Source organism: Colwellia sp. SU-HH01172 (genome assembly GCF_057553355.1).
Window position 1 is genome coordinate 1 of sequence record NZ_BAAJMB010000005.1, and the last position, 57,671, is coordinate 57,671.

The window sequence follows — 57,671 nt, forward strand, 5'->3', positions numbered from 1 at the left end:
TGCTGCTAGCGTTAAAAATAGTCATTGCCCAAAGGGCTGAGTCTAAAATTGCCTTACTGTGCGTTGAAAATGACTGATTTAGATGACTAAATTGCACCATTTTCGCCTTAATTAAGGCAATTTTAATTCTCAGCTGAATTAATAAACAAAGATCAACAGCCCCTAATATCGGTTAACAACATTAGGTTGAAATATAAGGTTGAATTCAATGCTATGTCAGTCGATTCCATAGTTCACTCATTCTTATGGTGAATAGTCATTTTTTAAGCTTGAGTTTTAGCTTAGATAACTAGTTTTTACCATCAGGCTGATTTTTTTTGCGATATTGTACGGCAATAACCTTAATTATATCGCGCCAGGTGATAATACCAATAGGATGGTTTTTTTCATCGACCACAGGAATACAAGATATTTGATGATCATAGAAAATGAGTACCGCTTCATTTAGGGTGATATCAGCACTGGCCTTAATAATATTTCGGCTCATTATTAAGTGAACTTTTTTATTAAGAATAAAAGTATCTTGCGGTGTTTCCTTACGCGTACCTATAGTGGGACTGAGATGTTGAAGTAAGTCACGATCGGTGATAACACCGGTTAATTTACCCTCTTCAGTGATCAAGATATGATGCATATCGTGGTGTTCAAATAATCCCTTAGCATCACTTAAGGTATCATCCATGTCTAATGTGATTAAATTACGACGCATTATTTGACTGATTGCCATCTTGATCTCTTCCTGAATAAGCAAGCTAAGTATTTAATAAATCATATTATAGCTATGATAATTCAGCAATGTTTGTAGGAAAACTAGGCGAAAAATTAGATTAATTTCTATTGTCACAAAAGTGTCACACAACTGTCTTATAATCGCTGCAGTTATAAAAGTTATCATAGTTGAAGGTATTTTTAAGTGGCCATTGCTTCCAAATCAGCAAATTATCGGACAGTAAAAAACTCATTAGCAAAATGGGTTATTACACTGGGTGGTATTAGCGTATTGTTTACCTTAGTGTTGATTTTCATGTACTTACTGTATGTGATTAAACCTATATTTGAATCGGCTAAGGTTGAGCCTGATGCTCAATTTGTTATTGCTGAATCTGAAAAAGTTCTAGCAACCGGTGTTGATGAACTCAAAGAAGTCGCCTATAGCATTACTGAGCATGGGCTTATAAACTTTTATCAATTAGTTGATAGTGCACATAATAAAGCAGGCACTAAAATTCACTCACAACAATTAGTTGCTGATGGTGAACAATTAACTCAGTTGATTAATATTGGCCAAGAGCAAAAACTCTTACTTGATAGTGCCGGTAACGTGCAGCTTGTTGCTCCTAACTTCACTGCTAATTTTGATAGTGGCGAAAGAGAGATTATTCCGAGCGTTCGTTATCCGCTAGGTGAAGCATACTTACCTATTGATGAAAATAATGTTCCATTGCAGAAACTTTCGTTTGCGATGGATGATGAAAAAGCTATTTTTGTTGCTTTTACTGAAGATAATCGACTGATCAAAACCAGCTTGATTGCGGAAGATGACTTTAATTATGATCCTGAATTTGAAGCTGAATATCAAGAAATTGACTATGTAGCAACAAGCGTTGACGACATTCTCGTGACGCCAGATTTAGCTATGGTGTTTGTTCGTCAAGCGGATCAGGTTGCTGTTTATTCACTCGCTGAAGAAAGTGAATTAAAAGCGACTATTATTCCACAGCTAGCACAAAATAAATCAACGCCGAATCATATTACCTCGATGGCGTTGTTGTCAGGCGGCAGTTCAATTTTACTGGGTGATGACAACGGGGAAGTTAGCCAATGGTTTGAAGTGGCAACGGAACAAGGGCGTGAGTTTAAGAAAATTCGTCACTTTAAAGTTAGCGACAATGAGCCAGTAACGGCAATTTATACCGAACAATATCGTAAAAGCTTTTACACTGAAACACCGTCTGGTGAAATGGGGATGTTTTATACCACCAGTGAAGCTGACTTATGGCGTGGCCAACTACATCAAGGTAATGCACAAGCATTTGCTATTGCGCCTCGCGCTGATGGCTTAGTGATATTCTCAGAGCAAGCATTGGCAATTTTCTCGGTAGAAAATGAACACCCAGAGGTGACTTGGCAAGCGTTATGGCAAGAAGTTTGGTATGAAGGTTACCCCGAGCCCGAGTTTATCTGGCAGTCAACATCAGGCTCAGATGACTTTGAGGCGAAGTTTTCTTTAGTTCCTATTTCTTTTGGTACCATTAAAGCGGCAATGTACGCAATGATATTTGCTGTGCCTATTGCACTTACTGCCGCAATTTACACCGCTTATTTTATGACGCCAGGATTGCGCCGAAAAGTTAAGCCAACCATAGAGTTAATGGAAGCATTGCCGACCGTTATTCTAGGTTTCTTGGCGGGATTATGGTTAGCGCCTATTATTGAAATTTACTTACCTGCGATTTTCTTGCTATTAATTTTTATACCGACATCAGTATTTATTACTGCATTTGCCTGGCACAAACTGCCGAGAGAGTCGAAAACCTTAATACCAGAAACATGGGCGCCGATTATTTTAATTCCGGTGATTGCCCTTGCCGCCTATGCCGCTTTTGCTTTATCGCCAGTGCTTGAATTGCATATGTTTGGTGGCGATGTACGACAGTTTATTACTAATGGTTTAGGTATTAATTTTGATCAACGAAATGCACTCGTTGTCGGCATCGCCATGGGCTTTGCGGTTATTCCAACTATTTTCTCAATGGCTGAAGATGCAATTTTTAGTGTGCCTAAGCATTTGACCAGCGGTTCGTTAGCGCTTGGTGCTACACAATGGCAAACCTTAATTAAAGTGGTATTGCTTACAGCAAGTCCTGGCATATTCTCCGCGGTAATGATGGGGCTAGGACGAGCAGTAGGCGAAACCATGATTGTATTAATGGCAACCGGTAATACACCGATTCTTGATTGGAGTATTTTCCAAGGCATGAGAACACTTGCCGCTAATATTGCTGTAGAAATGCCAGAGTCGGAAGTGGGAAGTTCTCATTATCGCATTCTATTTTTAGCGGCTTTTGTATTGTTTGTATTCACTTTTGTATTTAACACGCTTGCTGAGTTTGTTCGTCAGCGTTTGCGTGAAAAATATAGCTCGTTGTAAGAAGGGACAGTAACATGAATAATTGGTTTAAATCTGGCTCTCCTTGGGTTTGGTTATCGGCAGGTGGTGTAAGCATTAGTTTGATTTCGGTCATCGGCTTACTGTGGTTGATTGCCTCGCGTGGTTTAAGTTATTTTTGGCCCGCTGATATTCATCAGTTTGAAATGACAGATGAGCAGGGTAAAAACATCACGGTGATAGGTGAAATTTATGACCGTGAAAGTATTCCAACGTCACAATTAGCGCATTTAAATTTAGACTTAGATGCTTCTGCCGAGTCCATTGAACGGTTATTAATTAAAACCGGCAACCGCGAATTAGTCAGTTTAGATTTTCGTTGGATACTGGTTCCTCAAATCAATAAGCGAACATTACCTGAAGACGTTGTGGTGATAGAACGTCGCACTAACGGCAACTTCTACGGCTACATTGAAGAAATTATTCTCGATGGTCGCAGTGTTGGTGTTGATAAAATGCCGGCATTGGTTGAGCGCGTTAGTGAATTTCAAGAACAAATGGAAGAGCTACAAAAAGTTGATATTGGTGCGATAAACTATCAAATTGAACGTATACGTCTAAAAGAGCGTAAGCATAAACTTGACGGTACGCTTACTGCTGAATTGCAGCTTGAGTTTAAAAATACTGTTGACAGTTTAAGAGCTGATTATGAAGTGTTAGAGCATGCATTAATGGGCTTGCGCGAAAAAATCTCACGTGATCAAATTGTTATGCGTGCCATGGATGGGCAAAAAGTTACCGTTAATTTTGAAAATATTTTAAAAATTAGCTTTAACAATAAGTTGAGCGTGTTTGGTAAAATTAAGCTGTTTTTCAGCCAAATAGCATCATTTATTAGCGATGACCCGCGCGAAGCGAATACTGAAGGTGGCGTATTTCCAGCCATTTTCGGTACTGTGCTAATGGTTTTGTTAATGACTGTGATTGTTTCACCGTTAGGTGTTGTTGCTGCTATTTATTTGCATGAATACGCAGGAAATAATGCGTTAACTAAATTATTACGTATTGCTGTTATTAACCTTGCGGGTGTGCCGTCCATTGTTTATGGCGTATTTGGCTTAGGCTTCTTCGTTTATATGGTTGGTGGCAGCTTAGATCAGTTATTTTATGCTGAAACCTTACCAAGTCCTACGTTTGGTACGCCAGGGGTTATGTGGTCTGCTATTACCTTAGCCATTTTGACCTTACCTGTGGTTATTGTCTCGACAGAAGAGGGCTTGTCACGTATCCCTTCGGCGATGAGACATGGCAGTTTAGCACTAGGGGCAACAAAGGCTGAAACCTTATGGCGTATTATTTTACCGATTGCCAGTCCGGCAATTATGACCGGAATTATTTTGGCCATAGCACGTGCTGCTGGTGAAGTGGCGCCACTAATGTTGGTGGGTGTGGTGAAAATGGCGCCGAATTTACCGCTTGATGGCAACTTCCCGTTCTTGCATTTAGATCGTAAGTTTATGCACTTAGGTTTTCATATTTATGATGTTGGTTTTCAAAGCCCGAATGTTGAAGCAGCAAGACCATTGGTTTACGCCACGGCATTATTGCTAGTCAGTATTATTGTCGCCTTGAATATGACCGCGGTTTCAATTCGTAACCGCTTGCGTGAAAAGTACCGCATGTTAGAGCATTAGCGCCTTATTACTTTGCAATAATTAGCGCTTAAAAATATATGAAAAGTGCTTAATAGATGATTAAGCACAACGACAAAGATTAACGGCTTAAAGCCCAATTACAGAGCAAGATTTAAAGAGAACACTATGATTTCTGTTACGCCAAAAAATTTATCAGAGCAAAAAGTTAAACTCGATCTTAACAACCTTTCGCCAGAACAAGTGGCGCTTGAGATTAAGAATCTAGATTTATATTATGGTAATAAGCAAGCATTGCAAAACATCTCTATGTCGATCCCAAAAGGGCAGGTAACAGCATTTATCGGCCCAAGTGGTTGTGGTAAGTCGACGTTATTACGATGCATTAACCGAATGAATGACTTGGTTGATAGCTGTAAAATTGAGGGGCAAATAAACCTTCATGGTGAAAACATTTATGACCGTCATACTGATGTTGCGGCATTACGCCGTAAAGTCGGCATGGTGTTTCAACGTCCGAATCCATTTCCAAAATCAATTTATGAAAATGTCGTTTATGGCTTGCGCATTACTGGTGAAAACAATCGTCGAGTATTAGATGAGGCGGTTGAGAAATCATTACGTAGCGCAGCACTTTGGAACGAAGTAAAAGATAGATTGCATGACAGCGCTTTAGGCCTTTCTGGTGGTCAACAACAGCGTTTAGTTATTGCGCGTGCGATAGCCATTGAGCCAGAGGTATTGCTGTTAGATGAACCAACATCAGCACTTGACCCAATTTCAACCTTAACCATTGAAGAGCTGATTAATGATTTAAAGAAACAGTTTACTGTGGTTATTGTGACGCATAACATGCAGCAAGCCGCACGGGTTTCAGATCAAACGGCGTTTATGTATATGGGTGATTTGATTGAATATAGTGACACTAACACTTTATTTACTACCCCGTTAAAGAAGAAGACTGAAGATTATATAACTGGCCGTTACGGTTAATTAACCGTTTGCACTGACCATAGACAGAGGATTTTACCGTGGATAATTTAAATATTGGTCGTCATATTTCTGGCCAATTTAACGAAGACTTAGAACGTATTATTAATCATGTTATGCACATGGGTGGCTTAGTTGAAAAACAATTGGCCGACGCGTTGGCATCAGTATGTGATGCCGATGAAGAGTTAGCTAAAAAAGTATTGAATAATGATTATCAAATTAATAATGCCGAAGTGAGCATTGATGATGAATGTACGCGCATTATTGCTAAGCGCCAGCCAGCAGCAGGTGATTTGCGTTTAGTTATGGCAATTGTTAAAACCATTACTGATTTAGAACGTATTGGTGATGAAGCTGGCAAGATAGCTAACGTGACGCTAGAAAGCTTATCAGGCAAGCACAAAGATTTATTATCCAACTTAGACAACTTAGGGCGTCATGTTTTAACCTTTTTACAAGCGACACTTGATGCTTTTACCCGCATGGACTTTGACGCCGCGGTGAAAGTGCATAAAAGTGACGATAAAATTGACCGAGAATATGAAGCATTAATGCGTCAATTAATGACCTATATGATGGAAGACCCACGCTCTATACCACAGGTCATGAGTGTAATTTGGTCGGCACGAGCATTGGAAAGAATTGGTGATCGTTGTCAAAATATTTGTGAATACATTATCTATTTCATTAAAGGCAAGGATGTTCGCCATATTACACGCGAAGACGTGCAGTCTTTATCATAGCTGATATTGAGCTTTAGCGACAAAGTAGCGACGAAAATGGCAGAGTAGCTGACATTACTATTACGTCAGTTGTTTGCGCAATGAAATATGGTTTGCTATCGCCAAATAATGTATATACTTTTAAGTGAACTCATAATAACCAATCATTCTATAAACAGCCGTGATCTTGCGTTAAATCATTTGAATTAACTTTCAAATGGTTTAATATCCGCGGCGAATAACAATAAAGAGCGTAAGCTCCTGGAAAAAAATTATGGCCAGAAATTCAATACTTGGTGTATTTGCAAAATCGCCAATAAAACCATTAGAAAAACATATTCGAATGGTAACAAAGTGTTGTAATCAACTAGTCCCTTTCTTCGCCGCTGTAACGGAAGAAGATTGGAGTAATGCAGGAAAAATTCGTACGAAAATCTCTAAATTGGAACGAGATGCTGATGATTTAAAGCGTCAAATTCGTTTAGAGCTGCCAGGTGGTTTATTTATGCCTGTCGATCGTGCTGATTTATTAGAGTTATTAACTCAGCAAGACAAAATAGCTAACCGCGCAAAAGATATTGCCGGTCGCATATTTGGACGTAAGCTAACCATACCTGTTGAATTACAAGAGCAGTTTGTTGCTTATGTTGCGCGTAGCGTTGATGCCGCAGAAAAAGCAGCTGATGCGATTAATGAATTGGATGACTTATTAGAAACTGGATTTCGTGGTCGTGAAGTAGAATTGGTTAATAAAATGATCAGCCAACTTGACGAAATTGAAGATGATACAGACGGTATGCAAATAAAATTACGTAAAGATTTACTCACAATTGAGAAAGATTTGAATTGTGTTGACGTAATGTTTTTATATCAAATCATTGATTGGGTTGGCGACTTAGCTGACTTAGCCGAACGAGTAGGTGCTCGTTTAGAAATTCTTTTGGCTAGAAAATAAGGGTCATCCATGGATATTTTAATCGCAAATGGCTCTACATTAGTCATGATCGCTGCTGCCGTAGGTTTTTTTATGGCATGGGGCATAGGTGCAAACGATGTTGCAAATGCAATGGGAACATCGGTTGGCTCTAAAGCATTAACCATTAAACAAGCGATTATTATCGCAATGGTTTTTGAATTCGCTGGTGCTTATTTAGCTGGCGGTGAAGTAACATCAACGATACGTAAGGGCATTATTGACCCAGCGCTTTTTGTTGATATACCTGAACTCCTTGTTTACGGGATGATCTCAGCTCTGCTTGCCGCGGCAACATGGTTGTTAGTTGCATCCATTCTCGGCTGGCCGGTATCGACTACTCACTCAATTGTTGGCGCTATCATAGGTTTTGCCGCTATTGGTGTTAGCCCGGATACTGTTGCTTGGGGCAAAGTAGGTGGTATTGTCGGTAGTTGGATTATCACACCACTTATCTCTGGCGTGATTGCATTTTTAATCTTCAATAGTGCACAAAAATTAATTTTTGATACTGAAAAACCACTAGAGCAGGCTCGTCGTTGGGTACCGCTTTATATGTTCCTTGCCGGTTTTGTGTTGTCTTTAGTTACTATCAAAAAAGGCTTAAAGCATTTAGGCTTAAATGTACCAACAGCTGATGGCTTTATTTACGCTATTGTCGTTGCGGTTATTGTCGCAATGATAGGTAAAGTCTTTATTAACCGTTTGAAATTTGATGATTCAGCAGCAAAAACGACTCATTATGCGAATGTTGAAAAAGTGTTTGCAATACTGATGATAGTAACGGCATGTTGTATGGCATTTGCTCACGGTTCAAATGACGTTGCTAACGCTATTGGACCATTAGCTGCAGTTGTTAGTATTGTTGATAATGGTGGCGAAATCGCGAAGAAGTCAGCGCTTGTTTGGTGGATTCTGCCATTAGGTGGCTTTGGTATTGTTGCGGGTCTTGCATTATTTGGTCATAAGGTTATCGCAACTATCGGCCAAGGTATTACTCATTTAACGCCAAGTCGTGGTTTTGCTGCTGAGCTAGCAGCAGCGTGTACGGTAGTGATTGCATCAGGTGCTGGTTTACCAATCTCGACAACACAAACCTTAGTTGGTGCTGTGTTGGGTGTTGGTATGGCTCGTGGTATTGCCGCAATCAATTTAGGCGTGGTCCGTAATATTGTGGTGTCTTGGGTAATTACCTTACCTGTAGGTGCAGGTCTATCAATTGTGTTCTTCTGGATAATGAAAGCGATATTTAGCTAATACCCAGAATATAAAATCATTGATTAAAGCCAGCTTATTAGCTGGCTTTTTTATTGTTTGTTTTTAGTTAATATTTTTATAGAAAAACTAACAAAATGGCTTGCGAGCATAGTCAAATCCCTATATTATGTCGCCTCTTTTAAGACAAAAGCCTAGTAATTTAAGTGCTTTGTTGATTTAGATAATGCCTTGATAGCTCAGTCGGTAGAGCAGAGGATTGAAAATCCTCGTGTCCCTGGTTCGATTCCGGGTCAAGGCACCATATTACTCCTTAGGGAGGTCAGAAAGCCTTAACAGTAAAATGTTAAGGCTTTTTTATTACCTTAAGTTTATTAGCGTAACGCTCACAGCTCTCTACTCTATGACTTTATCTGAAAGCATAATTAATCGGTTTCTTTACATTATTGAGGGGGTATTAAAAAGCCCGCATACTTGCAGGCTGATTACTTGATTGATGAAAAGAGCTAGCTCAGGTGAGATTAACTTTTTTGCGCCTCTTTGCTCGCATTTTTCTCGGCTCTACGCTCAGCAATCGCGTGTTTTATTTCGCCACCAATATGTTCTTCGCCACGCGCTTTAGCTAAATTAATTTGCTTTTCGCGCTCCTGAAAACGACTACGTTGCTCATCACTGTATTTGTCGTAACAACGGTGACAGCTAACACCTTTTACGTAATGTTCGCTGGTTTTTTCTTCTTCGGTGATCGGGTAGCGACAGGCAAAACATTGGTCATATTGGCCGCGCTCTAAGCTGTGATTTACTGCCACTCTACCATCAAAGACGAAACATTCACCTTGCCACATGGTTTCTTGTTCTGGAACTTCTTCAAGGTACTTCAACACGCCACCTTCAAGATGATAAACATCTTCAAAACCTTGTTCTTTTAGGTATGCCGTTGATTTTTCACAACGTATACCGCCAGTACAAAACATAGCAACTTTCTTATGCTTAGTTTTGTCTAGATTTTTAGCGACATACTCTGGAAATTCTCGAAAGGTTTCGGTATTGGGGTTGATGGCATTTTCAAAGGTACCAATTTCAACTTCATAATCATTACGAGTATCTATGAGTAAAACTTCTGGATCGGAGATCAATGCATTCCAATCTTTAGGTTTTACATAGGTACCAACGGTAAGGTTAGGATCAATGCCTTCAACCCCCATAGTCACTATTTCTTTTTTCAGTTTAACTTTTGTACGTTGAAACGGGTTTTCTTGATGGTAAGAGCATTTATAAGATACACCGACAAGTCGTTCATCAGCGTTGAGGAATTCAAGTACTTTATCAATACCGGCCTTAGAGCCCGCGATTGTGCCATTAATACCTTCAAGTGCTAATAGCAAGGTGCCTTTAACTTGGTTTTCTTCCATCACACTTAATAGTGTTGGTTTTAATGCTGAGAAGTTTTCTAGTCGAACAAATTTGTACAAAGCACAAACAGTAATATTATTCATAATGTGACCCATTGAGCGAGCCTGACAGTAAATCAGGAGCTGTAGATTGAAAAAGCTTATTTTTTGCAATAAACGATAATGTGACTTATATCAAAATAAATCCGGCGGGATTTTAGCAAAAATTAGCCAAATAAAAAGCAATACCTGTCATTTTGTTGTGCAATGGGGGGATTAATGGTGATGTTTATGCAGTAAATGCTTGTAAACTCTTTTCTGCAACAATTTGTTGACAGTTAAATGGTAAGTATATTTAGTTGGCGTAGCCTTTATGATGATGCTTGTTGTAATATTGCCGCCATAACCTTTTATCCGCGTGTTCCTAAACGCGCATTACATTTTTTTATTCTGGAGTTGTTTAGCAAATGTCTAACAGTAATTTACTCAATGAAACTCATAATCCTGCACTAAGCAGCTGGGTTGAATCGGCGAACAATGAAAATTGTGATTTTCCTATCCAAAATTTACCATTTGCAAGCTTCAAGAGAAAATCAACTACTGAAGCTTATCGCGGTGGTGTTGCCATTGGCGATCAGATTATAGATTTAGCGGCATTATTTGCGCTTAACGTTTTTGAAGGCGATGCACAGGCAGCATTAGAAGCTTGCTGTAACACGCAATTAAATAGCTTTATGTCGATGGGCAAACAATACTGGAGCGCTTTACGTAAAGCGTTATCTCATGCCTTGACTCAAGGTTCGGAATTAGAAGCTCAAATTGCACAGTGTTTAGTTGCTCAAGCAGATGTTGAGTATGCATTGCCATGTCAAATTGGTGATTACACCGACTTCTATACTTCGATTCATCATGCTACTTCAGTAGGAAAAAAATTCCGTCCTGATAATCCATTATTACCAAACTATAAGTGGGTGCCTATTGGCTACCATGGCAGGTCTTCTTCGATTGAAGTATCGGGTAGTGACTTTAAGCGTCCTAAGGGACAAACGAAAGCACCAACAGCAACAGAGCCGTCATTTGGTCCATGTAAACGCTTAGACTATGAATTAGAAGTGGGTGTGTTTATTGGTAATGGTAATGAGCTAGGTGAGCCAATTAGTATCGATAACGCAGAAGAGCATGTCTTTGGTATTTGTTTGTTTAATGATTGGTCGGCGCGTGATATTCAAGGCTGGGAATATCAGCCTCTTGGGCCATTTTTATCAAAAAGTTTTGCCTCAACAATTTCTCCATGGATTGTTACTTCTGAAGCGTTAGCGCCATATCAGTCACAATGGACTCGTGATGAAGCTGACCCTCAGCCTATGCCGTACTTAGAGTCTGCGCATAACCGTGAATTTGGCTCTTTCGATATCAACTTACAAGTCCTTATCGAAACAGAGACTATGCGTAACGCTAAGCAATCAGCGGTGCAGCTATCACAATCAAACTTTAAAGATTCTTATTGGACTGTGGCACAAATGGTAGCGCATCATACCGTTAATGGTTGTAATTTGCAGCCGGGCGATATGTTTGGTAGTGGTACTCAATCTGGACCTAATCCTGAAGAAGCTGGCTCTATGCTGGAATTATCTAATGCCGGCTCTGAGCCTATTAATTTGCCAAACGGCGAAACACGTACATTTTTAGAAGACGGCGATTGTGTGATCATGAAAGGTTGGTGTAAAAAAGATGGCGCCGCCCGTATTGGTTTTGGTGAAGTCAATGCCACGGTTTTAGCGGCCGATTAGTTTAATATTATATTGCTAGAAAAAGGCTCCAAATAAGGGGCCTTTTTTATTGCCAGAATTCACACTCGTTATTTTACTCACGACAAAATCTTATCAGTTTTTGACTAATTGGTTATGCCACAATTAACATGTTATTAACCTTTTTTGCTGGTTATTTAACCCTACTTATTGTGATTTTTATCATCATTAAAAAAAAGTTCAAATTATTTCTATTTTTTTTTGTTGATTAATTATGCAGCTTATATTTATTTTAATACGAAGTTTTTCGCACATTGTGTGTTTGAATGAATTGATATAGGCCATATGGGGTGCTGGTTACAGAATAGTTACATTTATCAGTCTTGTCTAACCCTTGTTTCGTATATCTTTGTTAAATATTTCATTTCGTCGGGCTTTGCATGTTGAAATGAAAAATTGCCTACTTGTAAAGCATTTTTAGCTGTTTTATAAATAATCAAGCCTTTTGGTTTATACCCGCTATTATTAAGTATGTTGATAGCGCTGTTCTAAGCACAATTGGCCATTATAAAAATATAAAAATATAAAAATATAAAAAGCATATTCAAATATTAGGAAGGAAATAACATGTCTACTAAATTTCGTACTGGTACGTTAGCCCTTGCCGTGGGCTTAGCGCTGGGAACTGCTCCTAGCTTTGCCGCAGGTTTCGAAGAAGCTGCACAAACCGATGATGTAGAGCGTATTGCCGTTGTAGGCTCTCGTTCTGCTCCGCGCTCAGTTGCTGAGTCTCCGGTACCGATTGATATTATCGGTGGCGATGAACTTGGTAAAAATGCTTCAAGTGATATGTTAGACATGTTGGTTGGGGCAATTCCATCATTTAACGCTCGGGCACAACCTATTAGTGACGCGGCTTCGTTAATACGTCCTGTTAACCTGCGTGGTTTACCATCAGATTCAACCTTAGTCCTTTTAAATGGTAAGCGTCGTCATAGAGCGTCAGTTATTGCATTCCAAGGTGGAGGAATTAACGACGGTGCTCAAGGTCCAGATATTTCAGTTATCCCTTCTGTTGCCTTGAAACAAGTTGAAGTATTACGCGACGGTGCGGCTGCACAATATGGCTCAGATGCCATTGCCGGTGTCATGAACTTCGTGCTAAAAGATGATGCTGATGGTGGCTCTATTTCTGTTCGACAAGGCTCATATTATGAGGGAGACGGAGATTCCACGGTTATTGATGGCAATGTAGGTTTACCATTTACTGACGATGGTTTTGTTAATTTAAGCTTTCAGCTGAAAAATGCTGACGCAACGAGCCGAAGTGTGCAACGCCCAGATGCTCAAGGACTAATTGACAATGGTAATACCTCAGTTAGCGACCCAGCACAAGTTTGGGGTAATCCAGAAATTGAAGATGATGTCACTTTTTTTGGTAATGTTGGCCTAGATTTAGGTGATGATAAAGAATTTTATATGTTCGGAAACTACTCTGAGCGTGATGTAACCGGTGGTTTTTATTATCGTAATCCACATAATCGTGGCAATGTCTACTCGATTGATGATGGCGAAACATTATTAGTGGGGGATGTTGGTTATGCAACCGATGGTGTTGCGACATGTGCTTTCTCTAATGCTTATGTTGAAACTATGATGGATGGCGATGGCTCAAGTTCGTTAGTTGCTTCGAATGTCGGCAATGTTTTAGATACTGCTGATTATCAAGCAATGGCGGCAGATCCTAATTGTTTCTCCATGAACCAAATATTTCCTGGTGGCTATACTCCACAATTTGGTGGCAATATCACAGATACCTCACTAACCATGGGAACACGTGGTGATATTAAGAGTGGCTTCTTAGAAGATTGGTATTTTGATTTGAGTGGCTCTGTTGGTCGTAACGAATCTAAATTTAATTTGAAGAATACGCTCAATCCATCTTTAGGGTTGGAAACACCTGTTGATTTCGAAACAGGTAGTTATATTCAGATGGAAAAAACCTTTAACTTGGATTTAGTTAAAGGGGTTGAAGTGGGCTTAGAAGAACCATTAAATGTTGCTATGGGGCTTGAATGGCGTGAAGAAAGCTTTGAGATAATTTCTGGCGAAGAAGCATCATGGAAGGCCGGCGCATATGCTGACCAAGGTTTTAACATTGGCTCTCATGGTTTTAAAGGCTTTGGCCCTGAAACACAAGGTAGAAATGATCGTCGTAATATCGCTGCCTATGTTGATTTGGAAGCACAAATTACAGAAGATTTACTACTAGGTGCTGCGGTTCGTTATGAAGACTTTAATACTTTTGGTAGTACTACGAACTACAAATTAACTGGTCAATATACAGTTAACGATGAAATTTCCGTTCGTTTGTCACACAGTACTGGTTTCCGTGCTCCAACTGTAGGTCAAGCAAACGTTGTTAATACGCAAACATCATTAGTTAACGGTGAGCTAATTCAAACATTCTTGGCTCCACCTACAAATCCGCTTTCAGCATTTTATGGCGGTAAAGAGTTAACACCAGAAGAATCAAGAAGCTTTGCAGGTGGTGTGGTATATCAAGATGGTGATTTCTTCTTTACTCTTGATTACTACAACATTGAAGTTACTGACCGTTTAGCACAATCGAGTCAAATCGACGTCTTAGCTTCAGACCATGCCGCACTTGAGGCGTTAGGTGTTGTAAACCCTGAGTTAATTTCTGCAGTAACGTATTTTGCCAATGATTTCGATACCACCACTCAAGGTATTGATGTGGTTGCAAACTACACTATGGAATTGTTAGGTGGCGATACTTTATTGTCATTAGCTTATAACTGGAATGAAACAGAAGTTGATAAATTCAATCCTTTAACGACGGATGAAGGTAAGGTGCATCGTCTAGAAGAAGGTATGCCTGATCACCGTGCAACGTTTACTGTTTCTCAGTCATGGGAAAGTGTAACCAGCTTTGTGCGTGTGAACTACTTCGGTGAATATTTTGCAACGCATGCTGATGATACTTGTGCTATTGGTTGTTGGAACGAAATTGCTGATTCAGCGATAACAGTCGATGCGGAAGTCAGCTACTTCTTAAATGACAGTATTACGCTATCAGCTGGTGCGAATAACATATTTGATCAAGAAGCTCAGAAGTTACCATCTGAGTCGTTTGGCCAGTTAGGCGCTAAGTACTACGAAAGTGGTCCATTTGATTACAATGGTGGTTTCTACTACGTTAAAGCGACTTACAACTTTTAATAGTCTAAAATTGTTAAAAGTAAGTTAAATTTAAAAAGCCATATCATTTGATATGGCTTTTTTGTTAAAGGTAAATCAGCTTTATCAGCGTAATAAAACTTAACGTTTTATTTTATGAACACTTTTAGGAAATAGAGTTGTGTTCAATAAAGCCTTGTTTAAAGTTTTTTAGTTCAATTAGTCGTTGCTGGGCAATTGCTTCTTTAATTGCTATTCCCTTTAAGCCTTGTTCTACGTATCGCTTTGCCGTTACTTGCTTTAATAATTCAGAGGCTTGGTAAAGAAATTCCTTCTGTGGATATTTTCGTTTTTCAAAACCTAAGCGACCAGTAAAGTCAGCTTGACAGCACAATAAAAAATCTTCAAATTCCTCTGCTTTTCGCCACACATCTAACTGGTTAAACAACTTCAAAATCGTGCTTGGTTTAAGTTCAAATGCCTTGTGTGCATGTAAATGAAACTGGCAAACTTTTAGTGCTAAGCTTTTGTGTGCGGTTGGCACTCTTAAACGTTGACACAGTTCTTCGATTAATGGGAGCCCTGCAGTTTCATGACCTGGGTGAGAGGGTAAGGTATCATCTTTGGTGAGCGACTTTCCTAAGTCATGACAAACACTGGCAAATCTAATGGTCGTTTTTGGCGATAATAGCACGGCTTGTTTCAATACCATCATGGTATGTATGCCGGTACAAATTTCAGGGTGCCAGCGCTCTGGATTTGGGATGCCCCATAAGTTATGCAAGTCAGGCCAAAGCGATTTAAGGGCTTGGCATTGATATAACACTTGAAAAAAAACAGTTGGGTTGGCGTCGGCTAAACTTCGCTCCATTTCTTGCCATATTCGTTCGCCAGATAGACTTAACAGCTCACCACTTTCACTTAGCCGGGTCATTAGCGCTAATGTTTCTGGTGCAACAGTAAAACCGTATTCATGGTAACGAGCAGCAAAGCGAGCAACACGCAGCACTCGTAGCGGATCTTCAATAAAAGCTTCAGAAACGTGACGAAGCACTTTATCTTTTAAATCTTTTTGACCTTGATAGGGGTCAATAATCTTGCCGTTTTCATCCATTGCCATGGCATTAACGGTTAGATCTCTGCGCCGCAAGTCCTCTTCAAGTGTAACATTTGTTGAAGCATCGCATTGAAAGCCAGTGTATCCCTGGCCTGATTTTCTCTCTGTTCGTGCTAAGGCAAATTCTTGTTTACTTTCAGGGTGAAGAAAAACCGGAAAGTCTTTTCCTACTTGTAAAAAACCTAATCGCAACATTTCTTCTACCGTTGAGCCGACAACGACATAATCATTATCGACGACATCTCGGTTTAATAACCGGTCGCGCACTGCGCCGCCAACTAAAAAGTAATTAAGAGATTGCATTATATTTTGCATTAAGGGAGATAAACCTCTGAAAATGAATAATATAGAAAAATTTACAGATAAAGTTTACCATAATTACCGCTGCTTTTTGACATATGATTGGGTTCAGGTTAATTTCATTGGGTTGATTCATCAGTTAAGATTTTCTATGTACACAAGTTATTTTGGTTTAGAAGAAAAACCATTTTCAATTGCGCCCAATCCTGATTATTTATTTATGAGTGATCGTCATCGCGAGGCGCTTAATCATCTGACTTATGGTTTAGGTGATACCGGCGGCTTTGTACTGTTAACTGGTGAAGTTGGTACAGGTAAAACCACCATTAGCCGTCGTTTAATGGAAAATTTACCGGAAAATACTCAAGCGGCATTTATTCTTAATCCAACCTTATCTAGCCAAGAGTTGCTGGCAACTTTGTGTGATGAATTAAAAATTCGCTATCGTAAAACTGGCGCAACTTTAAAAACCTTAACGGACAAGATTCAGCAAAAATTACTTAAAAATCATAATGAAAATATAAATACGCTGCTTATTATTGATGAAGCTCAGCACTTGCAACCAGAAGTATTAGAGCAACTGCGTTTGCTGACTAATTTGGAAACTAATACCAAGAAATTATTGCAAGTTATTTTGATCGGCCAGCCGGAATTGCAACAGCTGTTGCAGCGTCGCGATTTACGTCAATTAGCGCAAAGAATTACCGCGAGATATCATTTATTACCTTTGAATAAACAAGAGGTTGAGCAGTATCTTAAACATAGATTGTCAGTAGCAAAATGTTTTCGCAGTATTTTTGACAAAAGTGCGGTGAACGCCATTCATAAAACCTGTAAGGGTATTCCGCGTTTGATGAATCTACTGGCAGAGCGAGCGTTGATGAATGCTTATAACAGTAATAATGCAGTCGTGAATCGAAAAATTGTACTACAGGCTGCCCACGACGCACTTGGCGATGAGTATCAGGTAATATCTTGGTGGCAAGCTGCATGGGTTAAGTATAGTAGCTTAGCGGTTTTGTTAGCTATCGTTTTGTCGGCGGGAATATGGTGGGGCACAACACAAGGTTCTCTTAATTCTCCGACAACGAATATTGTGCAAAGTACAGATAGTTCAAATGAGCCAATTGAGAAAAATTTAGAAAATTCTGAGCAAGAAACAGCCGTGAATCCACAATTGGAAAAACTTGCTGCGGCAGATGAAAAGCCGGTTGAAAATACTAATATTGAAAAAAGAACTCTTGAAGAAAGTAGTATAGTTAGCAAACAAACCCAAACAATTGCTGAACAGGCCGATGTCGACATTCCAACTAATAGCGAGCTCAATCAAGAAGAAGATAAAATCGCTGTTACAAGCGATTTAGTTGAAACTAACACAACTGACAACAGGGATAAGCACCAACAGAATAGTGATTACGTTGTTAAGGCTGCCGACGGTGTTTCTGATGAGCTTTTGGCTAGCTTCCAATCAGCAATTGAAGAAACTAAACAATTTGAGCCATCAACAAGTCAGCGACCAAAAAGCGCCGATGCGAACTTAACTTCACTCACGCAAATGCCTACTTGGGTGCAAGATGGCGTACCTTCATTACAATTTGAAATGCATATTTATGCTAGTGATGGCCAAGGTTGGGTTAGAGTAAATGGCCGAGATCGTTATGAAGGGGATTATATTGGCCGCGAACTATTATTAAATGAAATACGGCCACAAGAAGTTGTTTTGAGCTTTCGCGGAGAAAAATTCACCATGGCGGCGTTATCTTCATGGAATTAGCATAGTTAAAGCTAAGCTTTCTGGTAAAAACAGTTAAAAGCTTTCCTATTCGCCGAAAGCCATTTTAAAGAATGTTAACAAATTGAGGTTATACTCGTTTGGACGAATACAACAATCGATCTGATCTTTATATTTACAACGGCTTAAATCTATTTCTTCAATTGCCACAGCTTGGTTTAGACGAGCGTTATAGAAAACCTTCACGTGTGGATGCAATGGCTTGTTTTGGTTAAGTTTACTAATTAAGCCTATTTTGCCACTGTTAAGTTTAACCAGTGTTCCTACCGGGTAGATACCGATACACTGAATAAATTTTTCGATCAGTTCTTCATCAAATTTATCAGGGCTATCCGCTATAAGTGCTTTAAACGCATTTATGGGAAACATCGCTTTTTTATTTGGTCGACCCGAAACCATAGCCTCGTAACTGTCGACAATGGCTATCATTCGGCTATATAAATCTATTTGTTTTCCTTGTAAACCCAAAGGGAAACCTGAGCCATCAAGGCGCTCATGATGCTCATGTACAAGTTTTACTGCGATATGTGAAATACTTGGTGTTGCTTGTAAAACGTTAATACCGAGTTTTACATGGCTATTGAGCAGCTTTTGTTCTTTTTCACCGACAGGGTGTTTTGATGTTAATAATTCTTTTGGTAACAGAACTTTACCTATATCATGCAAAAAAGCGCCAAGGGCTAGCTGTTCAATTACGCGTTTTTCAATGGCAAGATGCTTAGCAAAAATAGTCATTAAAATGGCGACACTAGTTGAGTGTTCCATTAAGTAGCTACCTTTGTTACTTATTCTAGAGAGGCAAGAAAGTGCATCTTGATTACGAAAAATTGATGCGACAATAGCATCAGTGGTTGGCTCGATATCTGAAAGCTTTAATTGTGTTTCTTGCTTAATATTGGCGATAATTTTTTCTTGCAAGGTTTTTGTGGTTTGGTAAAGCTTATTAGCGGTTAGTAATTCTTGCTCTAATGGAATATGACTATTTTTTTGCGATGCGAAACGTGACTTTTCGTTGCTTGGAGGGACCACGGTAATATCACTAAATACTTTATCTATTTTTTCTACTTTCTTCGCTTTCTCCGGTACTACAATCAATTCCTTTATGCCCGAATTGCGTAGGTTTTCTATACTTCGTGAGGAGAGTAAGTAGCCCTCATTATTAATTCTTTCACCATTACCTTTTAAAACGGCTTTGACATACATGCCCAATGCTAATTGTTCAACATTAATACTTTTTTCTGTATAGGTTTTATCGGCCGACATGTCGTTATTTTCCCATGAATTAACTGTCTGTGGCCAATTCACGTACCATCAGAATTTATCGCTGATGGTACATGACAAAACCATTATTGCCAAGCTGGCATTTGTGCTTCGTAGCTCTTTATTTTGGCAATTTTATTCAATGTCCAGCCGACACTATCAACGCCATTTTCTAAGCAGTATTGGTGAAAAGCATCAAGCTTAAAATGATACTCCGCACTTTTAGTATTTACCGTGCAATTGGCTAGGTTTACTGTGAATTGTTGAGTGCCATTTTTACTTTGCAGAAATAGTGTTTCAATAATTTCCTCTGATAGGGTGATTGGTAAAATACCAATGTTAATACAGTTGGCGTAAAAAATATCGGCAAAGCTGGAGGCGATAATCACTTTAAAACCATACTCCTGTAATGCCCAAGGCGCATGCTCTCGGCTTGAACCACAACCAAAGTTTTCACGGGTAAGTAAAATACTTGCATCTTGATATTCAGGGCTGTTTAAAATGAACTCGGGATTGTTTTCTTTACCGGCCGCGTCTAAATAACGCCAGTCATGAAATAAATGTTGGCCGAAGCCAACTCTTGAGGTTTTTTGTAAAAATTGTTTTGGAATGATCTGATCGGTATCGACATTAGCCGCATCTAAAGGCACGACTAGTCCACTATGTTGGGTAAATTTTTCCATGTTATGCTCCTTGAGTCGTTTGGCTAATAGTTGTTAAGTCGACAAAATGTCCGGCAATAGCAGAGGCCGCAGCCAATTCAGGGCTGACTAAGTGGGTGCGACTGCCACGGCCTTGACGGCCTTCAAAATTTCGATTGCTCGTTGATGCGCAGCGATCACCTTCGGTTAGTACATCATCATTCATGCCTAGGCACATTGAACAACCAGGTAAACGCCATTCAAATCCGGCATCAATAAAAGTTTGTGCTAAACCTTCTGCTTCTGCTTGCTCTTTAACACGGTAAGAGCCAGGAACAACAATGGCATCGACATTAGGCGACACCTGTTGGCCTTTGGCGATGGCGGCGGCGGCACGTAAATCTTCAATACGTGAATTTGTGCACGAGCCGATAAAGACTTTATTGATGGAAATGTCAGTAATCTTGGTGCCAGCCGTTAAGCCCATGTATTTAAGTGCTGCAACGCAAGACTCGCGCTCAACAGGGTCGGTAAAGTCTTCTGGTGAAGGCACTACGCTATCTACTTGAGTTACTTGCCCTGGTGTTGTGCCCCAAGTGACTTGGGTTTTAATATCTTTTGCATCAAGTGTTAAGTAGCTATCAAAAGTGGCATCGCTGTCAGATTTTAGTTGCTGCCAATCATTAACTGCCTGCTGCCAAATTTCACCTTTAGGTGCGTATTCTTTACCTTTTAAATATGCAAAAGTGGTTTCATCTGGCGCAATTAACCCCGCTTTAGCGCCGAATTCGATACTCATGTTACAGATGGTCATTCGCTCTTCCATGCTCAAGCGTTCAATGGCTTCTCCACAATATTCAACTACATATCCTGTAGCGCCTGCGCTGCCAGTTTTACCTATGATGGCTAAGATGATGTCTTTAGCACTGATACCTGCGGTAACTTGGCCCTTGACTTCAATTTTCATGGTTTTGGCTTTAGTTTGACGTAAGGTTTGAGTAGCGAAAACATGCTCAACTTCGGAGGTACCTATGCCAAAAGCTAAAGCGCCAAAAGCACCGTGAGTGGCAGTGTGTGAATCACCACAAACAATAACTGTACCAGGTAAGGTTAAGCCCAACTCAGGGCCCATAACGTGAACAATACCTTGGTTTTTATGGCCCATGCCAAATAATTCGATACCAAACTCTTTACAGTTTTTTTCCAAAGTGCGCAGTTGATTAGCGGCGCCTTCACCAGCGGCATTTATTTCGATGGAACGCGTTGAAATATTATGGTCCATAGTCGCGATTGTGCGCTCTGGGTGGCGTAAAACACGGTTATGAAATTTCAAATTTGCAAACGCTTGTGGCGATGTAACTTCGTGGATCAAATGACGATCAACAAAAATTAACGGTGTTTCATCGGCTTTTTCTTCAATGACATGACGTTGCCATAATTTTTCATATAAGGTACTAGCCATGATTAGTTTACTCCTTGTGCTGAGTTGTTCTCACGGATGAATTGACAAATAATATCGCCCATTTCGTTGGTCGATTTTGCATTGTGGCGCTGTTCTTCGCTTAATAAGTCACCGGTAAAGTTACCGGCATTTAATGTTGCCTCAACAGCATTTTCGATAGCGGTTGCAGCTTCAGTTTGATTTAAACTATGACGTAACATTAGCGCTGCAGATAAAATTTGTGCAATAGGGTTGGCAATACCTTTACCTGCGATATCGGGTGCTGTGCCACCAGCAGGTTCGTACATACCAAAGCCTGCTTCATTTAAACTTGCTGATGGCAATAAGCCCATAGAACCGGTGATCATGGCGCAAATATCTGACAAAATATCACCAAATAAATTTGAACATAACATGACATCAAATTGTGCAGGGTCACGAACAAGCTGCATGGCAGCATTATCTACATACATATGCTCAAGTTCCACGTTGGGGTAGTCTTTTGCTACATCATTAACCACTTCACGCCATAGTTGAGAAGATGCCAATACATTGGCCTTATCGATTGAAATGACCTTGTTACGACGCTTCTGTGCGGCTTGAAAAGCTAAATGGGCAATACGACTGATTTCCTTACGAGAATAAATCATGGTATCAAAGGCGGCTTCATCTGCTTGCCCCTGATTTTGACGTCCTTTCGGCTCACCAAAATAAATGCCTCCGGTTAATTCACGCATCACCAAAATGTCGAAACCAGCTTGAGAAATATCAGCGCGCAATGGCGAAAGATGTGACATAGCACTTTGTAATTGTGCCGGGCGCATATTACAAAATAAGCCAAAATGCCCCCGTAAACCTAGTAATGATGCACGTTCAGGTTGCTCGGTTGGTGGTAAGTCGCTCCATTTAGGGCCTCCAACTGAGCCAAATAATATCGCATCGGCTTGTTCACAGCCTTTAATGGTACTTTCTGGTAAAGCTTGGTCATGGTTATCAATGGCGCAGCCGCCAACGTCATAGCGACTGGTGGTAATTTCAAAATCAAACTTGTCAGCTACTGTTGCCAACACTTTTTCTGCTTGCGCCATAACTTCTGGCCCGATACCGTCACCGGCTAATATTGCTATTTTCGACATTTTCTTCAACCTACTGATCAAATTGTTATAAAGTTATTTTATTTGCTGAATGTCATCTGACATTACGGCTGGTTAGTGCTGGCTTCTTTTTTTAGTTCACTTTCACGCTCTGTTTCAAGCTCAGTTTTTAACTCTGCGATAGTGATTGCGCGATGAATACCGTTAAGGGCATTAACTAAGGCGTTACCCGAGGCTTTAATAACGTCAGTATCTAAGCCATAACCATGGAAGTTCCGACCTTGCCATGAAACGACAATGTCGGCTTTACCTAAGCCATCTTCGCCTTCACCTTTGTTTGAAATTTTGTAATCACTGACTTCAAAATTAATATCTACGGCCTTTTTGATGGCGCGATAAAGGGCATCGACAGGGCCATTACCTGTTGCAGAGATAATTTGATGTTCATCGCCGATAGCAAGTTTGATACTTGAAGTAGAAAATTCATTGCCACCACTTTGCACATTTAAGGTTTGTAAGTGGTAATGATCTTGCTGATCTTGTTGTTGAATGTTGAACAATAATGCTTCTAAATCATCATCAAATACTTGACCTTTTTTATCCGCTAAGGCTAAGAAATCAGCGTAAAGTTGCTCAAGTTCATAATCAGACTCTTGGTAGCCTAAACTCTCCATGCGGTGTTTAATAACATGGCGACCACTGCGTGAGGTTAAGTTCAGTTTAGTTTTGCTGATACCGACACTTTCTGGCGTCATAATTTCATAGGTATTACTGGCTTTTAACATACCGTCTTGATGGATACCAGAAGAGTGACTAAAGGCATTTCCGCCGACAATAGCTTTGTTTAACTGCACTGGCATATTACAAAGTTCGCTGACTAACTTTGAGGTGCGGGCGATTTCTTGGTGATTGATTTGCGTATGTACACCTAACAACTCTTGACGAGTTTTCATGATCATCGCCACTTCTTCAAGCGAACAGTTGCCAGCGCGTTCACCAATGCCGTTTATGGTACATTCAATTTGTCTGGCGCCTGCTTGTACTGCAGACATAGAGTTTGCCACCGCTAAGCCCAAGTCATTATGACAATGCACTGAGATCACGGCCTGATCAATATTTGGTACGCGATTAAATAAATCAGTGATAATACCGCCAAACTCATTCGGCAGGGTGTAACCAACCGTATCTGGAATATTTACGGTAGTTGCGCCTGCTTTGATGGCTTGTTCAACCATGCGACATAAGTTGTCTATTGGTGTACGGCCGGCGTCTTCACAGGAAAATTCAACATCATCAGTAAACTTTCGAGCATATTTAACCGCGTGAATAGCCATCGCCTCAACGTCAGCAAAGTCTTTTTTCAATTTTTGTTGAACGTGAACATCTGAGGTGGAAATAAAGGTATGAATACGAAATTGTTCGGCGGGTTTCAAAGCATCAGCACAGGCTTTAATATCGGCTTTTACAGCGCGCGCTAGAGCACAAACGCGAGAATTTTTAACCGTGCGAGCAATCTCTTGCACCGATTGAAAATCACCCGGCGATGAAACGGGGAAACCGACTTCCATGATATCTACACCTAAGCGCTCTATTGCGTGTGCAATTTGCAACTTTTCATGCACAGATAAACTGGCGTTCAAAGCTTGTTCACCATCACGTAAAGTGGTGTCAAAAATAATAACTTTATTATTGTCTTGTGTGCCCATGTGTTGTCCTGATTGCTAAAGTTTTAACGCTAGGTTACGGGCATAAAAAAACCCGCGGTTATTAGCGCGGGTTTAGTGTTTTATTTGTTATCTATTTATTTTAAGCAATAAAAACCTAGCCACGCATGGAAAATACGAGGAGGAGGTTAATTCGAATATTGTTAATAAATTGCTTCATGTTTATTTTGCGAAACTCTTAAAATGGAATAATAAATAGCTAGTGGGTTATTAATAGCGTATTTTTTTACTTGTTGTCAACGAAAAATGTTATGCAATTATTTTATATCTTAAGCCAATAGTAATTCTTTAATTGCTTGAGTTGCAGAATCGAAACCATTTGAAAAAGTATTATTTTGCCTATTTTCTTCCTGTTTCAATTTATTTGGTTTAGTAAGCAGGTATTTAACTTGTGCAGCAATATCATTAGCAGATAACGAAGCTGGTGTAGTTACACCTAGTGATTGATAGTCGTTAAGGTATTTCTCTCCTGTTTTTGATGTTGCCACCATAACGGAAGGTTTATTTAGCGCTAGTACTTGTGCTGCTACAGCGCCTGTACCAACGACGCAACTTTCAGCTTGTGTTATTAAGCGTATAAAGTTTTCATTATTTTGTATTGGCATCGAAATAACATTATTTTTAATGCTGATATCGTTAACTTTAGGGTTAATCATGACACATTTTAGTTGGCTTTGGCTGGCGATTTCCTTCGCTGTTTCTTTTGTTAATGCAGGAACGTCTATATTATTATAAATAAACTTTCCGCCGGTAAGAAATAAAAAGCAATACTTTTCAGAACAAGGAAGTGAGGGATTCACCTCTTTTGGATTTGGAGATTTAAAAAGCGCATTTACCATAACTATTTTTAAGTTTTTATATATGGTTTGGATCATTTTTTCCTTTAAAGTTAGCTGACATAAGCTTGGTAAGTGCGATGTAGAAATGACTAAGTCTAGGTGTTTTGCGACTCTAATAGAAAGGGCCTTTGAACGTTTTTTAGGTCGGCTAACAACAAGAGCAACTTGGCACCCTATGCTTTTGGCATATTGGTAGCTTTTGACCCTTCCTGCGCTATCAAATAACGCCAAATCGGGTTTGAAGTCTGCAAGTATTTTATGTAATTCTTTCGGTTTAACTGTTGCAGAAGCATTTAGTAAATAAGTTTGAAATGGCACTTTTTCAGCGTAAATAGCTTGAGTATTGATGACAAAACGAATATCAATATTGTCACCAAAAGACGTTTTAAGCTCATTTGCTAATAATAAAGATCGCTGATATTCACCAGAGCCTTTTGCAGCAGAAACAGGGATAAATAAAACCTTAAATTTTTGCGACATTGAAATAATAGATGCTGTTATTTTAAAACATGATTTTACCATACGGAGCTTTTAGGCAATGTTTCAATTTGTAATAGCAAATCATAATAACTGTAATTATCCCGAGATATTGGTAATTGATGATTTTAACTTAAGTGATTGTAAATAATATGAAATATATTTTATTACCTTGCTGAATTATCGTAATCAGATTGTTCATAGCATTATGAAAAACTTCGGTATTAGCTGTTAGTAATTTGAACCTTGTACGTAACCGAATGTTTTTGACGTGCAAAACGTTTAGTCGTTTAATATTATCGAGGTAACATATTAATAAGTTATAGTGTTTGCTTCATGAGTTGATAAGTTATTGAATATATGGGTATTGGAAGTATAAAACCTATTGCTAGCTAGAGAAAAATTGACGTATCATTAATGGTTTAATGTAGAGAGAAGAGAGCATAAAAAGTGTCTGAACGGTTGAAGAGTAAAAATAACAATAGTAACCACAAACGATATTTATTTTATGTAACGTTATCATACTCCTTTAGCGTGCTAAGGCCTATTCAAAAAGCTATTGAAAAGGTTGGCGGTGATGTCGCATGGTTTATACCTAGCGGTAGTGAAGCCGAAAATTTTCTGTTAGCTAGTGATCAACGTTTGCTTAATATTAAACAGGTAAAAGATTACAGAGCTCATGCTACATTAGCACCCGGGAATTTTATTCCTGACTTTTTTCCGGGTATTAAAGTTCAGGTATTTCATGGTTTTGATTCAGGAAAAAAAAATAAATTTAATATCCGTGGTTTTTTTGATTTGTATTGCACCCAAGGGCCGAATATTACTAAAGCATTTAAAAATATTGCAGATGGTACTTGTGAAATTATTGAAACAGGGTGGTCAAAACTAGATCCGTTGTTTAAACGCCATGTAGATACTGAAAAATATCAAAGCGAACAGCCTTTAATACTCTATGCGCCAACCTTCTCACCTAAGCTAACAAGTACATATGCTTTATACCCCTACATTCAGAAGCTATTAGAAGAAGAAAATTGGCACTGGATTGTTAAGTTACACCCAAAAGCCACGAAAGAAGAAATATCTATGTATAAAGCGCTTGCTGGCGAAAAGTTACGCTTTATTGAAACGGGAGATATTATTCCTATTTTACAAGCCGCCGATATTATAGTTTCAGATACCTCTTCAATTTTAGCTGAATTTTCATTGCAAGGAAAATTGGCTATCGCATATAAAAACCGTAGACCCGAATCATGGATGCTTAATTTTCAACAAGCAGAATTACTATCTGATTTGATTAGGCGGGCCATATTTAATAATGCCGAACAATTAAGTAAGGTGATTGAGCATGGTCAAGCGATTCATCCTTACAAAGATGGAAGGTCGAGCGAACGTGTATTGCAAGCGATTGAGTCGCTCATCGATAGCGGTGTAGAGCATTTGAAAAAGAAACCGCTAAATTTAATACGACGATTGAAAATTCGTAAAAAATTGAAATACTATCGTTGGAAATAGATATTGATTATATTTTTTTTGCGGCGTGTACACGCCGCAAAAATAGCTCATTTATAGGTTATATTCGACGTTAAAGTAGGCATTAATATCATTTTTAGTATTTATATCGTTGTCAAATTCTGATTGACTGATATCAGCTCCAATAGTAAAACGCCAGTTCCTATAATTATGTTGAACTTTGCTTGATAGCATAAGAACGTTTTCTGCGATCTCGGTGACAGTATTGCCTATTTGATCGTTATCTGGTGCTCGATCACTATTATCTTTATTAAGCTGCAGCCAGCGAAACTTAAACTCATAGTTTGTTTCACCAGTACCTTGAGAAATCATCCCTAAGACAAGTGTGCTGGCATCATTTTCGTAGCTACTACCAATACTTCGTCCTTTATAACGCATTCCAGTTTTATATATTGAGTGCTCGTAATAGCAATCGCCAATTTTACTAGTACCGTCGCCATTTACACCATCACTACACAACGCATACGTGTCAGTGCCTTCAAGGTAAATACGCCAGTCGTTATTTAAAAAGTTTATAGAGGTATCTAAACCTATTTGATAACGTTCTTCACCGAAAAGACTTAAGCCGCCTTTTCGATCTCCGTCTTCTGCAAACATGGAAAAGTATATTGATAAAGGTTGCTGTAATATGCTTGACGACCAACGTATATCATAGCCAGCCAATTGGTTACCGGGTTCTTCTCCGTTTTGACACTCTTCTATCGTTGGCCCATTGCCGCCGCAGTTGTCTTCACCTTTTAATACTTTCCAGAATGTACCTAGATCACTTGGCCTACCATCTCCTGACCATTGTGCGAGGCGGGTTATACCAAGCTCCCAATTATCAGCAGGTTTAAAGTTAAGCCTAAATCCCCATAAGAGCGCATCATTAATTACTCTATCATCATCCAGTATGCCCATAAAAGATGTTACCGTCCATGGAATGCTGTGTTCGGTAAAAGGAAGCTCAAACCCTATTGCGGACTTTCTTGATATAGCTAATGCAGGCATAGGACGAGCATTATTGGTAATACTTAAACTAGTGTCCCAAGATGGGCCCCACCAACGATCTTGCTTTCCAGCTGAAAACACCCAATTCCCCATGAATGCAGCAACGTAACTGCCATCTAATCGAACGTTATCATCATCACTGGGTGAGTTTGTATAGTTTGACGTGATATTAACTGCCAATGAATCTGTCATGAAACTTGAACTAAATGTTATTGAATTATTGTCTCTGAAGCTATCACCATAACTTGTAAATCGCTTGTTATCTGAGGCAATATTAGTTTTTAATATTTTTTGACTTTGCTTTGCTAATCGTAGTTGATGATTAACATAGCTATAGGCATTTTTTTGCTTATCAGTTAAGTTCTCTAACTGTATTACTTTTAAATCGCGAACAATATCATGCCACATAAGAGGAAATGTATTTACAGGTGTCTTAATCAGCCCTGTATCAGCTAATAACTGAATATTAGAGCGAAGAAATATATTTGAGGTATCTATCCAAGGTTCAGCATTTAATTGAGAGCTTAAAATTAGTGGAAGTATTGCCACTGAAAGATTTATTTTTTTCATATGTGTTGAATTAACCTGGATGATTATGAACTTAGTTATATTTTACTTAAAACGTTACGTAATATTGTACTAGATGTGTGCGATGTATATGGAAAATACATAATTTCAACGCCAAATTCTTTGAAGTCTTTTTCAATTTGATTCCACTTATCAGTCCCTTTCCAGTCATCGCCAACAAACATCATGTCGAATTTAAGGTTATTCCATGCCTCTTCTTTGTTGTAATTTACTTGAGGAACAACTTCATCAACAAATTTAATTGCTTCAACAATTTCCATGCGTTCTTGAAAAGGGATCACTGGCTTTTTATTTTTCACCGACATTGATAGTTCATCACTAGTCACACCAACAATTAGGTAATCACACTCTAATTTTGCACGTTTGAGGACATTTAAGTGGCCAATATGGAAAAGGTCAAATACGCCTGTAGTGTAGCCAATTTTTTTCATAAAATATCCAGTAATTAGGTTTTCAGAGAAGTTAAATAAATTTACACAATCAATTAAATGAATGTTAGCGTAAAAACTCAGACCACTAAGTGCTAGGTTTGTTCACGCAGGTATTGGATGATTCTCTTACTTGCTTGACCATCTACTTTTCCGCATAACTTCTCTGTCATACTAAGTCTAATTTTTTCTAATTCTTCAGGCTTGTCTAACTGTTGAGCTACTAACTTTTCGAGATCTTTAAATGATTTTGCATGAACTGCAACATCGGCATATTCGCCATAGTCCTGATCCATGCGCTTTTTAAACCGGTAAGAAAAAATACCTCTATAACTCCATCTAAGTTTTAAAAAGTCGCACCAAATAACAGGTTTATTCAAAGCTACAAATTCAAATAATGCAGATGAAGCATCACTAATTAGCACATCAGCTAATGCCATAAAAGGCACTAATGAATAATCATTAACTTTAGCTAAATAGACGTTATCAAAGTGATTCCAGTGTTCTAAAAGTTTGCGTTGTTCTTTATAGGCTTCTTTTGATAGAGAAAAGTAATGCGGTTTTATAATAATATTATATTGGCTAAAAAGTTCTGGCCAATTATCGGCAAAACGCTCTATGCTGCTAGGATAAAAGGTTGGTGCATAAAGTAGGGTTTTCTTCTTAGAATCCAATCCATAGTCTGCAAGCACGCATGTTCGTATATCATTGTTAATGATAGGGTCTAATTTACAAAAACCTACATCAACAAAGCGGTCATTAGGGTACATAGAAGTTAATCGCTTCGTACGGTAACTTCCCTCAACAAAACGGACGGTTGTTGGTGTGTTAGATTTAGTATAGTAACTTGCTTTTGGTCCTATGCCATGCCCTAACTGTACTGATTTACTTACTTGATGTACTTTATCCAAATAACTAAAGGAGTTAGCAAAAAATACCCAATCAGCTTTTTCTTTGATATAAAATTCAGTTGCTTCTGAGGCATCATTCACCCAAACATAGGAAAGGTTTTCGTTAGAAATTATCGATTCAATTACTTCGTCATGAATTCCATGATAAAAAACAAATGTAGCTTCACCTGCATTTTCATGTATTAATCGATGGTATACAGGTAAGTACTGAGGTAGATAATATAAATGTAAGACATCAAAAATAATTTTCATAGAGTTTAAATATAAGTGAACGACTAAAAATTAGCCCCAACTTTCCATATTGCTTTTCTTTCTTGAAAATAGACGCGGAACGATTAAGCCTAAAAGCAAGCCAATTCCTAAAACGATGGCGCCATTAAAAAACCACTGCTTTTTAATATCCGTGTCTTGGTTTTTCAGCTGAGACTTCGTTTGTGTTAATTCCATATTCAATGCCGCAATGCTATTTTGTAACTCACTACGTTCGGATTTAAGGGAATCAATTTGGCTTCGAGAGTTTTCAAGTTGAGCATCAACGTCGCTACTTTGCGCTTGAAAGCTAGCTAATTTTTCGTTTAAATCTGCAATTATATAACGCATGCCTGGCTTTGTTGAAACATGTTGGCTTTCAATCCAGCCCGTTTTGTCTTTATCTGTAATCACTTGACTGTAATTGTTATCACTTTCACCCGTTAACTGAACTTTATCACCGGAATTTATTGTGCCTAAAATACGATAATTTTTGCCGGCACCAGAGTGCATATAGACAAATAAGTTTTCAGAGATATAGCCTTCTGTTGTGGTGTTTTCAGTTTCTTCAGCCAGAGAAAAGAAGGAAATTGAGCATAATATAGTAAGGGTGATTTGTTTTATGTTCATCATTAAGTAACCGGTAGCGCCATTTAAACAGTGAATGGCAAAGATAGTAGGACTTTGCTGTAATGATAGCAAGTGATGATTGCTTAGATTAATGAGATTTTTGATATAAAATATTTATCATGTAAGATTGAGGTAAATATTTTGCCAAATTAGTCTATTATTGCTAGTTTTTAGGCGGATAATATTGATTTATAAATAGTATTGGAAAAGTATGACGACCGAAATAGAACTTAAATATTTAGTGCTTGGCGATAATATAGCCGAGACAATGAGTGAAATATTTAAGCGAAAAAATATTCAATTTAATTACCAAGAAAAACAGCTTGCTAACTGCTATTTTGATACCCCTGATCTGCAATTGCGTAAATTAGATATGGGGCTTAGAATACGCCGCGATCAGCTTCATATTGAACAAACTATTAAAACTGCTGGGCAAGTGGTTGGGGGCTTACACAGCCGACCTGAGTTTAATGTTGATATTGAAGGCAATTTCCCTGTTTTATCACTCTTTCCTAATCATATTTGGCCTTCAACAAAGGCAGTAGAAAAAATACAAGATAGTTTGATAACGCTTTTTAGTACTGACTTTAAGCGCTGCATTTGGTTGGTTAGTGATCATGAAGGCAATGAAGTAGAAGTTGCGTTTGATCAAGGCGTCATCGCAAGTGGTGAAAAAACTGAGCATATTTGTGAAATTGAACTTGAACTGGTTAAAGGTAATGCTAAGGCATTGTTTTCTCTAGTGGAGGTATTGTTTAGTGATTTATTAATGCGCCCAGGGCTTAAAAGTAAGGCGGCACGCGGTTATGCATTATGGAAAAATGATCATTTAGAAGCTATTCATGCGCCGCTATTTATTTGTAACTCTGACACTAATTCAATTGAGCAAGCTTTTACCTTAGGGTTAAACAAAGGCTTGACGGAGCTACAACAAAATATTGCACTATATTTGACCACAGAGTCTTTAACCGAGTTAGCCACCATTAAAGCTAATCTGGCTATTCTTCGTCATGGCTTTTGGTTATTTGACGAACACTTACCTGAACAAATTAAATCGTTGCGAACTGAGTTAAGCCACTTTATCCATTTACTTGCATGGGTCGATAACGCAATTCATCTGCAAGAGCTTACCAATAAAACCGGCAATTATCGTAAAAAATTAGATTATAGTTGCCAGCTTATTGAGCAACTTAAAATTGCCAAACGGCGCTTTCCAAATGCCGATGATATTAGTGAGCTTTTGCATAGCAGTCGATTTAACATGCTACAACTATCTCTGCTAAAGGTTTATTTATCGAGGGCAAATGTTAATTCACCGGCTAGTGATGAAAAACGCATAGCCCTTATAAAATTCGCGCAAGATAAAATTCAATTTAGTTTAGGTGAAATTAGCCTAGAGATGAAAAGCTCGCTAAGTTTTAATTGTGAGCAATATATCGCGCAAAGTAAGTTACTTTATCGCAGCTTGCTAACCGGAACTTGGCTGTCAGGACTATTTGATAGTGAATTGTGTGATAATTTTCGCCGTCCTTGGTTAGATTTACAGCAAGGAATCAGTGAGCTGCAATCATTATGGATAATTCAACAACAGCTTGAAAAGCTTGATGAACCTCCTAAAAAATTGGTGTTGTGGCAAAATAGTAAAGTTGAAGGCTTATTAATAGCGTTAGACAATACTAAAGCTATGGCGACCGCAATGACACCTTATTGGCTTGAGGTAAATTAAAAGACCATATTAATATTTTTAATGACAAGCGAGATGCTAGCCCGATATTCAACGGTGGCAATATTTCGCTTGTATCTCTAAACACTGATAGTCACTATGGAAGCGCTTTGTTTAAAATCACTAAAATCTTACCTTCTTGCACATTATTTATCATTGGCTTGTTCTTTATCTCTGCTAGTTATGCTGCAGAATATACCTTACCTAATGAAAACTCTCGATTAATTGGCAAGTTGCAATATCATACAGTAGAAAAGGGCGATTACTTTCAAAAGGTTGCTGAACAGTATGATGTTGGTTTTCTGGCGTTAATGGCAGCTAACCCTAATGTTGATCCTTTTTTACCTGCCATTGGGCAGCAACTTATTATTCCTAGTGAAATGATACTGCCTTATGGTAAACGAGAAGGCATCATTATCAATTTACCTGAATTACGCTTGTACTACTTTCCACCAGATGAAAATCGTGTTCATGTTTTTCCGGTTGGTATTGGCCGACAAGGTTTGTCGACGCCTAAAACAATCAGTTATATCGGAGAAAAAAGAAAAAATCCAACATGGCGCCCGACTAAAGACATGAAAGCTAGGTACTTTGCTGAGCACGGTAAACATTTGTCTGATGTCGTACCCGCGGGGCCGAACAACCCATTTGGCCAGTATGCCTTAAGACTTGGCACAAGCGTCTATTTGTTGCATGGTTCAAATCAAAGGTTTGGTATTGGCATGCGAGCAAGCTCTGGCTGCATTAGGCTGTATGATGAAGATATTAAGTGGTTATATGACAATGTAAAAAGTAATACGCCGGTACGAATTGTTAGTCAGCCGATTAAGATGTCCTACGAGCTTGAGCAGAAAATTATTGAAGTACATAGTCCGTTATCTCTCGATGATAACAGTATCGCACCATCAACTATAACGGATGCCGTGACGCGTTTTGTTGGAGATTCGGCAGAAAACAAAGCATTATTAATGAGCTTAGTAAATAAACCTAAAGGTTTAGTCTCAACGTTGACCTTATTGAACTAAGTTAATAATTAGGAGGGAAATAAAAGCACTAAAAGTCATGTTCATTTAGTGCTTGTGAAGAGAGCTTTAACTATTTCTTGAAACTAGCAACCATATTGTCAATACGTTCGTTGGCCTTTTCCACTGCCATTTTAGTTTCAGCTACCACTTCATTGGTTTTATCTTGCGCTGCACCAAGTTCAGTCACTTCAGAAGATATACCTTGGGTTTGTGCTGACAAGCTATTGACCTGTTCTGTTAAGTTATCTACTTTTTGGTTTAAACGAGTGATATTGTCTTCTAATGCTGAATTATTTGCACAACCTGTGGTGGCAAGAATTAATGAGGCTAGAGCTATTGTTTTGATTTGCATAATGATATCCCTGTGTTAAATGATAATGTTGATAATTTATCAATTCTTAAAACTGATTTTTACCATTAGTTTTTATTATAATTTCCAGTATGGCACAAATTGACCTTCGACTACAAAATTGAAATTTTCGTTTGCGAAATATTCTTTAATTTACCGCTACATCTAAGGGGTGAAGCTCAATTAAAATTGTGAATAAAGCTGAGGGCTACTTTTCTTTATTTAGCAATGTTTCTATACGCTGCTCAAGCGTTGATAATTTTTCTGATATCGCCATATTTTGCTCAATTATTTGTGCATTCTGCTTTCTCAGTTCACGATTCTTAATATTAGTATCGGCAAAGCCAAATATTTTATTAACAAAAACAGCACCCATACCACCTAATATACCGATACCAAGAATAAACATAATAAAGACACAAGCTCTGCCAACAAACGTGATGGGGTAGACATCGCCAAAACCAATGGTTGTTGAAGACATAACCATTAGCCAAATAGCATCAGCATAACTTTTCACTGGCGAAGCTTCAAAGGCGATTTCTGCCGAGTAGGTAACGTAGCCCAAGGTTACATTCAAAAATAAAAACAAGGCGAAAGAAATAGCACCGATAAAACCGTAGTTGTAATTTTTTACCCCAAACTCATCAATGCGGTATAAATTACTTTTCTCCATGGCTTTTTGCACAACGATCATGATTTTCTCTTTTAATATATTGATAGTTTAATAAATTGCGGTCAGTAGTTAATCTTTTGACGACTCACCGACATAATGAATTAAATCATCCATCAACTTCTTCTTAATTTCAAGTTGTTGCTCTGGCGATAGATCATATTTATCCGCCAGCAGTTCATAATCATTTGGTGATAAGCTAACCGTTAATCTTGGTCTTTTAGGGCGTTTGTTCGTTGGCAGCCCAAGAATGTCTCGAATTTGCTCTGACGGGCTAATGCCGGCTTCAAGGGCTTGCTTACGTATCGATAGCTGAATTTTTTCATCCATATCAAATGCCACTTGTACCGCTTTCACAGCTTTGACGGATGATTGCCATTTTTCGGGTAATTTACGGGCCACAATTAACTTCCTGGAAACATATCAACAATATCTGTCGTTTGTTTAAATAAAGTGAGAAAAACCTCAGTATCACCATCCTGCCATACTTCAATATCAATGCCTTTGTCTTGGTCTTCGTTATACAGGCTATAAAGCTCAAATTGCTCACCGCTGTCTTTACCTTCGTATGGCGACAAGGCGCTCTTACGATGATCTTTACGATGAAAAAAGCCAACCTGCGCGAAAACACTCTGGCGGTAGAGTTCGTCGCTCCAGCCTGATGTTGTATTGCTATCCGATTGGCGTTCTAATTGAGCTTGTCCTGGTTCGTCAAAGACAGTTGAGAACTGCTCAAGATCAAAAAGGCTTTCAACATCTTGATGCAATATTTTTAGTGAAAATTTTAGATAGGTTTTGTCGTCTTCATCTAGGGTGAGAAAAAACTGTAGATCATTATTTCCCTGCAAAACCCATTCAGTTTGGGTGTTATGCTCGTATTCATAGCTATTAACCGCGCTAACCTGAAATTCCTGTGCTCTGAGGGCTTCAGGAAGGCCAAAACTGTCTGACATCACAATAATGTCACCCAATGTAAGCTCTTTAACATTGTTAAGCTTTCGCTCTGGCACTGACTTACTAAACATACGTTTTAAAAAACTCACAAAACTCTCCTAAATATTAACGCTAAAATGCAGAGCAATTTAAGCTAAAAAACCGCTTAACATCAAAGATGAAAAGCGGTACTAAGGCTCAATTGACTATTTTTGTTTAGCTTTTAAACGCTCTAATACTGAATTCGCGTTGTTGTCAGTAGCACCAATACCGGCTTCTTTTAACTTCGCTTCTAATGAGCTATCTGAATTTTCAGACTCTAAAACTTCTGCTGCTTTCATTTGATCATCAAACTTCTGCTGTTTCGCTTTAATTCGCTCTAATGAATCTTTAGCATTTAACAGTTTTGAATTGCTTGATGAAAAGTTATCAGTGATAGCAGAAGTGGCTTTTTGTACGCTTTCTGTGGTTTTCACCATAGACAATTGACGCTTGTATTCAGCAACTTGGCGTTCGCTCTTTTTCACTAACTCTTTCAAACGTTCAGCATTGCCTTGAAAGCTATCTAATGCTTGTTGCTGAGTCGCCAATTCACTTTCTAGGGCTGAAATTTTTTCCGCCACCGCTAGTGCTAACGTTTCATCGCCTTTTTCTAACGCTTGTACCGCATAACCTTCATGTTCTGTGATTTCACGTTTAACACGGTCAACTTCACGGTTTGAAGACATTTGCTGAGCCATCACGCCAGTTAGGTCGCGCTTAGCTTTAGTTAGGTGATTTTCTGCATCACGAATTTCTTGTTCGAATATACGGGTTGCATTTGAATCTACAATAGCTTCACCAACTTCTGATGCGCTACCACGGATTGCGGTCATAATTTTTTTAAAAATACTCATATTAATACTCCTACAGTAGCTGCTTAAACTAAGTAATCACTCATATCGTCAATAATTTCTAGCGCATTATTATTTAATACTGCTAGCTCGTGTTCTATGTCATCAAAGGTTGAGCTAATGGCAAGCGCGCCAAAAATGACATACTTATCACCAATTTTTGAAAATGACGATAATGGCATGGGAATGTTCATTTCTAACATACTGACATGCATCTCATTTAACTTGTCTGATTTGACTTCATCTTCACCCCAAAGGTAGGTGATACATAAAATTTGATCATCGGTTACCGAAACAAAAATGGGTAACTCTTCACGGCCCAATACCGTAATTTGTAATACATCAACTTCACCTGAAATTGGTTGGCAATCAAAAACCATCCCGGTATGTGAGTCATCTGCCAAAGCATTCAAATAATCAGCTATCTTATGAATATTCATGTTTTTCCTCATGTTTAAATAAGTAGCGTAAAAAAACAATAAAACTGTTTTCTTACTTGACGACATAATATGTCGCGTAGGGTTAATTTAGCATCAAGACATAATATGTCAAGAACTTATTTTCATTTTTATTATCATAGCTCACTGAAGGTTATTGTAAATGAGCATTGTTTAAGCCTTGCTGGTCTTGCCAAGCTTGCTGATGCAACTGATAAATGGCATGACTACCCAAATAATTAACGGGGATTGCCGCTTTATCTTTATAAAAGTCACGGGAAAAATCAAAGGCATTAATTACCATAGGTAACGTTAGCCAATGATGGGGCACCGGCAGTTCGTTGAGTTTTTTCAATCGTGTTAACGGCGCGGCTCCGACTTTGCTAGCAATAGTCCAACCCCATTCGCCAAAGCTCGGTACGTTGTCATGATATTGCTGTACTGATGAAAAACCGGCTGCTTGCACCGTTTTACCTATGGCAATAAAAGCATCTTTGGCATGATAAGGGCTTGCCGATTGAATGCCAATTAAACCGTCTCCCGCCAACAATTGCTTTAAGCGCGCATAAAAGTTTACTGAATATAATTTATTAAGATCTGGATGACTTGGATCAGGTAAGTCAACAATAATGGCGTCATAGCTATTATTTTTTTGCAATAAAGTATCGATGGCAATAAAGGCGTCTGCAGCAATAATTTCAACTCGCTTATCCTGCAAGCTCGACATGTTTAATTCAGTAACACTTTGAGCTAGCTGAGGAGACAGTTGTTCTGTTGGCTGTTTAAAAATATTGATGAGTTCACCGTCTAGGTCAACCAAAGTGACTTTTTTTGGCTGCCACTGCAGTACATCTCTTAGTGCTAGGCCATCGCCGCCGCCAACAATTAAAACATTATCATGGCGCGCAGAGCCAGCTAAAACTGGGCTAACTAGGTAACTATGATAAATAAATTCGTCTGACGATGAAAACTGTAAACGACCATTTAGGTAAAAGTTTATTATTTTACCTTGCATTGCTCCCATATTTCGCTCGGTAAAAGTCAGCTGTTGATAACGCGTCTTGTCGCTATAAACCACGTTATCTAAATATAGTAAATTGCTCATTTGGCTTAACCAAGTATTGCCAAATTGATAAATTGCCATGATTAGAAAAAGTAAAATAACATGGGCTGAAATCAATGTTTTACGCCAATTTAGTTTTTGCCAATAGTAAAGAATGAAAATGCAGCCTGCTAATAGGTTAAGCGCAGCGGTCAATGCACTGGCTTTACTAATATCTATGGTTAACAAGAATATTACCCAAATTGCCGCGCCAATGCCTGCGCCGACATAATCAGCACCATAAATCGTGCCTAAATTATGCTTTAGGTGCTTTTGATGGATCTCTTCTCGTATTCTGGCTATTAATGGAATTTCCATACCAATAAAAAAGCCAAGAATAAGGCCGAAAAAATAAGGGCTATTAAAAGCAATAAAGCTTAATTGCTTAAACAAGCCTCCACGTGGATAAGCGTCTGGCGGTAAGTTAAACATTTGACCTAAAATCTCGGGAAATGTTTGGGTGAGGGCGATCAAACCACCAATAATGAGAATTGAGCTGCTACCGAGAAAAGCGATGGCAAGTTCTAGCCAAACGAAACCATTAAAGGCGCATTGTATTTTTCGAGCAGCAAAGGCACCTAAGCCCATAGCAACAATCATTAAGCCGATCATGGCGTAAATGGTACTTTCCATAATACCAAGTACACGACCGGCATAGTGCGATAACAAGTATTCGTAAATAAGCCCACAGCCGGCCAATACGGCCATGGTTAAAATAAGGAGAACATCATCCCAAAGACGACTTCTATCGCTCATTGTGGTTATTCCTGGCGTTTAGTAAGGTAGATTAGGTTTGAAATTTAAATTTATTGATAAACATTCAAGCCCAATAATTTGCACTTGAATGTTTAAACAATGAGGGCAGTGGTCGCTTATGACATTAACGCGGTTAAAATTAATGCAATAGAAATGCTAATAGCCATTTCTACACAAGCAACGCCGATATTATGTTGTTGGTCAACTTCCTCAACTAAGTTGATACCCATCAGGACTAAGCGCTTGGCAACTGAGGTTAATACCGCCACAAGCAATGTCATCACTATCCCAAACACTAACCAACCAATTAAGTTTATCATTAGCGTTTCAGGGCTATAGGTCAAGAAGTGACTCGCCGCGGTAACGGCTAATGCGGTACTGATAACTTGTCCTGCATAGCGAATCGCTAAGGCAATTTGCCCATCGGCAAAGGCACTTTGCATACTGCCATTTTGATTATTTGCGGCGTATTGACGCTCTTTAATGCGAGTAACCAATACCAACATCGCTTGTGAAACAATAAAACCGGCTGTTATTGCCGTAAAGGTATTAATATCTAAGCCATATACCCATAACAACACAGCGCGAATAATAATCGCCGTGGCAATAGCTCCGGCTGCGTCCACTATACCTACGGTAATATTGCGTGCTTTTATTTGCGCGTTCTTATCAATTTGATTAAGGGCAAAGCGGTCATGGAAAACACGGCCGACTTTAATCAGGATCAAGCCAAATATGCCGTAGCTGCCCATACCAATAATTTCACCTAGATAACTATCGGCATTTTCGCCGCTAATAGCACCCGTTAGCACAATACCTAAAGCGGCAACGCTACCAGCAACGCTAATGCCAAAGGCAAAATTATCTTCTTTGGCTAATTCATCGGTTGAGTTGACTTGTGCCGATAAGCCGCTGATAAAACGCATAGCGCCGAGTAAAACAATGGCAATAGCAATATCGATAGTTAAGAAAATCAACAATTCTTGGTTCAAGCCGGTTATTTCAATAAATGTATTCATATTAGTCCCTACTTTCCACGTCTAAAGCTACGTGATGTTGTACTTTTGCTATTTCTAAAGCTGGCGTTTTTTGCGCTTTTACTCGATTTAGCATAAGCACTTTTATTCGTTGATTTGCTGGCAAAGCGATTGGCACTGGTTTGCGCACTTTTACTTTGGCTGGAAATACTTGAAGCGCCAGTTCTGTTTTTTCCATAGGCACTAGTGTACTTTTGTCCGCGACTTTGAAATGATTTTCTGGTGCGGTTATCGATGTCGGTTTGCTTTCGAAGCTGACTAGGTGAGCTATAGCGCTTACGACCATAATCATTGTAATAGCTATAATTTCGACTCCGTCCCCAGTCATTATAATAGGTGCGGCGGGAGCCAAATAAATCACCCATCATTGAATACATTCCGTACCATGCCCAGAATGACATGCCGTTAGAGCCAGTAGTCCAACTACCGTAGGCGGGGTTGCCAATAAGTTGCTCGCCAGTACCAAAGTCTTGTGCTTTATTAGCCGCAAGGCTTTGTGCTTTTGACAGTGAGTTAACACGTGGCAATGTCCCTTCAGACATATCGGCTAAGACATTAAGTGGGTCACTTAATGCGTCAGAGTATAAAACAGGATCTGCGGCTTGATATAGGTTTAATAGTTCATCATAAATCGCTTGAGAGCTATCAAACATTTGTGGTTGGTTTTTTACGGTATTAAGGCGATCAACTAAGGCAAGATACATTGGTCCTTGAGTGCCGGCATCTTTAACGAACTCATCTATTAATGGTTTATAGCTTGGCTTATCAGCAATTAACCTTTGTGCATATTGGCCGATCAAATTCGCATTACGTACTTGGCCATCGTTCAACGCTTGAGCAAGTAACTCAATACGTTGTTCAGTAATCGGTATTTGTTGAGTAATTTGCTCTTTAACAGGGTCTCCACAGGCGGAGAGTAAAAAAAGAAGCAACAAGAGTATTGATTTTAGTGGCTGCATTTCTGCCATAGTGTCCTCAAAAATGCTATGGTTATCATTTATTAATATCACTTATGACATATTATGTCTATTGTTTTAGGCATATCAGTGAAATTAATTTTTTCAGCATTATTTTTTCTGCTTTAGTCGCGGTTTTATGGCGCTATTTAGCAATACTAGCTTATATCGAGGGCAAGGTGTCAAATTCTTATTCGTCTCCAATTCATCCATTGATTGAGCGCCAACAAGAAAAAAGTTGGCAGCAGTTCAATCAGCAATATCCGACCATAGCTGTGTGTTTAGAAAATGAGCGGCTGCTGCTGTTTAAAAAAGCACTCGGCTTAAGTGATTTTATTCTTCGTAGTGCGTTACAAGCGCCAGAGTTAGTTGTTGAGCTGTTTAATAGTGAACAGTTACTCTCGATAGAAACGCCTAATTATCACGACATGTTAGTAGAAGCGTTAGACGAATGTGCAACTGAAGAGCAACTACATAAAAGCTTACGCTTATTTCGTTTGCTGCAAATGGTCAATATTGCTGTTGGCGATTTTTTACTTAACATTAGTTTAGATGAATCCCTAAAAAGACTATCTTTGTTAGCCGATAATTTAATTATTGCCGCTAATCAATGGTTAATGCGATTTTGTGTTGAGAAGTGGGGCATGCCGGTTAACAGTGCCGGTGAAGAGCAAAACCTTTTAGTTTATGGCATGGGAAAACTTGGTGGCGAAGAATTAAATTTTTCATCTGATATCGATCTGATTTTTGTTTATCCGGAATCAGGAGAAACTCAAGGTGTAAGACGCAGTATAGACAATCAAACTTTTTTTACGCGCTTAGGACAAAAGCTGATTGCTGCCTTACACCAAAAAACCGCCGATGGCTTTGTCTATCGGGTGGACATGCGTTTACGACCTTTTGGCGAAAGTGGTCCGTTAGTGTTGTCGTTTAACGCCATGGAAAGTTATTACCAAGACCAAGGGCGTGACTGGGAACGCTACGCGATGTTAAAAGCGCGCTTAATTGGACAAGGGCAATATCACGGTCAACTAACGCAAATGCTTAGGCCTTTTGTTTATCGTCGATATATTGACTTTAGTGTCATTGATAGTTTGCGACGCATGAAAGCAATGATTGCCCAAGAAGTTAGACGTAAACAGCTTAACAATAATATAAAATTGGGCGCTGGTGGCATTCGTGAAGTTGAGTTTATTGTGCAAGTTTTTCAAATGATCCGTGGTGGTCGCGTGGTAGAATTACAGCATCGTAATTTATTAACGGTGCTGCCGTTACTGGTCAAGCATGGTGAGGTTAATCCGCAAAGTGCGCAAGTCCTAACCAATAGTTATCGATTTTTGCGACGAGTTGAAAATATTATTCAAGCACTTAATGATCAACAAACGCAAACACTGCCCGATACCGAGTTAGATCAGCAACGCTTAGTGACCATTCTCGCCGATGAAAGCTGCACTGATTGGTCGAGTTTTCTTGAACAACTTATTGTTCATATGCAGGGAGTTCATCATCAGTTTGGTGAGCTCATTGGTGAAGAAAGCCCGAACCGCCAAGCGGTTGATCAATATTGGTCGACCTTGTGGGATAGTCAATGGAGTGATGACGAGTCAATTACTTGGATTGCGCAATCACCGCAATTACATGTTCAGCAAGAACAAGAACCGTGTTGGCATAGCGAAAATTTATGGCAAACACTAAAAGATTTTCGCCATGAAATGAGCAAACGCAGCATGGGCAATAGGGGAAGGCAAGTACTTGATAAGTTAATCCCTAGTTTACTTTGGCATATTGCTAATTTAAAACTGACTGAGCAAACGTTATCGCGAGTGCTAACGGTATTAACAACAGTGGCTACTCGTACCGCATATTTAGAATTATTGTTTGAAAATGAAGGTGCATTAAAGCATTTAATTCATTTGTGCCACAACAGTAGTTGGGTGGCTGAACATATTGCAAAATATCCAATATTATTGGATGAACTTATTGACCCTAAGCTCTTTCACCAAGCTCCAGAATTAAACTCTTATGTTGCTGAACTTCGTGAAATTATGCTGCGAGTGCCGGAAGAAGATCAAGAAGCGCAAATGCTTACTTTGCGTCAATTTAAACAAATAAAGCAACTACGTATTGCCGCTGCTGATATTTCTGGCATTTTGCCAATAACTCAAGTTAGCGCGCATTTAACCGCCTTAGCTGAAGCAACAGTAGAAGAAGTCGCCAACTTGGCTTGGCAGCAACTCAGCCAACGCTTTGGTGTACCCTTAAGCAAAATGAGTTCAGACGATAAAGGTTTTGCTATTATTGGCTACGGAAAGTTAGGTGGTTTTGAGTTAGGCTACAGCTCAGACTTAGATTTAGTCTTTGTTCATGATGCCGATTTGACCGAGCTGACCTCAGGTGAAAAGCAAATTTCTGCCGGACAATTTTATCTTAAGTTAGCGCAACGAATGATGCATTTATTTAACACTCGTATGGCAAACGGTATTTTGTACGAATTAGATATGCGTTTACGACCATCAGGTAATGCGGGATTGCTTATGGTACATATTGATACTTTTGCCCATTATCAAGTTCAAGATGCTTGGACATGGGAGCATCAAGCATTGGTTCGTGCGCGCGTTATCTTTGGCAGCAATGGCTTAATTCAGCAATTTAATGCGGTAAAACGACAAGTACTGTCAACGCCGCGAGATAGAACCATTTTACTTGAAGATGTCTTGAAAATGCGTGATAAAATGCGCAAACATTTGGACAAGTCATCAAGCTTGCTGGTTGATATTAAACAAGGGCGAGGCGGTTTAGTTGATATTGAGTTTTTAGTGCAATATTTAGTGTTGGCGTTTAGTTGCCAGCACCCGCAATTAGCTGACTATTCAGATAATATTAGCTTGCTGAGGCAATTAGCTGATATTGCCGTGCTTAATGAACAAGAGCGTCAATACTTGGAAGTAAATTATTGTAAATTACGTGATTTTGGCCACCATGCTACTTTGCAAAACAAAGAGCAAATGATCATAACCACGTGCTTTGAAAATGAATACCAAGGCGTTTTGCCTATTATTGAAAAATTACTGCAATAATAGCCGGCTTTGCAGATGTTATCTGGCTGTTCTAGGCAGTAACATACATTCATTTGCTAGGTAAGGAATAGGATACTCAATTAAGACTATTGCCCGTTGTTGGTAGCAAAAATAAATACTTAGGCCATTTTCAAAATGGCCTTCAACGGCTTTACCCACTTGGTAGGCGGTGGTCAATATGCCTTTATTAATACGAAACGCATCTTTAACAAGAAAGTCTCTGTTAAGCCACCAAATCACTTCTAAATTATTCTCCTGGGAATACTCTGACAATTTTTGGAATAAAGTTTCACCTAAACGAAACGGGTGAGTATCTGTTCGGCCTGTCCAATTTTTTCGCAAAGGCCGAGTAATAAGGCGACGAGCTTCTAATATTTTCTCAAGATCACCTTTAGGCTCTGGTAGGTAAACAATATTATTTCTTATTTTTGGACCTTTTTCGTCATCGCCGTGTAAATTTGCATAAAATCGGGAAAGTCCTTCAGCGGCGGCATTTTTGCTTTTAGTGGGCCTAACAACCGTTTGTTTTTTTACTTCGGCAATATTAGCGGCGGACTCTGTTACCTGCTCATTAGACCCAGAAATATCATCAGCCGCTTCCTGACTGATTGAAAATAATAGATCTTGATTAAGCAAAAGTGCGGTTGCTAGGGCAATTAGAATCGCCCCTAAGATAATATTTCGTAGCCAAAAATTCATAAGTAATTCATATTTATATTACATCTTAATAGACACCTTAACCAACAATGCTTATTTATACAATGATGGGTCGTCTTCATTGGGCCTAGTTTTAAAACGACGATGCAACCACATATATTGCTCAGGTTTCACTAGAATGGCTTTTTCTAATTCTTGGTTAACTCTCAATACATCAGCAGTATCGTCACCGGTTGGGAAGTTTTCTAACATAGGTTTGATTTCCAAGGTGTAACCACTACCATCATCATTACGGGTAGGTATTAACATATGTGTTTGAGTGTTTTTTTGCCGTGCGAATATTAGCGTGCCCGTTGTTGAGGCCGCTTCGGGGACAGCGAAAAATGGTACAAAGACACTTCGATTGCGACCATAATCTTGATCAGGTAAGTAAACACAGGCTTCACCATCGTGTAGTGCACGAATAAGGCCTTTAACATCGCGCTTGCCAAGCATATATTTATTTGAACGCCCACGCCCTCGAAACTGAAAATATTCCATTAACTGGTTATTATGTGGTCGGTAGAAAACCACCATAGGGTGGCCATAACCGATACCGCGACAGTTAATTTCAACACTTAGGTAATGCATGGCAAGCAGTAAAATACCTTTACCTTCTTGCTGGGCTTTTTCGATGTGCTCTAAGCCGATAACTTTTGTTTTACGCTTTACCCGCCAGTTTGGCCACCACCAACCCATGCCGGTTTCTAATAAAGCAATGCCAGTATTTTCAAAATTACGCTTTAACATAACTTGACGCTCTGCGTCAGTCATTTCAGGGAAACAAAGTTCTAAGTTTCTTAAGGCAACTTTTTTACGGCTAGAACCGAGTTTATATAATAAACGTCCGATCATTTTGCCGAAAAAAAGTTGCAATCGATAAGGTAGCCAAGAAATGGTGTAGAGAACAAATACCCCGAGCCAAGTGAGCCAATACTTAGGTAATAGGAACGATATTTTAAAATTTGGTTGTAAAACTTTGTTTTTACTCACGGGATGATTTCAACTCATTGAATTGCTTGTGATACAATATTACTTATTATATCTGTTATAGGGCACAGGATGAAAGTAGATATTCCCGCTTTTGAAAAAGCGCGAGTTTTAGTTGTTGGCGATATCATGTTAGATCGCTATTGGTATGGGCCTACACAGCGCATTTCACCTGAGGCACCTGTGCCTGTAGTTAAAATTCAGCAAGATGAAGATCGCCCTGGCGGCGCGGCGAACGTGGCATTAAATATCGCATCACTAAATGGTCAAGTCACTTTGGCGGGCATTACCGGTGAAGATGAAGCATCAAGTACCTTGAAAACGCATTTGTCTGCGATGAATATTGATTGTCAGTTCTTAAAATCTAAAACTCACCCGACCATTACAAAATTAAGAGTGTTGAGCCGTAATCAACAATTGTTGCGTTTGGACTTCGAAGAATCATTTGAGGATGTTAACAAACAGCCATTAGTTGAGCAGACTAAAGCTTTAGTGGCAGAGCATGACCTTTTGTTGTTATCCGATTATGACAAAGGTACGCTTTCGGATGTACAAGCCTTAATAAAGGCCGCTAATGAGCAAGGTATTCCGGTATTAGTTGACCCTAAAGGCACCGACTTTGCACGTTATCGCGGTGCGACGTTAATCACGCCTAACCTCTCTGAGTTTGAGGCTGTGGTTGGGCCATGCAAAAGCGAAGCTGAAATTGTTAGTAAGGGCCAAGCGCTATTAAAAGAATTAGACTTGACCGCCATGCTTGTCACCCGCAGTGAACAGGGCATGACCTTGCTGCGCCATGATCATGAAGAGTTCCATTTACCGACGCAAGCGCGCGAGGTTTACGATGTCACTGGTGCTGGAGATACGGTAATTGCGACCCTTGCCTTGGCAATTGCGGCAAAAGCCGGTTTTGCTCAAGCGAGTGCTTTAGCAAATATTGCTGCCGGTATTGTGGTTGGAAAACTAGGAACGTCAACGGTAAGCGAAGCCGAATTAAGTGCTGAGTTATCTTCTGGTCAAGAAAGTGGCTTTGGTGTTTTATCAGAAGAGCAGTTGAAAATTGCCGTTGAATTGGCACAGGCACGTGGTGAAAGTATTGTTATGACTAACGGGTGTTTTGATATTTTGCATGCTGGTCATGTGTCTTATTTAAATACCGCACAAGCCCTTGGTAGTCGATTAATTGTTGCCGTCAATGATGATGCATCGGTGACTCGGTTGAAAGGCCCTGGTCGTCCGGTTAATCCGGTTGATCGAAGAATGGCGGTACTTGCCGGTTTAGGCGCTGTAGATTGGGTGGTGCCATTTAGCGAAGATACACCACAACGTTTAATTGCCAATATTTTACCTAATACCTTAGTTAAAGGGGGCGATTATAAAGTTGAAGAAATTGCTGGCGGGCAAGAAGTTATCGCCGCAGGTGGTGATGTGCAAGTACTTAATTTTGAAGACGGCATTTCAACAACAAAAATTATCAATGCAATTAAGCACGATGATTAGTTGCTAAAATTATTAATTATTAAATGAAAAAAAGCAGCTAAAAAGCTGCTTTTTTATTATCTAAACATAAATTTCATTAACTTTATTTTGCGGCCATTAGACCTTGATTAATGTCTTTTAGATCTTGCTCGGTAATGGTACCACCGGCACGCTTGAGCGCTAAAACATTTTGAATATAGGTATAACGTGTCGATGATAAGTTTCTTTTCGCGTTATAAAGGTTACGGGTACTGTTTAACACGTCAACAATAGTACGTGTACCAACTTCAAAGCCGGCTTCAGTTGCTTTTAATGCACTTTCCGCACTGACTACCGCTTGTTCTAATGACTTAATGGCAGAAACCGCAGCAATAACTGTGTTGTAAGCGTTACGGGTATTACGCACAACATTACGATGAGATTGCTCCAAATCTTGACTAGCAACGACATAATTACTCTGTGCTTGGCGAACGCTACTTGAAATACTGCCGCCAGAATAAATTGGTACGGTTAACGTGACACCGATTGAATGGCTGTCAAATGTTGGCAAGTTTGCGCCATTAACATCACTATCAGAAGAGCTATAGCTACCACTTAAATCAAGCGACGGGTAGTGACCTGACTTAGCAATATTAATGTTTTCTTTGGCGATATCGACATTGATTTTTTGGGCGATTAAATCAAGATTTTTCGCTTCTGCCGTTTGTTGCCATTCATTAGCACTGTCAGGAGAAGGGCGTGAAGTGCCAAAGCGCTCGGTGTTTAAAATATTTAAATCACGAGGGTATATATTGGTGATAACACGTAAGGCTTCTTCTGCGTTAAAGACATTGTTTTCAGCTCTAATTTCATCCGTTACCGCGTTATCATATTGCGCTTGTGCTTCATGAACATCGGTAATCGCCGTTAAACCAACGGAAAATCGCTGCTTTGTTTGCTCTAATTGACGTTCAATAGCGGCTTTTTCAGCGATTGAGAATTCTAAGTCGTCTTTTGCACTTAATACATTAAAGTAGGCTTCCGTTACTCGAACTATTAAGTCTTGCTTAGCCACTTGGTATGAAATATCACTTTGATGAGCTAACTTTTTTGCATTATCAAGGCGGAGCCACGTAGAATGGCGATAAAGCTCCATGCTAAGTGATGCACCGTAAGTAAAGTTTTCAGTTTCAGTGGTAACAACTTGCCCAAAGTCGTTAAAACCTTCACTTTCTCCATCAGAATACGAAGCTGAACCACTAAGTTGTGGTAATAAAGTAGCGCGAGCTTGGTCAATGCCTTCTTTTGTTGCTAAATATTGAGCATGGGCTCCTAGAACAACTGGATCATTTGCTTGTGCTTGTTGGTATACTGATAATAAATCTTCGGCATTAGCTAAAGAGCTACTTGCAGCACAGGCAAGGCCAATAAATAATGCGGTTATTGTTTTTCTCATGTCAGAGCGATCCCTTTAATATTGAACTTGGTATTATTTTTCTAATTGTAACCATCTTATCGTGAATAAGGAATTAGCTAAATAAAATAAGTGTTTACCGAAGTATTCTAGTGTAACAAAATGTTAAGTGCTAGTGTGCTAGGAAAATCATCGCTAATTTTTTGAAATAACACTAAGGACTAAGCTATGGAACAAGCAAAGGAGACATTGTTACGTTTTAACTCTGACGATGTTGAAGTTGTTGATAAAAAAAGAAAGTATCAAGGTTTTTTTGCCCTTGATGAATATCAATTCCGCCATAAGCTTTATGGCGGTGGTTACAGCGAAATTTTAACAAGAGAAGTCTTTGAACGCGGCGATGCGGTTGCACTATTACCCTATGATCCCGTTACCGATTCTATTGTATTGATTGAGCAGTTTCGACCAGGTGCATTAAGAAGCGAAACGGGCCCGTGGCAATTGGAGTTAATAGCTGGCATGTTTGACGTTGATGAACAACCCATTGCAGTGGCAATACGTGAAGCAAAAGAAGAGGCAAATTTAACCATAGCGGCCAACAACGTAGTGAAAGTGATGAACTATTTGTCTAGCTCAGGTGGCATGAGTGAATGCATTCACCTTTATTGTGCGAGTGTTGATAGTCATAACCTTTCTGGTGTTTATGGACTAGCAAGTGAAGGTGAAGACATCTTGGTACATGTTATGTCCCGCCAAGATGCATTAACGTTATTGGCGAGTGGAAAAATTCCCAATGCCGCCACCATAATTGCGCTACAATGGCTACAATTAAACTTAGATAAATTTCGGGATAACTAGAAAATAATGTCAGTTGTTGTAAAAAAATATCGCCCACATTTACCAACATTGATGTCACTTTGTGATATTAATTATATGTTGTTATTACGTATTCTTGCTGATAAAGAGCAAGTGGGGGAGCAACGTTGTTTTTTTATTTCTGACTTTTTAAATTACCGTGTGGTGGTTAATGAAGTGACTCGCTACACGACATTATTAACCATTTGCCAAGAAGCTAATATTCGCGGCTATAATTTAACGACACTATTTCAGCCTAAAATGGTGGTTCGACTATACCACGACGCGCGCATGGCAGAAGTTGTTAGTAATCAAGATGTCAGGCAAATTAAACCCCGTTACGACTATCCAAATGAAAAAATGTATTTGCCAGATGAAAAACAACAAATTAATTTCTTTTTAAAAGAATGGTTGCAGTTATGCTTGCAACTTGGTCAAGTGCAGCTAAATAAAACTTTAAATTAGAGCCGATGTCAGAAAAGTTTATCTTAATACAAATCAGTGATAGCCATCTCTTTGCTGAAAGCTCGGGCTTACACCACAATAGCAATGTTTATCAAAATTTAAGTCAAGTCTTAACGCGAATAAAGCAATTGCCGCACGTTGACGCTATTGTCTTTACCGGCGATTTAACCCAAGATCATAGTGATGCTTCATATCAACTTTTTGCCCAAGCTTTTCGTCGTGCTGAAATAACGACTCCTGTTTATTATCTTGCTGGCAACCATGATGAACCGGAGTTATTAGATCGCTACTTAGTCGCGCCACCTTTTTGTCGTACTAAGGTGATCGAAACCCCGCACTGGCAAATAGTTTTAGTAGCAAGTAAAAGTGAGACGCCTGCAGGAAGGGTTAGCCAGCAAGAATTTCATCGCGTAACAAATGCCATTGATACGAAAAAATCACAGTTATTATTGATGCATCATCACCCAGTTGATGTTGGATTTTTTATTGACAGACATGGCTTAGAGAATAAAAAGCAATTTCAGCAATTTATTGATGATTGCTCGTCAATTGTTGCAATTGGTTGTGGCCATGTGCACCAAGCATTAACCTTACCTATTCCACTAAAGCGAGGGGATATTTCTTTGTTTAGCTGTCCTGCGACTTCTATTCAATTTGATGTTAGCTGCGCAACTGTCGGTAATAGTGGTCAAGGGCCGGGCTTTCGTCAGTTTACTTTAGATGAAAACAAACAAATTATGACTGATGTTTTTTATCTTTAAAAGACCTTAAGGAATTCATTCTAGTGATAAATATACTTTATATTCATGGCTTTAATTCATCGCCGCAATCGATGAAAGCGGTATTGACTAGAACATATTTCGCTAAGTATTACCCCGAGGTAACTATCTATAGTCCACAACTATTATCTGCTCCTAATGCCGCAATTAATCAGCTTGAAACGATAATTAACAGCCAACCCAAAGCAACTTGGCGGCTTATGGGCTCATCATTAGGGGGATATTTCTCAAACTATTTAGCAGAAAAATTTCAATTACCAGCAGTACTCATTAATCCAGCAGTAAAGCCTTATGAGCTTATGACTGATTTTCTTGGTGAACAAGTAAACCCTTATACCAAAGAGGTTTATCAAGTTGAAGAACAACATATTGGCGATTTAAAACAACTTAATCAGGAAAATATTTCTAAAAAAAACTACTTGGTCATGGTACAAACTGGTGATGAAGTGTTAGATTACCAACAAGCCGTTGAAAAATACCAGCATTGCCAATTGGTCGTGCAAGAGGAAGGCGATCATAGTTTTGTTAACTATGAAAAAATGCTCCCCGACATTGCGGTATTTTTTAATTTAGAATTGAATTAGCGTAATAATTATTAGAACAGTTAAATGAGCGAACAATATAATTCAGACTCCATTGAAGTTCTCAGTGGCCTTGATCCGGTACGTCATCGTCCGGGTATGTATACCGATACCAACCGCCCTAATCATTTAGGTCAAGAAGTAATTGATAACTCTGTTGATGAGGCATTGGCAGGGCATGCGCAAAATATCCTTGTTATTCTTGATAAAGATCAGTCCTTAGAGGTTATTGATGATGGTCGAGGCATGCCAATTGACATCCACCCAGAAGAAGGTGTTTCTGGTGTCGAGCTAATTTTTTGTAAATTGCATGCTGGCGGCAAATTTTCTAATAAAAATTATCAATTTTCTGGTGGTTTACATGGTGTTGGCATTTCCGTGGTAAACGCGTTGTCAACACGAGTTGATGTTGCCGTCAGGCGGGAAAGTAAAGTCTATGAAATGGCTTTTGAGAATGGTCATAAAGTAGAAGAATTAAGAGAAACCGGGACAGTAGGGCGCAGAAATACCGGAACTCGGGTTAAGTTTTGGCCAGATGCGAGTTATTTTGATTCTGCAAAATTTTCTGCTCGTCGCCTTGCACACCTATTAAAAGCTAAAGCGGTATTATGTCCAGGCTTGACGATTAAGTTTCATGATAAAAATGAAGATAAGAAGTATCAATGGTGCTACGAAGATGGCTTAGTTGATTACTTAAAAGAGTCGGTAAAAGATTTAGAAAGTTTACCGGAAGAACCCTTTGTTGGTAGCTTTACGTCTCAACATGAGGCAGCCGATTGGGCTGTTACTTGGTTGCCAGAAGGCGGAGAGTCAGTTGGTGAAAGTTATGTAAACTTGATCCCGACAATTCAGGGCGGCACTCATGTTAATGGCATGCGCCAAGGTTTACTTGAGTCTATGCGCGAGTTTTGTGAATTTCGCAATTTAATTCCACGTGGCGTGAAATTAACACCTGATGATATTTGGGATAAATGTTCTTATATCTTATCGGTAAAAATGGAAGACCCGCAGTTTGCTGGGCAAACGAAAGAAAGATTGTCATCGCGTCAATGTGCGGCTTTTGTTACTGGCGTTGTTAAAGACTCATTCAGTCTTTGGTTAAATGAGCACACGGAAATTGCCGAGGCTTTAGCTGATTTTTGTATTTCAAATGCTCAACGCAGATTACGAGCTAGCAAGAAAATAATACGAAAGAAAGTGACGCAAGGTCCTGCATTACCTGGCAAGTTAACCGACTGTGGTAGTCAAGACAATGCCCGTACGGAATTATTTTTAGTAGAGGGTGATTCTGCAGGTGGTAGTGCAAAACAAGCACGAGATCGTGAAATTCAAGCGATTATGCCGTTACGAGGTAAAATTCTAAATACTTGGGAAGTAGAGTCTGGACAAATACTCGCTTCACAAGAAGTGCATGATATTTCTGTTGCCTTAGGTATTGACCCTGATACCGACGATTTATCGGGATTACGTTACGGAAAGATATGTATTCTTGCGGATGCTGACTCCGATGGGCTGCATATCGCGACCTTGTTATGTGCGCTATTTACTCAACACTTTTTGCCTTTAGTGCAAGCCGGTCATGTTTATGTTGCAATGCCGCCTTTATATCGTATCGATGTCGGTAAAGAGGTTTTTTATGCGTTGGATGAAGGTGAAAAAGACGGTATTTTAGATCGTATTGAAGCCGAGAAGAAGCGCGGAAAAGTCAATGTTCAACGCTTTAAAGGTTTGGGTGAAATGAACCCATTACAGTTGCGTGAAACCACTATGGATCCTAATACCCGCCGCTTAGTGCAACTGACGGTCGACGAGCATAGTGAAACTATGGAATTGATGGACATGTTATTATCGAAAAAACGCAGTGGTGATCGTAAAGACTGGCTGCAATCGAAAGGTGATTTGGTCGAGTTAGCCTAAGAAGTTAGCTCTCTGTTTAAATGGATATTAGATAAATTTTTACAGTAAAGCTATAGCGTTAATCGCAATAGCTTTTTAATACAGTTTTTTGGGGCTTTATGATTGAGCATCGTCAGTTACGCAGTATTTGTCACGCGTCACTAGGAACTAATGATTTAGCACAGGCTAAAGCTTTTTACACTCCGGTATTAAAAACCTTAGCCATAGAGCTGGTGAGTGAATATGACCGTGCCATAGCATATGGCAAAGGTTATCCTGAGTTTTGGCTACAAAAGCCTTTTAACAACGCGTCTGCAACTTGTGGCAACGGTGTTCATTTTGGCTTTGTTGCGCTAAGTCGGCAGCAAGTCGATGATTTTTATCAGGTGGCGTTAGCTTGCGGTGGAAAATGTAACGGTAAGCCTGGCGCTAGGCCTGAATATGGTGCGGCGTATTACGGTTGTTTTATTACCGATCTCGAAGGTAATAAAATTGAAGCGAGTTATTGGCAGTTTGATATCAAGTAGTTTTGCTTGCCTATTTTTACCTTGAAAGGTCGTCGATAAGACATTAAAAATAACAGTTTAATATTTATCCATATTCGTTTTATACTGTAGATTGTACTAAATCGCTGAGGTTTTTGGAGCGCGAGATTTGCTAAAATTTTTTTTTAAATTTACCCTGCAAAATTTTAGCCGTACTCTCTTTTTTTTATTGTTAATATCTTGTAAATCAAATGCTTTGCAGTCAGTTGCTAAAAGTGATTTTGATAGCTCTATTGCTAAAGCTGAGTTGTTAATTGATAGCGATCCTAAAGCGGCATTACAGATGCTAAATGCCTACCAAAATGAGGTGAGTTCACAACCACTCACTAGCCAAGTTAACTATTATCGTGTCCAGTCTGAAGCTTATGCAGATCAAGCGCTTTATTCTCTTAGTGAAGCATCAGCAGACATTGGCTTAAAACTTACCAAACAAATGAATAGCCCGAGTATTTTTATTGCTGAGCTCGCCTACACTAAGGGCTTTGCCATTGAAAGCCTTGGTGATTTTGAGAGTGCTTTACAGCTTTATTTAAATGGTTTAGATATTGCGCGCTCAATGGACAATCAGGAGTTTATTGCTCGCGGTTTGATTAATATCGGGGCAATTTATTATCTACAAAAAGACTATAAGCAATCATTAATCGCACTCAATAAAGCATTGCAGTTGGCCTATGAGATTGAAGATGAAGCTTTGCTAGGAGATATTACCAGTGAGCTTGGCATTTTATATGGCTATTTGGGAGAAGATAATCAAGCGAATCAATTTTTCCAAGAATCTTTTCACCACTTTAAGAAAGCCGGTAAGCATAATTATGCGCTTAATAGTTTGCATAATGTCGCTATTAATCATTCCAACCAAGAGCGCTATGACGATGCTATTGCCGCTTATCGAGTATTAGAAAGTGAAATACAGCCCAATACCAGCAACGAGTTTATTGCCGGGGTTTATCGCAGTTTAGCTTGGGCACTACTTAATAAAGAAGATGCCGATACCGAGAATGCCTATCGTTACATTTTACTTGCTGGTGAGTATGTTAAAGAAGTTGAGCAACATTTAGTTAAATTACAATATCTTATTGATAAAGCATATATATTGGAAAAGATGACGCGTTATCAAGAAGCTTTACTAAATATTGAACAGGCGCAAGAATTGTTCGAGCAAAAGACTAAGAATATTTACGACGTTAGTGAAATTAACATTTTATATTTAAAGGCAAAACTTCATTATGCTTTAGGGCATTACAATCAGGCATATCGATTTCAAGAACAATATTTTGTCAAAGCAAAGGCTTATAAAGAATCACAAAATACATCAGAAATTGATGAGTTAAGATTACATTATGAGAGTGAGGCAGCAGAGCGGCAAAAAAATATCCTGAAACAAAAACAAAGCCTACAAGACTTTCAGTTGCAAAAGTTAACCCAAGAAGCAAACAACCGCAAAGGCCTTGCTGCTTTATTAGCAATATTTATGCTCATTTTAGCTTGGTTTTTGTATCGTGTGGTAAAAGGAAAGAAAAGATTAGTTACGGCAACAAGAATCGATAGTTTAACCGGGGTTGTTAATCGTAGAAGGCTGTTAGAGCTTGGTGAACAGGGCTTTAATGAAGCTAAAGTCCAACAACGCACTTTTAGTGTGTGTATGATTGATGTTGATTTTTTTAAGAAAATTAATGATAAATACGGCCATAAAGTTGGCGATAGTGCCTTACAAGAAATTGCGGCTTTTGGACAGGCACAAATGCGTGAAAGTGATGTTTTTGGTCGTTTCGGCGGTGAAGAATTTATCGCACTGTTACCTGACACTGAGCACCAGGAGGCTTTTGAGGTCGCACAACGTATTAGGAACAGCATCGAAAATGCAATCTGGCAAGTGCAGGAAATAAACCACCTGACGGTGAGTATTGGTGTTTCAACATACCAGCAAAATAATTATGATAATTTTAATGAGCTATTAAAAGCGGCCGACGAGCAACTTTTGCAAGCTAAACGAACCGGTCGTAATTTGGTGGTTTAAGATGACGAGACATTTTTATAGCAAATCTATTATTAGCTGGATTCTTCTTTATTTATTGTCGAATAACGCTGTTGCAAACGATGTGCCCGGTCAAGAATTGGTTTTTGATAAGTTTTCGTCCTCATTACCTCAAGCGAAAAACCCGGCATCGATTTATCCTATTGATCAAAAAATAAGAGCGTTAACTAGGCTAAGCGAACATGACACTGCCAGTGCTCAAGTTGAGCTACGTAAATTGCAACAAGCAGGCTTAACACTTAATCAAGCGGAATTTTATTTGTTACATGTTATTAGAGCGAATATTGCTAATGTGAAAGGGCAAGAACATAAAGTTATTAATTGGCTAAATAAGGCGATAAAACTGGAGCCTTATCTAAACGAGAAGCAATTAAATAGACCTGACTTTGCTAATGCCTATTTAATCCTTGCCAAGGTTTATCAGCAGCAAGGAAACTATCAAAAAGCCTTTGATAGTAAAAAAAAGTACATTAAAAAAAATTCAGATAATTTAAAAGTACAAAATGAACTACGTGTTAAACGATTAAATGAAAAATATCAGATGAAAAAGAAGCACGAAGAAAATGAGCTTCTTGGCCAAAATGGTGAATTGAAACGTTTTGAGCTAGCGAGAGTTGAATCGCAACGTAATAGACAAAATTTAAATATTGCAATCATTCTCTCAGCAGGCGTATTGTTTATTTTTCTGCTTGTACGTCAGTTTAAAATTCGCCGAGCACTAAAAATACTTGCACGAACTGATAGTTTAACCAAATTAGCAAATCGCAGAGCCTTTTTTACCAAGGGCTACCAGTATATGGAGCATGCTTTAAAAGAGCAAAGTGAACTGTGTGTGTTAATGATCGATATTGATCATTTTAAACAGATAAATGATAACCAAGGGCATGGTATTGGTGACAAAGTGATTTGTCATGTTGCCAATTTAGCAAGTGAAACTATGCGCGCTCGCGATATTCTTGCACGAATTGGTGGTGAGGAATTTGCGGCTATTTTACCTGATGCTAATATCGGGCAAGCGAGGGCTATTGCTGAGCGAATTCGAGAAAAAGTTCAGGATAGTGCGGAGCCGGGAATAAAAGAATTATCGGTGTCAGTCAGTATTGGTGTCGCTAATATTGCCGATGCCGCGAAAAGTTTTGATCATTTACTACATCTTGCTGATATCGCAATGTATCAAGCGAAAAGCAATGGTCGCAATTGTGTTTGTACTTATAGCCCCTCTATGCAAGAGTCATAAATAGTTTCACTTAGTTAAATATAATCGTGTGAAAGTATTTTTTCTATGTCCATAATCAGCTAAGCTAGCAGTGCAATCATAACAACAAAAATTAGATTAATAACTAGCCGTTAATCGCACTTTTTAGGAAAAACACTTCATGTCAGATGCAATCGACTTTAGTTTAGACGGTATTGAACAGCGACCTTTAAAGCAGTTTACTGAAGAAGCTTATTTAAATTACTCTATGTATGTCATCATGGATCGTGCGCTACCGCATATTGGTGACGGTTTAAAGCCCGTGCAACGTCGAATTGTTTATGCTATGTCAGAGCTTGGTTTATCTGCCGTTGCTAAATATAAAAAGTCTGCCCGTACGGTTGGTGATGTTTTAGGTAAATTCCACCCCCATGGCGATTCTGCTTGTTATGAAGCTATGGTGTTGATGGCACAGCCATTTTCCTATCGTTACCCTTTGGTTGATGGCCAAGGTAACTGGGGGGCACCAGATGATCCTAAATCATTTGCGGCGATGCGTTATACCGAAGCTCGGTTATCACGCTTTAGTGAAGTGCTATTGGCAGAATTAGGGCAAGGTACCGTAGATTGGACGCCTAATTTTGATGGCACCATGAAGGAGCCAAAAACTTTACCTGCACGTTTGCCACATATTTTACTTAACGGTATCACCGGCATTGCCGTAGGTATGGCAACCGATATTCCGCCACATAATGTTCGTGAAGTTGCTCAGGCATGTGTGCATCT

Annotated in this window: 48 protein-coding genes and 1 tRNA gene (1 of these 49 running past the window's edge); 24 read left to right on the plus strand and 25 right to left on the minus strand. The window is 39.1% G+C overall.

The window, feature by feature from the left end:
* Positions 1–289: 289 nt before the first annotated feature.
* Complete coding sequence (locus tag AC27JP_RS13615; RefSeq protein ID WP_487115982.1) at positions 290–727, minus strand: CBS domain-containing protein; 438 nt, start codon at positions 725–727, stop codon at positions 290–292.
* 297 nt (positions 728–1,024) lie between these two features.
* Between AC27JP_RS13615 and AC27JP_RS13620 the strand changes: the two genes are divergently transcribed.
* From AC27JP_RS13620 to AC27JP_RS13650, 7 genes are all read left to right on the plus strand, one after another.
* Positions 1,025–3,151: a phosphate ABC transporter permease gene (locus AC27JP_RS13620; RefSeq protein ID WP_487116527.1), complete on the plus strand. Its 2,127-nt coding sequence runs from the start codon at positions 1,025–1,027 to the stop codon at positions 3,149–3,151.
* 14 nt (positions 3,152–3,165) lie between these two features.
* Positions 3,166–4,803 carry a phosphate ABC transporter permease PstA gene (gene pstA / locus AC27JP_RS13625; RefSeq protein WP_487115984.1) on the plus strand — a complete coding sequence of 546 codons (1,638 nt, stop codon included), beginning with the start codon at positions 3,166–3,168 and terminating at the stop codon, positions 4,801–4,803.
* A gap of 126 nt (positions 4,804–4,929) precedes the next feature.
* The gene (gene pstB, locus AC27JP_RS13630; protein WP_487115986.1) at positions 4,930–5,754 is read left to right on the plus strand and encodes a phosphate ABC transporter ATP-binding protein PstB; all 825 of its coding nucleotides are present in this window, start codon (positions 4,930–4,932) and stop codon (positions 5,752–5,754) included.
* A 38-nt stretch (positions 5,755–5,792) separates the two neighbouring features.
* Positions 5,793–6,497, plus strand: a complete 705-nt coding sequence (gene phoU, locus AC27JP_RS13635; protein WP_487115988.1) for a phosphate signaling complex protein PhoU — start codon at positions 5,793–5,795, stop codon at positions 6,495–6,497.
* A gap of 253 nt (positions 6,498–6,750) precedes the next feature.
* Positions 6,751–7,431, plus strand: coding sequence for a TIGR00153 family protein (locus AC27JP_RS13640; protein WP_487115990.1), 681 nt, complete (start codon positions 6,751–6,753; stop codon positions 7,429–7,431).
* 9 nt (positions 7,432–7,440) lie between these two features.
* Positions 7,441–8,706: an inorganic phosphate transporter gene (locus tag AC27JP_RS13645; RefSeq protein ID WP_487115992.1), complete on the plus strand. Its 1,266-nt coding sequence runs from the start codon at positions 7,441–7,443 to the stop codon at positions 8,704–8,706.
* A gap of 186 nt (positions 8,707–8,892) precedes the next feature.
* Positions 8,893–8,968: transfer RNA gene (locus AC27JP_RS13650), tRNA-Phe, on the plus strand.
* Positions 8,969–9,185: 217 nt separating this feature from the next.
* Here AC27JP_RS13650 and trhO read toward each other — a convergent pair.
* A complete protein-coding gene (gene trhO, locus AC27JP_RS13655; RefSeq protein WP_487115994.1) occupies positions 9,186–10,160 on the minus strand; it encodes an oxygen-dependent tRNA uridine(34) hydroxylase TrhO in 975 nt (324 codons plus the stop codon).
* 362 nt (positions 10,161–10,522) lie between these two features.
* Between trhO and fahA the strand changes: the two genes are divergently transcribed.
* Together fahA and AC27JP_RS13665 are read left to right on the plus strand one after the other, a co-directional pair.
* Positions 10,523–11,845: a fumarylacetoacetase gene (gene fahA / locus AC27JP_RS13660; protein ID WP_487115996.1), complete on the plus strand. Its 1,323-nt coding sequence runs from the start codon at positions 10,523–10,525 to the stop codon at positions 11,843–11,845.
* Positions 11,846–12,430: 585 nt separating this feature from the next.
* On the plus strand, positions 12,431–15,046 hold the full coding sequence (locus AC27JP_RS13665) for a TonB-dependent receptor plug domain-containing protein (protein WP_487115998.1): 2,616 nt from the start codon (positions 12,431–12,433) through the stop codon (positions 15,044–15,046).
* 124 nt (positions 15,047–15,170) lie between these two features.
* On the opposite strand, the gene AC27JP_RS13670 is transcribed toward AC27JP_RS13665, so the two are convergent.
* The gene (locus tag AC27JP_RS13670; protein ID WP_487116000.1) at positions 15,171–16,424 is read right to left on the minus strand and encodes a multifunctional CCA addition/repair protein; all 1,254 of its coding nucleotides are present in this window, start codon (positions 16,422–16,424) and stop codon (positions 15,171–15,173) included.
* 148 nt (positions 16,425–16,572) lie between these two features.
* On the opposite strand from AC27JP_RS13670, the gene AC27JP_RS13675 reads away from it, so the two are divergent.
* Entirely contained in the window at positions 16,573–18,195 is a 1,623-nt protein-coding gene (locus tag AC27JP_RS13675) for an AAA family ATPase (RefSeq protein WP_487116002.1), read from the plus strand.
* Between the two features lie 45 nt (positions 18,196–18,240).
* On the opposite strand, the gene AC27JP_RS13680 is transcribed toward AC27JP_RS13675, so the two are convergent.
* The 6 genes from AC27JP_RS13680 to AC27JP_RS13705 form a co-directional block, all read right to left on the minus strand.
* Positions 18,241–19,476, minus strand: coding sequence for a cyclic di-GMP phosphodiesterase (locus AC27JP_RS13680; protein WP_487116004.1), 1,236 nt, complete (start codon positions 19,474–19,476; stop codon positions 18,241–18,243).
* Between the two features lie 83 nt (positions 19,477–19,559).
* The gene (gene leuD / locus AC27JP_RS13685) at positions 19,560–20,156 is read right to left on the minus strand and encodes a 3-isopropylmalate dehydratase small subunit (protein ID WP_487116006.1); all 597 of its coding nucleotides are present in this window, start codon (positions 20,154–20,156) and stop codon (positions 19,560–19,562) included.
* Position 20,157: 1 nt separating this feature from the next.
* Positions 20,158–21,576: a 3-isopropylmalate dehydratase large subunit gene (gene leuC / locus AC27JP_RS13690; RefSeq protein WP_487116008.1), complete on the minus strand. Its 1,419-nt coding sequence runs from the start codon at positions 21,574–21,576 to the stop codon at positions 20,158–20,160.
* A gap of 2 nt (positions 21,577–21,578) precedes the next feature.
* Positions 21,579–22,691: a 3-isopropylmalate dehydrogenase gene (gene leuB, locus AC27JP_RS13695; RefSeq protein WP_487116010.1), complete on the minus strand. Its 1,113-nt coding sequence runs from the start codon at positions 22,689–22,691 to the stop codon at positions 21,579–21,581.
* Positions 22,692–22,753: 62 nt separating this feature from the next.
* Positions 22,754–24,355 (minus strand): 2-isopropylmalate synthase, encoded by a 1,602-nt coding sequence (gene leuA / locus AC27JP_RS13700; protein ID WP_487116012.1) that lies wholly within the window; start codon positions 24,353–24,355, stop codon positions 22,754–22,756.
* Positions 24,356–24,642: 287 nt separating this feature from the next.
* Entirely contained in the window at positions 24,643–25,692 is a 1,050-nt protein-coding gene (locus AC27JP_RS13705; RefSeq protein ID WP_487116014.1) for a hypothetical protein, read from the minus strand.
* 447 nt (positions 25,693–26,139) lie between these two features.
* Between AC27JP_RS13705 and AC27JP_RS13710 the strand changes: the two genes are divergently transcribed.
* On the plus strand, positions 26,140–27,204 hold the full coding sequence (locus AC27JP_RS13710; RefSeq protein ID WP_487116016.1) for a CDP-glycerol glycerophosphotransferase family protein: 1,065 nt from the start codon (positions 26,140–26,142) through the stop codon (positions 27,202–27,204).
* 51 nt (positions 27,205–27,255) lie between these two features.
* On the opposite strand, the gene AC27JP_RS13715 is transcribed toward AC27JP_RS13710, so the two are convergent.
* The 4 genes from AC27JP_RS13715 to AC27JP_RS13730 form a co-directional block, all read right to left on the minus strand.
* On the minus strand, positions 27,256–28,782 hold the full coding sequence (locus AC27JP_RS13715; protein WP_487116018.1) for a capsule assembly Wzi family protein: 1,527 nt from the start codon (positions 28,780–28,782) through the stop codon (positions 27,256–27,258).
* Between the two features lie 35 nt (positions 28,783–28,817).
* Positions 28,818–29,231 carry an FAD synthase family protein gene (locus tag AC27JP_RS13720; RefSeq protein WP_487116020.1) on the minus strand — a complete coding sequence of 138 codons (414 nt, stop codon included), beginning with the start codon at positions 29,229–29,231 and terminating at the stop codon, positions 28,818–28,820.
* A gap of 92 nt (positions 29,232–29,323) precedes the next feature.
* A complete protein-coding gene (locus AC27JP_RS13725) occupies positions 29,324–30,391 on the minus strand; it encodes a CDP-glycerol glycerophosphotransferase family protein (protein WP_487116022.1) in 1,068 nt (355 codons plus the stop codon).
* A 30-nt stretch (positions 30,392–30,421) separates the two neighbouring features.
* Positions 30,422–31,021: a TIGR04211 family SH3 domain-containing protein gene (locus AC27JP_RS13730; protein WP_487116024.1), complete on the minus strand. Its 600-nt coding sequence runs from the start codon at positions 31,019–31,021 to the stop codon at positions 30,422–30,424.
* Positions 31,022–31,229: 208 nt separating this feature from the next.
* Here AC27JP_RS13730 and AC27JP_RS13735 point away from each other — a divergent pair, with 208 nt between their 5' ends.
* Positions 31,230–32,744: a CYTH domain-containing protein gene (locus AC27JP_RS13735; RefSeq protein ID WP_487116026.1), complete on the plus strand. Its 1,515-nt coding sequence runs from the start codon at positions 31,230–31,232 to the stop codon at positions 32,742–32,744.
* Between the two features lie 107 nt (positions 32,745–32,851).
* A complete protein-coding gene (locus AC27JP_RS13740) occupies positions 32,852–33,766 on the plus strand; it encodes a L,D-transpeptidase family protein (RefSeq protein ID WP_487116028.1) in 915 nt (304 codons plus the stop codon).
* A 70-nt stretch (positions 33,767–33,836) separates the two neighbouring features.
* On the opposite strand, the gene AC27JP_RS13745 is transcribed toward AC27JP_RS13740, so the two are convergent.
* The 9 genes from AC27JP_RS13745 to AC27JP_RS13785 all read right to left on the minus strand — a co-directional run bounded on the left by AC27JP_RS13745 (position 33,837) and on the right by AC27JP_RS13785 (position 40,911).
* On the minus strand, positions 33,837–34,118 hold the full coding sequence (locus AC27JP_RS13745; RefSeq protein ID WP_487116030.1) for an LPP leucine zipper domain-containing protein: 282 nt from the start codon (positions 34,116–34,118) through the stop codon (positions 33,837–33,839).
* 205 nt (positions 34,119–34,323) lie between these two features.
* Positions 34,324–34,809: an ion channel gene (locus tag AC27JP_RS13750; protein ID WP_487116032.1), complete on the minus strand. Its 486-nt coding sequence runs from the start codon at positions 34,807–34,809 to the stop codon at positions 34,324–34,326.
* Positions 34,810–34,857: 48 nt separating this feature from the next.
* Entirely contained in the window at positions 34,858–35,187 is a 330-nt protein-coding gene (locus tag AC27JP_RS13755) for a hypothetical protein (protein ID WP_487116034.1), read from the minus strand.
* 2 nt (positions 35,188–35,189) lie between these two features.
* Positions 35,190–35,828, minus strand: a complete 639-nt coding sequence (locus tag AC27JP_RS13760) for a hypothetical protein (RefSeq protein WP_487116036.1) — start codon at positions 35,826–35,828, stop codon at positions 35,190–35,192.
* 96 nt (positions 35,829–35,924) lie between these two features.
* Entirely contained in the window at positions 35,925–36,614 is a 690-nt protein-coding gene (locus tag AC27JP_RS13765) for a PspA/IM30 family protein (protein WP_487116038.1), read from the minus strand.
* A gap of 23 nt (positions 36,615–36,637) precedes the next feature.
* Complete coding sequence (locus AC27JP_RS13770; protein ID WP_487116040.1) at positions 36,638–37,051, minus strand: YjfI family protein; 414 nt, start codon at positions 37,049–37,051, stop codon at positions 36,638–36,640.
* A gap of 151 nt (positions 37,052–37,202) precedes the next feature.
* The gene (locus AC27JP_RS13775) at positions 37,203–38,906 is read right to left on the minus strand and encodes a polyamine aminopropyltransferase (protein ID WP_487116042.1); all 1,704 of its coding nucleotides are present in this window, start codon (positions 38,904–38,906) and stop codon (positions 37,203–37,205) included.
* Between the two features lie 116 nt (positions 38,907–39,022).
* A complete protein-coding gene (locus tag AC27JP_RS13780) occupies positions 39,023–39,925 on the minus strand; it encodes a DUF350 domain-containing protein (RefSeq protein ID WP_487116044.1) in 903 nt (300 codons plus the stop codon).
* 8 nt (positions 39,926–39,933) lie between these two features.
* Positions 39,934–40,911 (minus strand): hypothetical protein, encoded by a 978-nt coding sequence (locus tag AC27JP_RS13785; protein ID WP_487116046.1) that lies wholly within the window; start codon positions 40,909–40,911, stop codon positions 39,934–39,936.
* Positions 40,912–41,078: 167 nt separating this feature from the next.
* On the opposite strand from AC27JP_RS13785, the gene glnE reads away from it, so the two are divergent.
* Entirely contained in the window at positions 41,079–43,976 is a 2,898-nt protein-coding gene (gene glnE / locus AC27JP_RS13790; protein WP_487116048.1) for a bifunctional [glutamate--ammonia ligase]-adenylyl-L-tyrosine phosphorylase/[glutamate--ammonia-ligase] adenylyltransferase, read from the plus strand.
* Between the two features lie 18 nt (positions 43,977–43,994).
* Here glnE and AC27JP_RS13795 read toward each other — a convergent pair whose 3' ends face one another.
* The gene (locus tag AC27JP_RS13795; protein WP_487116050.1) at positions 43,995–44,675 is read right to left on the minus strand and encodes a TcpQ domain-containing protein; all 681 of its coding nucleotides are present in this window, start codon (positions 44,673–44,675) and stop codon (positions 43,995–43,997) included.
* Between the two features lie 51 nt (positions 44,676–44,726).
* The gene (lpxL, locus tag AC27JP_RS13800) at positions 44,727–45,665 is read right to left on the minus strand and encodes an LpxL/LpxP family Kdo(2)-lipid IV(A) lauroyl/palmitoleoyl acyltransferase (RefSeq protein ID WP_487116052.1); all 939 of its coding nucleotides are present in this window, start codon (positions 45,663–45,665) and stop codon (positions 44,727–44,729) included.
* A 69-nt stretch (positions 45,666–45,734) separates the two neighbouring features.
* Between lpxL and hldE the strand changes: the two genes are divergently transcribed.
* On the plus strand, positions 45,735–47,162 hold the full coding sequence (hldE, locus tag AC27JP_RS13805) for a bifunctional D-glycero-beta-D-manno-heptose-7-phosphate kinase/D-glycero-beta-D-manno-heptose 1-phosphate adenylyltransferase HldE (RefSeq protein WP_487116054.1): 1,428 nt from the start codon (positions 45,735–45,737) through the stop codon (positions 47,160–47,162).
* Between the two features lie 82 nt (positions 47,163–47,244).
* Here the strand turns inward: hldE and tolC are convergent, their stop codons facing one another.
* Positions 47,245–48,576 (minus strand): outer membrane channel protein TolC, encoded by a 1,332-nt coding sequence (gene tolC / locus AC27JP_RS13810; RefSeq protein ID WP_487116056.1) that lies wholly within the window; start codon positions 48,574–48,576, stop codon positions 47,245–47,247.
* Positions 48,577–48,762: 186 nt separating this feature from the next.
* Here tolC and AC27JP_RS13815 point away from each other — a divergent pair, with 186 nt between their 5' ends.
* The 9 genes from AC27JP_RS13815 to parC all read left to right on the plus strand — a co-directional run.
* Positions 48,763–49,392: an NUDIX domain-containing protein gene (locus AC27JP_RS13815; protein WP_487116058.1), complete on the plus strand. Its 630-nt coding sequence runs from the start codon at positions 48,763–48,765 to the stop codon at positions 49,390–49,392.
* Positions 49,393–49,398: 6 nt separating this feature from the next.
* Positions 49,399–49,854 carry a DUF1249 domain-containing protein gene (locus tag AC27JP_RS13820; protein WP_487116060.1) on the plus strand — a complete coding sequence of 152 codons (456 nt, stop codon included), beginning with the start codon at positions 49,399–49,401 and terminating at the stop codon, positions 49,852–49,854.
* Between the two features lie 5 nt (positions 49,855–49,859).
* Entirely contained in the window at positions 49,860–50,615 is a 756-nt protein-coding gene (locus AC27JP_RS13825) for a metallophosphoesterase (protein ID WP_487116062.1), read from the plus strand.
* Between the two features lie 23 nt (positions 50,616–50,638).
* Entirely contained in the window at positions 50,639–51,217 is a 579-nt protein-coding gene (locus AC27JP_RS13830) for a YqiA/YcfP family alpha/beta fold hydrolase (RefSeq protein ID WP_487116064.1), read from the plus strand.
* 24 nt (positions 51,218–51,241) lie between these two features.
* Complete coding sequence (gene parE / locus AC27JP_RS13835; RefSeq protein WP_487116066.1) at positions 51,242–53,131, plus strand: DNA topoisomerase IV subunit B; 1,890 nt, start codon at positions 51,242–51,244, stop codon at positions 53,129–53,131.
* Between the two features lie 98 nt (positions 53,132–53,229).
* Positions 53,230–53,637, plus strand: coding sequence for a VOC family protein (locus AC27JP_RS13840; RefSeq protein WP_487116068.1), 408 nt, complete (start codon positions 53,230–53,232; stop codon positions 53,635–53,637).
* A gap of 127 nt (positions 53,638–53,764) precedes the next feature.
* Positions 53,765–55,672 carry a diguanylate cyclase gene (locus AC27JP_RS13845; protein WP_487116070.1) on the plus strand — a complete coding sequence of 636 codons (1,908 nt, stop codon included), beginning with the start codon at positions 53,765–53,767 and terminating at the stop codon, positions 55,670–55,672.
* Position 55,673: 1 nt separating this feature from the next.
* Positions 55,674–56,927, plus strand: a complete 1,254-nt coding sequence (locus AC27JP_RS13850; protein WP_487116072.1) for a GGDEF domain-containing protein — start codon at positions 55,674–55,676, stop codon at positions 56,925–56,927.
* A gap of 139 nt (positions 56,928–57,066) precedes the next feature.
* Positions 57,067–57,671, plus strand: partial view of a DNA topoisomerase IV subunit A gene (gene parC, locus AC27JP_RS13855; RefSeq protein ID WP_487116074.1) — the start only. 1,681 nt of this gene lie beyond the right edge of the window; 605 of the gene's 2,286 nt are visible here — the first part of the coding sequence; it begins with the start codon at positions 57,067–57,069; its stop codon lies beyond the right edge, outside the window.

Excerpts from the sequence above, each read along its gene's own strand:
- AC27JP_RS13785 (WP_487116046.1), bottom strand. The coding sequence starts at position 40,911 with ATGGCAGAAATGCAGCCACTAAAATCAATACTCTTGTTGCTTCTTTTT.
- leuD (WP_487116006.1), bottom strand. The coding sequence starts at position 20,156 with ATGGAAAAATTTACCCAACATAGTGGACTAGTCGTGCCTTTAGATGCG.
- AC27JP_RS13840 (WP_487116068.1), top strand. The coding sequence starts at position 53,230 with ATGATTGAGCATCGTCAGTTACGCAGTATTTGTCACGCGTCACTAGGA.
- leuA (WP_487116012.1), bottom strand. The coding sequence starts at position 24,355 with ATGGGCACACAAGACAATAATAAAGTTATTATTTTTGACACCACTTTA.
- AC27JP_RS13720 (WP_487116020.1), bottom strand. The coding sequence starts at position 29,231 with ATGAAAAAAATTGGCTACACTACAGGCGTATTTGACCTTTTCCATATT.
- AC27JP_RS13820 (WP_487116060.1), top strand. The coding sequence starts at position 49,399 with ATGTCAGTTGTTGTAAAAAAATATCGCCCACATTTACCAACATTGATG.
- pstB (WP_487115986.1), top strand. The coding sequence starts at position 4,930 with ATGATTTCTGTTACGCCAAAAAATTTATCAGAGCAAAAAGTTAAACTC.
- AC27JP_RS13725 (WP_487116022.1), bottom strand. The coding sequence starts at position 30,391 with ATGAAAATTATTTTTGATGTCTTACATTTATATTATCTACCTCAGTAC.
- AC27JP_RS13795 (WP_487116050.1), bottom strand. The coding sequence starts at position 44,675 with ATGAATTTTTGGCTACGAAATATTATCTTAGGGGCGATTCTAATTGCC.
- tolC (WP_487116056.1), bottom strand. The coding sequence starts at position 48,576 with ATGAGAAAAACAATAACCGCATTATTTATTGGCCTTGCCTGTGCTGCA.
- AC27JP_RS13735 (WP_487116026.1), top strand. The coding sequence starts at position 31,230 with ATGACGACCGAAATAGAACTTAAATATTTAGTGCTTGGCGATAATATA.
- AC27JP_RS13665 (WP_487115998.1), top strand. The coding sequence starts at position 12,431 with ATGTCTACTAAATTTCGTACTGGTACGTTAGCCCTTGCCGTGGGCTTA.
- AC27JP_RS13765 (WP_487116038.1), bottom strand. The coding sequence starts at position 36,614 with ATGAGTATTTTTAAAAAAATTATGACCGCAATCCGTGGTAGCGCATCA.
- AC27JP_RS13770 (WP_487116040.1), bottom strand. The coding sequence starts at position 37,051 with ATGAATATTCATAAGATAGCTGATTATTTGAATGCTTTGGCAGATGAC.
- AC27JP_RS13615 (WP_487115982.1), bottom strand. The coding sequence starts at position 727 with ATGGCAATCAGTCAAATAATGCGTCGTAATTTAATCACATTAGACATG.
- AC27JP_RS13730 (WP_487116024.1), bottom strand. The coding sequence starts at position 31,021 with ATGATGAACATAAAACAAATCACCCTTACTATATTATGCTCAATTTCC.
- AC27JP_RS13675 (WP_487116002.1), top strand. The coding sequence starts at position 16,573 with ATGTACACAAGTTATTTTGGTTTAGAAGAAAAACCATTTTCAATTGCG.
- parE (WP_487116066.1), top strand. The coding sequence starts at position 51,242 with ATGAGCGAACAATATAATTCAGACTCCATTGAAGTTCTCAGTGGCCTT.
- AC27JP_RS13745 (WP_487116030.1), bottom strand. The coding sequence starts at position 34,118 with ATGCAAATCAAAACAATAGCTCTAGCCTCATTAATTCTTGCCACCACA.
- AC27JP_RS13645 (WP_487115992.1), top strand. The coding sequence starts at position 7,441 with ATGGATATTTTAATCGCAAATGGCTCTACATTAGTCATGATCGCTGCT.
- pstA (WP_487115984.1), top strand. The coding sequence starts at position 3,166 with ATGAATAATTGGTTTAAATCTGGCTCTCCTTGGGTTTGGTTATCGGCA.
- AC27JP_RS13850 (WP_487116072.1), top strand. The coding sequence starts at position 55,674 with ATGACGAGACATTTTTATAGCAAATCTATTATTAGCTGGATTCTTCTT.
- leuC (WP_487116008.1), bottom strand. The coding sequence starts at position 21,576 with ATGGCTAGTACCTTATATGAAAAATTATGGCAACGTCATGTCATTGAA.
- AC27JP_RS13705 (WP_487116014.1), bottom strand. The coding sequence starts at position 25,692 with ATGTCGCAAAAATTTAAGGTTTTATTTATCCCTGTTTCTGCTGCAAAA.
- AC27JP_RS13670 (WP_487116000.1), bottom strand. The coding sequence starts at position 16,424 with ATGCAATCTCTTAATTACTTTTTAGTTGGCGGCGCAGTGCGCGACCGG.
- trhO (WP_487115994.1), bottom strand. The coding sequence starts at position 10,160 with ATGAATAATATTACTGTTTGTGCTTTGTACAAATTTGTTCGACTAGAA.
- AC27JP_RS13775 (WP_487116042.1), bottom strand. The coding sequence starts at position 38,906 with ATGAGCGATAGAAGTCGTCTTTGGGATGATGTTCTCCTTATTTTAACC.
- AC27JP_RS13680 (WP_487116004.1), bottom strand. The coding sequence starts at position 19,476 with ATGTCGGCCGATAAAACCTATACAGAAAAAAGTATTAATGTTGAACAA.
- AC27JP_RS13620 (WP_487116527.1), top strand. The coding sequence starts at position 1,025 with ATGTACTTACTGTATGTGATTAAACCTATATTTGAATCGGCTAAGGTT.
- AC27JP_RS13715 (WP_487116018.1), bottom strand. The coding sequence starts at position 28,782 with ATGAAAAAAATAAATCTTTCAGTGGCAATACTTCCACTAATTTTAAGC.
- AC27JP_RS13750 (WP_487116032.1), bottom strand. The coding sequence starts at position 34,809 with ATGATCGTTGTGCAAAAAGCCATGGAGAAAAGTAATTTATACCGCATT.
- hldE (WP_487116054.1), top strand. The coding sequence starts at position 45,735 with ATGAAAGTAGATATTCCCGCTTTTGAAAAAGCGCGAGTTTTAGTTGTT.
- leuB (WP_487116010.1), bottom strand. The coding sequence starts at position 22,691 with ATGTCGAAAATAGCAATATTAGCCGGTGACGGTATCGGGCCAGAAGTT.
- fahA (WP_487115996.1), top strand. The coding sequence starts at position 10,523 with ATGTCTAACAGTAATTTACTCAATGAAACTCATAATCCTGCACTAAGC.
- AC27JP_RS13825 (WP_487116062.1), top strand. The coding sequence starts at position 49,860 with ATGTCAGAAAAGTTTATCTTAATACAAATCAGTGATAGCCATCTCTTT.
- AC27JP_RS13640 (WP_487115990.1), top strand. The coding sequence starts at position 6,751 with ATGGCCAGAAATTCAATACTTGGTGTATTTGCAAAATCGCCAATAAAA.
- AC27JP_RS13815 (WP_487116058.1), top strand. The coding sequence starts at position 48,763 with ATGGAACAAGCAAAGGAGACATTGTTACGTTTTAACTCTGACGATGTT.
- AC27JP_RS13780 (WP_487116044.1), bottom strand. The coding sequence starts at position 39,925 with ATGAATACATTTATTGAAATAACCGGCTTGAACCAAGAATTGTTGATT.